A 57,671-nucleotide genomic window follows, 5' to 3' on the forward strand; every position below is an offset into this window, starting at 1 on the left:
GCAAACATTACATATTAATGAGCAATTAGCATATGTAGCGAAACATCATAACCTTGCTATGGCTGTAGGTTCGCAAATGGCAGCCTTAAAAAATGAAAGTGAGGCGGCTTCGTATAAAATCGTCAGAAAGGTAAACCCAAATGGCATTTTCTTTGCTAATTTGGGGAGTGAGGCAACTGTCGAACAGGCGGAGCGTGCCGTTGATATGATTGAAGCGAATGCACTGCAAATTCATTTGAATGTCATACAAGAGTTAACGATGCCAGAAGGAGACCGTGATTTTACGGGTGTACTTCGGCGAATTGAACAAATTGTGTTAAAAAGTAAAGTTCCTGTCATTGTAAAAGAAGTGGGATTTGGAATGAGTAAGGAAACAGTACAGCAGTTAGCGAGTATAGGTATAACAGCAATTGATATTGGTGGACAAGGTGGTACGAATTTTGCTGCCGTTGAAAATGAAAGAAGACAGCGAATGCTTTCTTATTTTAATAACTGGGGCATACAAACAGCTACCTCGATTATTGAAGCAACCTCTACAAATAATAACCTCTCTTTTATTGCATCTGGGGGTATACAAACAGCGCTTGACGTGGCAAAGGCAATCGCATTAGGGGCGAATACAACTGCGTTTGCTGGGTACTTTTTACGTGTTTTAATGCAAGATGGTGTCGAGAAGTTAATGGATGAAATCGATCTTTTACATACAGATTTAAAATTTATTATGACAGCTCTTGGCGCGAAGACGATAGAAGAGTTACAATCTGTACCTCTTGTTGTAAAAGGCGAAACGTATCATTGGTTAATGCAGCGTGGTATTGATACTACGCATTATAGTAGGAGATAAAAAAATCAACCGTGTGGTTGGTTTTTTTTTATAAAATGAAGAAGTGAGATATTGCGCTATATAATTCTACGAATGAAAAAAGAGAGTATCTTGTGATTGAGATATTAATACGAAAACAAAAGAATTATATTATGAATAGAATTTATTAAAAAAATTACGAAAAAAGACGGTTTCATACAATGTTGAAACCGTCTTTTTTATTTTTAGTGCTGATTTTGCTTTCGAGCTTGCTCCGGTGTATCAAGACTAGTTGCACCAGGATATTGAAGTGATTGGTCGCGATCAGATTCAACGCGGCGTGATTCTCTTAGCTTTCGTTCTTGGCGATCTTTACCCATTGTGAGTTCCACCTCCTTATTAAAAGTTTTGCTGTTATGAGAAAAACTATGCACAAAGAAAAGGTAGGATTAACTTTCATAAAAAGTTCCCATAATGGAAAACATAGGAGGTGAAATGATGGATGGGAGTACTTTTTATTTTGTGGCTTGGATAGGGTGGATTGTCGTGACCTTTTTTATGAAAAAAGAACCTATTCGTTGGAAGATAAGTGCTTGTATATTAATTTTTATTATTTGTTCCCCGTTAAATGTGACGATTGCTTCTTTTACTGTATCGGTAAATGCCCTTTTGCTTTGTATTCTTTCTTTTGTAGGTATCACACTATACTCTATTTGGAAAAAATTATACACCTTACTTTCGGCGCTTATTATTGCAATGTTATATACAAGTTTTCATTTGTTAGAAGTATATGATCCGATTTGGATTGTGGTTGATAGGTTGTTGCTGCTAAGTGGTGCGCTTGTGTATGCATCAATTTTATTGTACGGGGATCGCATATTAAGATTGTGCACCTTGTATATAGGGATGTTACAAGGAGAATTGTTGGTGACTCTTATTTTTCATAAATTACATTTTCCTTATGAATATGGCAGTTTAGCCTTTTTTGATGTCGTTGCTGTTTCTACTTTATTTATGGCGATTTTACTATGGATTACAAAAGTATCAGTATATATGGAACAATTTAAGAGGAAAACGCGTAAAAGAAGGGCGAGGGTAATACATGACTGAATATACACCAGCCATTTTATGTGGCGTAATTGCCGGGACGGTAACTAGGGTGTTAATGCTTCGTACCGATACGAGGCAATATCCGACGAGGCTTCACGGGAAAATTATTCATATTGCGATGGGGTTAATTGCGGCTGCCTTAGGGGCAATTGCGATTCCGTCTATTTTGAAAAAAGATTTTTCTGCAATTACATTTCTTACGTTAGCGGCGACGCAATTTCGTGATGTGCGTAATATGGAAAGAAATACGCTTCAACAATTAGATGGATATGAGCTCGTACCACGTGGTAATACATACATTGAAGGGATTGCATTAGTCTTTGAAAGTCGTAACTATTTGGCGATGTTAACGTCGTTTGTAACAACGTTTGCGTATATAGGATTCCATTCATGGATTGCTGGGGTAATTACTGGTATGGTAAGTTTTTTCATTGCGAGAAAATTAATGTCGGGTAAAAGGCTTCATGATCTTGTAGAAATTGAGCACGTTCCACTTCGTTTTGAAGGAGCGGGACTTTATATTGATAATATTTACATTATGAATATTGGATTACCAGTAAGGCAAGAAGAAATTATGAAATATGGAATGGGATTTATTTTAAAACCGAAATCGATAGATGCGATGGTTACAATCTCGAACTTGGGACAACGTCAAGCTATTTTACATGATGTTTCTGTTGCTTTAGGAATATATAGAGATTCTGGAACGCCGGCACTTGTACCGTTAGCGAAGCGTGATTTAGAGGATGGGAGAGTTGGGATTTTTGTTCTGCCGCAAGATCAAGATGTAGAAAAAGCGATAGGGGTAATTGGAAATGTACCAACATTAGAGAGTGCTGTTCATATGTCATCAGAAGCTCCGAAAGGAAGGGGAGATAAGAGATGATGTTAGAAAGTGTTATTCTCGCGGTTATTACAACAAAACCGGAGAAATTTGCAGGTGGTGCTCCTTTGTTTACTTGTGAATCGACAGAAGAACTAGAATTTGTTGCAAATAATTTAGAGGCGATTTTAGATGGTATTGCGCATCGCTTACAAGAGAATGTATATATTATTGTGAAACATTAGCAACGTGTGGTATAATATGAGGTGTTTTGATACGTTGAGAATTATTCTGGAATGCAAATCCCTTCTTGCACAAAGAAGGGTTTTTTACATAATAAACAGAAGCAAGTTGAAAGGATGAAAGTATATGCCGAAACCAGTAATAGCAATAGTAGGCCGCCCGAACGTAGGAAAATCTACTATTTTTAATAGGATTGTTGGAGAAAGAGTTTCAATCGTAGAAGATATACCAGGAATAACGCGAGACCGTATTTATAGTGCGGGAGAATGGTTAAATCATGAGTTTAACATTATAGATACAGGTGGAATTGATATTGGAGACGAGCCGTTCTTGACACAAATTCGTCAACAGGCGGAAGTAGCGATTGATGAAGCAGATGTTATCATTTTTATGACGAATGGTCGCGATGGTGTAACTGCAGCGGATGAAGAAGTTGCTAAAATTTTATATCGTTCTAAAAAACCAATTGTACTTGCGGTAAATAAGGTTGATAATCCAGAAATGCGTAGTGATATTTATGATTTTTATGCATTAGGATTTGGCGAGCCATTCCCGATTTCAGGTACACACGGTTTAGGACTTGGTGATTTGCTAGATGAAGCTGCAAATCATTTTCCAAAGATTGAAGAAGAAGCGTATGACGATGAAACAATCCGTTTCTCTTTAATTGGACGTCCAAACGTTGGGAAATCATCACTTGTAAATGCACTTCTTGGTCAAGAACGTGTAATTGTAAGTAATATAGCAGGAACGACGCGTGATGCTGTCGATACACCATATAGTAAAGATGATCAAGATTATGTAATCATCGATACAGCTGGTATGCGTAAAAAAGGAAAAGTATACGAAAGTACAGAAAAGTATAGTGTACTTCGTGCACTTAGAGCGATTGAACGTTCTGACGTTGTTTTAGTTGTTTTAGACGGAGAAGAAGGAATTATTGAGCAAGATAAAAAAATCGCTGGATATGCCCATGATTCAGGACGAGCTGTTATTATCGTTGTAAACAAATGGGATGCAGTGAAAAAAGATGAAAAAACAATGAAAGCATTTGAAGAAAACATCCGTGCTCATTTCCAATTCTTGGATTATGCACCAATTGTATTCTTATCTGCGAAAACGAAAAAACGTACACAAACGTTATTACCGGTTATCAATGAGGTAAATGAAAGCCATAGCATCCGTGTACAAACGAACGTATTAAACGATGTAATTATGGATGCGGTAGCGATGAATCCAACACCGACTCATAATGGTAGCCGTCTGAAAATCTTCTATGCGACACAGGTTGCGGTAAAACCACCAACATTTGTTATATTTGTAAATGATACAGAATTAATGCACTTTTCATATGAGCGCTTCTTAAAGAATCGTTTACGTGAAGCGTTCGGTTTTGTAGGAACGCCGATTCACATTATCGCTAGAGCAAGAGACTAATGGAGAGGATGTGATTTTATGACAAAAATCACAGTAGTAGGAGCAGGTAGCTGGGGAACAGCGTTAGCGATGGTATTAGCTGACAATGGACATGATGTACGTATTTGGGGAAATCGTCCTGAACTCATGAATGAAATTAATACGAAACATGAGAACAGTAAATATCTTCCAGGGATTACATTGCCAAGCACAATCGCAGCCTACTCTTCTTTAGAAGAAGCGTTAGTAGATGTAAATACAGTCCTGCTAGTAGTACCGACGAAAGCGTATCGTGACGTATTGCAAGAGATGAAGGGGATTATTACGGAACCAATTACTTGGATTCATGCAAGTAAAGGAATCGAACCAGGTACGTCAAAACGTATTTCGGAAGTGATTGAGGAAGAAATTCCAGAGAACTTGATTAAAGATGTTGTTGTACTGTCTGGACCGAGTCATGCTGAAGAAGTAGGTTTGCGCCAAGCGACGACTGTTACGTCTGCAGCCAAACGTATGGAAGCGGCTGAGGAAGTACAGGATCTGTTTATGAATAGCTATTTCCGTGTATATACAAACCCAGATATCGTTGGAGTTGAGCTTGGTGGTGCGTTAAAAAATATTATCGCATTAGCTGCTGGGATAACGGATGGTCTAGGGCTAGGTGATAATGCAAAAGCGGCATTAATGACACGTGGTTTAACGGAAATTGCTCGTTTAGGAAGAAAAATGGGTGGGAATCCGTTAACGTTTGCTGGTCTAACTGGTATGGGAGACTTAATTGTAACTTGTACAAGTGTTCATAGCCGAAATTGGCGCGCTGGAAATATGCTTGGAAAAGGGCACTCTTTAGAAGAAGTGTTAGAAAGCATGGGTATGGTTGTAGAAGGTGTAAGAACAACGAAAGCTGCTCATGAATTGGCAGAGAAAATGGAAGTTGAAATGCCTATTACAGCTGCTTTATATGACGTGCTATTTAATGGGAATAATGTGAAAGATGCAGTAGGCTCATTAATGGGACGTGTTCGAAAACATGAGGTTGAGGCGATACCTGATTTGTTATAAAAAAACGGTAGAAGTACATTTTGTACTTCTACCGTTTTTTATTTTCTGGGTTTTTTCACCAATTTTTCATTTTTGCATAGGATGAAGAGTAACTTGAGGAGAGGGTGAAAAAAATGGATAACAACATTTTTAGTAACATTGAAAAAGAAGCGAAAGTGAATAAAGAAGATATTTTTAAACTAGCATCATCTGTACAAAATGCGAACTTGCGTGATGAGCAAGTGCTTCGTCAATTGATTCATCAAGTTGCTCTAATGGCAGGACGTGAAGTGCCGAAAGAGCAAGAGGATCAAATTGTAAAAGCTATCATTAACAATAATATGCCAGCGGATTTTGGTTCGTTAAGTAAAATGTTTAAAAAATAAATTATGAGAAACAAAGAGTTTAGAGAATGCATATGATAGTCATGAAAGAATGGGAATAGAGCTGGTAAGGGCATATTTGGTCAACCGAAGCGCATCATTTCGTGCTTCGGTTTTATTATTTTAAATAAATTTCGTCAATTCACGGCAAAATGATGAATTTTATTTGTTTAAAGATTTTAATTTGTTAAAATAGTATAAAAATAGATTAAAAGTAAAGGGGTGTATATATGTCGGAAGGGCTTATGAAAATGTGGTTTGCTTTAGGGGCAATTGGATTTATGTTTCTTGCAGTAAGTTTTATTTTATTAAGTAGGCATAAAATGAAGAATAAAATTTTGAAAGGGATTACAGCTTTAGTAGCCTACACCCTCATGATTGTATCTGGAATTATTATTTTCCTTGTTGTATTTAGTGGTCCTATTGAGCAGTAGAGGATGTGTAGTCTGTAAATGTTACAAAAGGAACAGTCCATACTAGCAGGAAAAGGTGATTACCAGTGAAAAAAATCCATATTATTTTAATATTTTGTTGCATAAGCATTTTGACAGGGTGTATGTATCCGAGAGAAAATATGAAACAAAACGCTATTCCTTATGAAGATCAGTTACAAGTTGTTCAAAAAGCTATTACTACATATAAGGAACAAACGAATGGTTTATTGCCAATTAAGACGCGTGATATGAGTACGCCGATTTATCAAAAATATCCAATTGATTTTCAAAAAGTTGCTCCGAGATACATACAAGAGGCACCAGGGAATGCCTATGAAAGTGGGGGAGTGTATCAATATGTATTAATAGATGTTGAAACAAATCCGACAGTAAAGTTAATTGATGTTAGGATGGCGGAACAAATTCAAGAAGTGGCATTAAAGTTAAGGATGTATCGTGATGAACATCAATATCCACCTTTTAAAAAAGTGATTACAGATGGTGTTTATGAATTAGATTTCAAAAAACTAGGGTATAAAGAGGTACCTCAAGTGACAAGTCCGTACTCTGGAAAAAGTCTCCCTCTTGTAATCAATGAAAAAGGAGAATTATTTGTTGATTATAGAATTGATTTATATGAAACGTTGAAAAAAAATGAAGGGCAATTTAAAGAAGGGGAAGATATCCGGAATATACTATTAAAAGATTCCCCGTTTGTCCCTGCATATTCTTTGCCTTACACAGTGGAAAATGGCGAACCAATTTTTTTAAAATCATAAGTCATGAACCTTTCTTTTAGTGAATAAGTTCTAGAAGAAAGGTTTTTTATGTTATACAACTTGCGATGCAAACAAAAGGTATTTTTTAAATAGTCATATGAAATTGGACAAAATTATATGATATATTGTCCGAACTTCTTGAATACCATTATATTATATCAGATATTATAGGCAACGTTAGAGAAGGTATTAGTTGACTATAAACGCGGAATTATTCCCAAAAATATTGAGGGAGGGAATCACTTGGAAAAGGTAGATATTTTTAAAGATATTGCGGAACGCACAGGCGGTGATATTTATTTTGGAGTTGTAGGAGCTGTTCGAACAGGGAAATCAACATTTATAAAAAAATTTATGGAACTTGTTGTTATTCCCAATATTGAAAATGAGTCAGACCGTCAAAGAGCGCAGGATGAACTGCCTCAAAGTGCTGCTGGTCGTACAATCATGACGACGGAACCGAAGTTTGTTCCAAACCAAGCGGTTTCTATCGAAGTAGATGAAGGTCTTGAAGTGAATATTCGATTAGTAGATTGTGTTGGATATACGGTTCCAGGAGCAAAAGGCTATGAAGATGAGAATGGTCCGCGTATGATTAATACTCCTTGGTATGAAGAGCCTATTCCATTCCATGAAGCTGCAGAAATCGGAACACGTAAAGTAATTCAAGAACATTCAACAATTGGTGTCGTTATTACAACAGATGGAACGATTGGTGAAATTCCAAGAAGAGATTATATAGAGGCAGAAGAACGCGTTGTAAATGAGTTAAAAGAAGTAGGAAAGCCTTTCATTATGATTATCAACACTGTACAGCCATATCATCCAGATACGGAGCAGTTACGTCAAAGTTTATCAGAAGAATATGATATCCCAGTAATTGCGATGAGTGTAGAGAGTTTAAGAGAAACAGATGTGTATAACGTACTTCGAGAAGCGTTATTCGAGTTCCCGGTTTTAGAAGTGAATGTAAACCTTCCGAGCTGGGTGATGGTGCTAAATGAAGGGCATTGGTTACGCCAAAGTTATCAGGAAGCGGTTCAAGAGACTGTAAAGGATATAAAACGTCTTCGTGATGTGGACCGTGTCGTTTGGCAGTTTAGTCAATATGAATTTATTGATCGAGCAAGTCTAGCTGGCATCGATATGGGGCAAGGTGTGGCAGAGATTGATTTATATGCGCCAGATGAATTGTATGATCAAATTTTAAAAGAAGTAGTAGGAGTAGAGATTCGAGGGAAAGATCATTTATTAAAGCTTATGCTCGATTTATCTCATGCGAAAACAGAGTATGACCAAGTGGCGGATGCCCTGCGTATGGTAAAACAAACCGGATATGGAGTAGCAGCGCCTGCATTAGCTGATATGAGCTTAGATGAACCGGAAATTATTCGTCACGGTTCAAGGTTCGGTGTTAAATTAAAAGCGGTTGCGCCGTCTATTCATATGATTAAAGTGGATGTAGAATCAACATTTGAACCAATTATCGGTACTGAAAAACAAAGTGAAGAACTAGTTCGTTACTTGATGCAAGATTTTGAAGATGACCCGCTATCAATTTGGAATTCTGATATATTTGGGCGTTCTCTTAGTTCTATTGTTAGAGAAGGAATTCAAGCGAAGTTATCTCTAATGCCAGAAAACGCTCGTTATAAATTAAAAGAAACGCTAGAAAGAATTATTAATGAAGGATCTGGCGGATTGATTGCGATTATATTATAAGAAAAAATCCCTCTAATTGTAGAGGGATTTTTTTATTTTGGAGTATGTAATAGTAAAATAAACAGTCATTATCTAATATTTTGTTGTAAATTGTCAAGTTTCATCAGATTTTCACATTTTAAGAGTAACAATTTCCTTAAAAATATTGAATTATAAAGGAGAATCGTATAATATAGGCGTTGATAATGATTTATCTACATCTTTGTAGTATAGAATTTGTAAAAATTGCCTACAAATGAAAGTAAGACTCATTTTATGATCATTATACAGTCTTATCTTTGGGAGGAGGTGAATGGCATGAACAAGACAGATTTAATCAATGCTGTTGCAGAAGCGAGTTCCCTTTCTAAAAAGGACGCAACAAAAGCAGTGGACGCTGTTTTTGATTCTATCTTAGAAGCTTTAAAACAAGGTGATAAAGTACAACTAATCGGATTCGGTAACTTCGAAGTTCGTGAGCGTGCGGCTCGTAAAGGTCGTAACCCACAAACAGGTGAGGAGATTGAAATCGCTGCAAGTAAAGTACCTGCATTCAAACCTGGTAAAGCGTTAAAAGATGCGGTTAAATAATCCTTACATATTAACAGGGAAGAAGAGTTTCCTTTTTGGAAACTCTTCTTTTTGCTTTTAAAAACATAAATATGCTAGAATGTGTTCGTATCACTTTTAGGTTTTTCGGGAGGGCTAGCGGATGGCAAAAGTTAATTTAGAACAAATTGAACACGCAGTACGTCTTATTTTAGAGGCAATCGGAGACGACCCAAATCGCGAGGGAGTACTTGATACACCGAAACGTGTTGCGAAAATGTACGCAGAAGTATTCTCAGGGATGCATGAGGATCCAAAAGAGCATTTACACAAAGTATTCGGAGAAGATCACGAAGAGCTTGTACTAGTAAAAGATATACCATTCTATTCGATGTGTGAGCATCATCTTGTTCCTTTTTATGGAGTTGCTCACGTTGCATATATTCCGCAAGGTGGAAAAGTAACGGGACTAAGTAAATTAGCTCGTACTGTAGACACAATTGCGCGTCGTCCACAACTACAAGAACGTATTACATCAACAGTAGCTAACTCTATTATGGAAGTACTAGAGCCGCATGGTGTAATGGTAGTAGTAGAAGCAGAGCATATGTGTATGACGATGCGTGGTGTGAAAAAGCCTGGTGCAAAAACAGTAACGACTGCAGTGCGCGGCGTGTTAGAAAATGATGCAGCAGCACGTAGTGAAATTTTATCGTTTATTAAGACGAAGTAAAGAAAAGCGGGAAACTGCTTTTCTTTTTTTTATATGCAAAAAAATGATATATTTTTAGTATGAAAGAGCAAGAATATAAAGGTTGAAAACTATTTCTGCCTTTTGTGGAAATGAATGTTTGTAGTTGTTAGTGATGAAGATGATTCGTATGAATGAAGGTGGAGGCTGCATTCGGTGACAGTTTGGCAGAAGTAGCCAAGTTTTGGTTATAGAAAATAGAATGTATGTGTTATAATAAATTTTATGAATTAGAAAACAAGGGTGATTTTTTGTGTGTGACATCTACGGAGGGTATGCGGGTATTAAAGAGAAATTGATGGAGAAATTACGCCATCCTTATTTTATAAACTATATTGAAGAACCATTTATTGATGAAGAAAAAATAGCGCTGTTATACGGTGCATTAAAGGATGCAAATATACATAAAGAACAAATTGATCATTATGTAGTAACGATTATGCTTGTACAAATTGCTCTTGATACACATGAAAAAGTATCAAATAAAGCAAACGAAGAGACGAGTGGATTCCATAAGCGTCGTCAATTGACAGTGCTTGCAGGCGATTATTATAGTGGTCTATACTATTACTTATTGTCAATGAATTGTGATATTATCTTAATTCGCGCACTTGCTGAAGGAATTAAGGAGATTAATGAGCATAAAATTATGCTATATCAAAAAGCCCATGTGACGATTCAAGACATAATGGAAAGTGTAGTAATAATTGAATCTGCGCTGTTGCAAAAAACATGTGATCATTTTCATTTATCCAATTGGAAACCATATATAACTTATGTATTAGGAAAAAATCGTCTTCAAAAAGAGTGTCAATTGTATGCTGATAAACAAAATTCACCTGTTTTTCAAGCGGTTCAAAAAATCTCATTGGATGATGATAAAAATCTGGAAACAGTTATTAATGAATGGCTTATGGAAATGAAAAAGCAGGAAGAAAAAATTTTAGAGAATCATACAGAAGTTAATGAAATAATTTCTATGTTAAGAGATAAATCAAGGACATAAGCAACTTTACATTGGAAGAAGGTACGAGCATGCAACAATCAAAAGAAGAAAGAGTACATGACGTATTTGAGAAAATTTCTGATAAATACGATGTGATGAATTCTGTAATTAGTTTTCAAAGGCATAAGGTATGGCGCAAAGAAACGATGAAAATTATGGATGTGAAACCTGGGAGTAAGGCACTCGATGTTTGCTGCGGAACAGCTGATTGGACAATTGCGTTAGCAGGAGCTGTAGGGGAAAATGGAAAGGTTTACGGTTTAGACTTTAGCGAAAATATGCTAGCTGTCGGTAAACAAAAGGTAGAAGCTTTAGAATTAAAGCAAGTAGAACTTATGCATGGAAATGCAATGGAACTTCCTTTTGAAGATAATACGTTTGATTATGTAACGATTGGTTTTGGGCTACGTAACGTTCCGGATTACATGCAAGTATTAAAAGAAATGACGCGTGTAGTAAAGCCTGGTGGAAAAGTGATTTGCTTAGAAACATCTCAACCAACAATGATTGGTTTTCGTCAAGGGTATGTCTTATACTTTAAATATATCATGCCGTTATTTGGAAAGATGTTTGCAAAAAGTTATAAAGAATATTCATGGCTTCAGGAATCCGCTAGTACATTCCCAGGGATGAAAGAGTTAGCGAGTATGTTTGAAGAAGCTGGGCTTAAGAATGTGCAAGTGAAACCATTTACTTATGGTGTAGCAGCTATGCATTTAGGTTTTAAACCAGAATCAAAATAGAAAAAAGACGTTTTAGGTTAAGGTGAACAATATGAAGTTACAACTTATGTACTCTTTTTTACGATCGGATATTAATGTTATAGAAAAAGAATTGAAGAAGACAGTTGCTTCTGAGCAGCCGTTAGTAGAAGAAGCGGCATTACAGCTTATTGAAGCAGGTGGGAAGCGGATTCGCCCTGTTTTTGTTTTACTTGCAGGGAAATTTGGTGATTATAAGTTAGATGCAATTAAGCATGTTGCGGTTGCATTAGAACTTATTCATATGGCTTCTCTTGTTCACGATGATGTCATTGATGCTGCGTTTTTACGACGCGGTAGCGCAACAGTGAATGCGAAATGGGGAGATCGTATTGCAATGTATACAGGAGACTACTTGTTTGCGAAGTCTCTTGAATGTATAACAAATATAGAAATTCCAGATGCACATCAGGCACTATCTCATACAATTTTAGAAGTTTGTAAAGGTGAAATCGAACAAATTAAAGATAAGTATAACTATGATCAAAATTTAAGAACGTATTTAAGAAGGATAAAACGAAAAACAGCATTATTAATCGCTGCGAGTTGTCAGTTAGGAGCGATTGCTGCTGGTGCTAATCGTGATACTGTAAATCGTCTATTTTGGTATGGATATTTTGTTGGTATGTCTTATCAAATTATTGATGATATTTTAGATTTCGTATCGACAGAAGAGAAGCTCGGAAAGCCTGCTGGTGGTGATTTACTACAAGGTAACATTACATTACCTGCTTTGTATGCCATGGAAGATCCAGTTCTTCGTGAGAAAATTATTTCTGTGAATGAAAATACAGCAGCAAGTGAAATGAAAGAAATTATTGATGATATTAAAGCGAGCGAAGCTATTGATAAAGCATTTTCGTTTAGTGAACGTTATTTACATAAAGCATTAGAAATAATAAAACCACTCCCGCGTGGACAGGCGAAGTATGCTTTGCAAAATGTCGCAAAGTATATTGGAAAACGAAAATTTTAGTGTTTTTTCTAAAAAATAAAATAATCTCTCTATTTCAAAACTATTGCACAATTGTGATAAGGGTGTTAATATGTGTGTGGGGATATACAATTACATACATAATTCAGAAGTGGAGAGATTTTTTATGGAAAAAACATTTCTAATGGTAAAACCAGACGGTGTACAACGTGCCTTCATTGGGGAAATTGTAGCTCGTTTTGAGAAAAAGGGCTTTCAATTAGTTGGTGCAAAATTAATGCAAGTGACTCCTGAAATTGCTGAACAACACTACGGTGAGCATAAAGAAAGACCTTTCTTTGGTGAATTAGTAGACTTTATTACATCTGGCCCTGTATTCGCAATGGTATGGCAAGGTGAAGGTGTAGTAGATACAGCACGTAATATGATGGGTAAAACACGACCACATGAAGCTGCTCCTGGAACAATTCGTGGAGATTTCGGTGTAACTGTTGCGAAAAACATTATCCACGGTTCGGATTCTTTAGAAAGTGCAGAGCGCGAGATTGCTATTTTCTTTAAGGAAGAAGAATTAGTAGACTACTCAAAATTAATGAATCAATGGATTTACTAATTATTTTAAAATAATTTGTAAACGCTTTAATAACTGTGATAATAGTAAAAAGTGCAAGAAGAATAGGGGTATTCTTCTTGCACTTTTTTTATTTTGATTTGTTACGAAGTTAGGACTGTTATGATATATTGGTATGTAAAGTAAAAGGTATAACGTTATGAAAATGATAGAATGATTACAAGTAGGATAAAGCAAGTAGTCGATTTACTATATAATTTCAATGTTTTCTTATAGAATGATGAAAGATACCATTGCTACTTTATGTAGCGGGATAAATACATATGCGAAAAGAGGAATAACGTATGCGATATATTACAGCTGGTGAATCCCACGGTCCGCAACTTACGACAATTTTAGAAGGTGTTCCGGCAGGATTATCTTTAGTAGCGAATGATATAAATGAAGAATTAGCTAGAAGACAAAAAGGATATGGACGCGGTAGACGCATGCAAATTGAGAAAGACCAAGTGCAAATTGTAAGTGGTGTTAGGCATGGGAAGACGATGGGATCCCCAATTGCACTTGTTGTTGAAAATCGTGATTTCACCCATTGGACAAAGGTTATGGGCGCAGAGCCGTTAACTGAGCAGGAAGAGAAAGAAATGAAAAGGCAAGTTACGAAACCTAGACCTGGACACGCAGATTTAAATGGTGCGATTAAATATGGTCATAGAGATATGAGAAATGTATTAGAGCGTTCTTCAGCACGTGAAACGACAGTTCGTGTTGCAGCTGGTGCAGTTGCAAAAAGGATATTAGCAGAATTAGGTATACAAGTAGCGGGACATGTTATCGAAATTGGTGGTGTACAGGCAGAAAATATTACGTATAACTCTATTGCGGAATTACAAAGTACTACAGAAGCATCTCCTGTACGTTGTTTAGATGAAGAAGCAGGTAAAAAGATGATGCAAGCAATTGATGATGCGAAGGCAAATGGTGATTCTATCGGCGGTATTGTTGAAGTAGTTGTAGAAGGCATGCCAATTGGAGTAGGTAGCTATGTACATTATGATAGAAAATTAGATGCAAAATTAGCAGCGGCAATTATGAGTATTAACGCTTTTAAAGGTGTTGAAATTGGAATTGGTTTTGAAGCCGCGCATAGACCTGGAAGTGAAGTGCATGATGAAATCCTTTGGGATGAAGTGCAAGGGTACAGAAGAAAGACGAACAATGCAGGTGGAGTAGAAGGTGGTATGACAACTGGTATGCCGGTTATTGTGCGTGGTGTGATGAAACCGATACCGACATTATATAAACCGCTTCAAAGTATTGATATTGATACGAAAGAACCTTTTACAGCGAGTATTGAACGTTCAGATAGTTGTGCAGTACCAGCAGCTAGCGTTGTGGCTGAAGCTGTTGTCGCTTGGGAGCTCGCGACGGCTTTAATTGAACAATTTGGATTAGATCGTATCGATCTTATACGTGAAAATATTGAGAAACATAATGAATATGCGAGGGGATTTTAATGGAGAACATACATATTCAAACGAAATCAAAAGAATATGATGTACATGTTGGAAAAGAAGCGTTGTCACATTTAACAACGCTTATTCAAAAGATGAATCCTGCTGTATCTAACATAATGATCATTTCTGATGAAGCTGTTTCATCACTACATTTACAGACAGTTGTTGATGCATTACAAGTAGAGCAGGACGTGTTTTCGTTTGTTGTACCGAGTGGTGAAAAAGAGAAGTCTTTTGAAAATTTTTATGCGGCTCACACTTCGGCTCTTGAAAATAAATTAGATAGAAATTCTTTGATTATCGCACTTGGAGGCGGAATGATTGGGGATTTGGCTGGCTTTGTTGCTGCGTCGTTTATGCGTGGTATTCGCTTTGTCCAAGTTCCAACGACTTTATTAGCTCACGATAGCGCGGTAGGCGGGAAAGTAGCAATTAATCATCCACTAGGAAAAAATATGATTGGTGCATTTCATCAGCCAGAAGCTGTTGTATATCATACGCCATTTTTACATTCACTTCCTGAAAAAGAGTGGAGATCAGGTTATGCAGAAGTGATAAAGCATGCTCTTATTGGTGATGTAAAGCTATATCATTGGTTAAAAGAAGAAGTGCAAACATTAACGGATATTCGTGATGAAAAATTAATTCACATATTAACGAAGGCGATTCCTGTAAAAGCGAACATTGTGTCGCAAGACGAAACAGAAAAAGGTGTACGGGCCCATTTGAATTTTGGGCATACGTTAGGACATGCTCTTGAAAAAGAGTTAGGATATGGAAATATTACTCACGGTGACGGAGTAGCGGTTGGGATGTTATTTGCCTTATTTTTAAGTGAGCAAGTGTACAAGGTTGATCTTGCTTATGAAGAGATGAAGCAGTGGTTCTTGAAATACGGCTATCCGAAAATGCCAAGTGATTTGAATGTAGAACGCCTCGTTCAACTGATGAAACAAGATAAGAAAGCGAATGCAGGAACAATTCATATGGTACTTATGCAGGAATATGGGGTAGTGAATGTCGTATCTATTTCAGATGAGACTGTTCATATTGCGTTAGAAGCATTTCAAAAGGATATGGTCTAGAAAAGTTGTAGAACAGGTATGAAATGCATATGTAGAGGTATTCTCGTAATGGTGACGGTTATGATTAAAGGTGACAGTAAGGAATTATAAATCATATCAATGACTGGGGGAAGAAAAGTGAGAGTAAAAGAGCAATTGTTAACTTTGAGAGCATATGTACCTGGGAAAAATATTGAAGAAGTAAAAAGAGAATATGGGTTGTCAAAAATTGTGAAGTTAGCGTCGAATGAAAATCCATTTGGCTGCTCTGCGCGTGTGACAGAAGCATTAACTTCGTTAGCCAATCAATATGCACTTTACCCGGACGGAGGGGCTTTTGAGCTTCGGGAGAAAGTAGCAGAGCATTTAGGTGTAAAAGCGGAACAACTGCTATTTGGTAGTGGATTAGATGAGGTCATTCAAATGATTAGCCGTGCATTACTACATGAAGGAACAAATGTTGTAATGGCAAATCCTACGTTCTCGCAATACCATCACCATGCTGTTATTGAAGGAGCGGAAGTTCGGGAAGTACCACTTGAAAATGGTATTCACAATTTAGATGCAATGTTACAGCAAGTAGATGAGAAAACGAAGATTGTATGGATTTGTAATCCGAATAACCCGACAGGTACATATGTAGAAAAGCAAAAATTACTTTCATTTTTAGAATCAGTTCCAAAGTCAGCGCTCGTTATTATGGACGAAGCATATTATGAATACGCTGGGGCAGAAGATTATCCGCAAACATTGCCTCTTCTTGAAAAATACGAAAATCTTATGGTGCTACGCACATTCTCAAAAGCGTATGGTTTAGCTGCTTTTCGTATTGGATATGCGATTGGGGATGCAAAGCTTATAGGGCAGCTAGAGGTAGCGAGACTGCCATTTAACACATCAACTATCGCTCAAGCGGTAGCATTAGCGGCAATAGAGGATCAACAGTTTTTACAAGATTGTGTGAAGAAAAATACCGAAGGATTAAATCAATATTATGCATTTTGTAAGGAATATAATGTGTTCTATTATCCATCCCAAACGAATTTCATTTTCTTGAAACTCGGTATACCTGGTAATGAAGCTTTCGAACGATTAATGAAAAAAGGATATATCGTTCGCTCTGGTGCAGCGTTTGGTATGCATGATGGTATTCGTATTACTGTTGGATTAAAAGAAGAAAATGATGAGATTATTGAATTGCTTACGGAACTTGTAAAAGAACAAGTGAAGAAAGAAGAAACGTATTCTTAAGAAATAGTGAAGGCTCCTATTACAGGAGTCTTTTTCATTTGAGCTGCAATAAGGGGAGTTGTTTGCACGTTCAAGAAAGAAAACGTTACAATAGAAGTAGACGTATAAGAAGAACTATTGTACATATAACTTATTTAAAATGTGAGGAGGATACAGTTTGAAACTAGTAGGACGAAAAAATAGTTTGAATGGGAAAATTGTTGTTCCAGGAGATAAATCTATTTCGCATCGCTCTGTTATGTTTGGGGCGATAGCAGAAGGGACGACGAAGGTATCAAATTTTTTATTAGGAGAAGATTGTTTAAGTACAATTGCATGTTTTCAAAAACTAGGTGTCAAGATTGAACAGAGTGGTAACGATGTCAAGATTTACGGTAAAGGATTACATAATTTACAAGAACCGAAAGAAGTATTAGATGTGGGGAATTCAGGGACGACTATTCGTCTTATGCTTGGGATTTTAGCTAATACGCCGTTCCATAGTACGATAATCGGTGATACATCAATTGGAAATCGTCCTATGAAACGTGTTACAGAACCGCTTAGTATGATGAACGCTCAAATCGACGGTAGAGAAAATGGACAATATACACCTTTATCTATTCGTGGTGGAAAGGTGAAAGGTATGCATTATCATTCACCAGTAGCAAGTGCACAAGTGAAATCAGCAGTTTTACTTGCAGGTTTGCAAGGAGAAGGTGTAACTACAGTAACAGAGCCTATGCAGTCTCGTGATCATACAGAAAGGATGTTACGTGCATTTGGGTGTACAGTAGATGTTAATGAACGTACCGTGTCATTACAAGGTGGTCAACAACTGAAAGGAGCAGACATAGAAGTTCCAGGGGATGTTTCTTCAGCTGCATTTTTCTTAGTAGCTGGTGCAATTGTTCAAAATAGTAAGCTTGTATTGGAAAATGTCGGTTTAAATCCAACGCGAACAGGGATTTTAGATGTTTTAACAAAGATGGGTGCACTTATTTCTATCGATAATATGAGAAATGAAGAGTTTGAACCGTGCGGGGATATTACGATTGAAACATCGAAACTAAAAGGAATAGAGATTGGCGGATCGCTTATTCCGAGATTAATTGATGAAATTCCTGTAATTGCTTTATTGGCAACACAGGCAGAGGGAATTACCGTTATCAAAGACGCTGAGGAGTTAAAAGTAAAAGAAACAAATCGTATCGATACTGTTGTGGATGAGTTAGGAAAATTAGGTGCGAAAATTGAAGCTACACCAGATGGTATGATTATATACGGTAAACAAAATTTAAAAGGAAATACCGTTAATAGTCACGGCGATCATCGTATTGGGATGATGCTAGCAATCGCATCTTGTATTATAGATGGAGAAGTGAAAATAGAGAATAGTGATGCGGTCGCTGTATCGTATCCGAACTTTTTTGAACAATTAGCTGCGCTATAAGAGAAAGCATAGGAAGAGACAGTTCATCCAAAAGGTTGCGTTCTTACATTTAGTTGCTTATGATAAATGAACAGAAGAGAAATATTTTTTTGAATTAAAGGAGACGTTTATGCAAAATTTCGAACAAGCTGTTTCTTATATTGAAAACGGTGAAGCAGAAAAAGGATTACAATTATTAAAAGAACAACTACGAGTTGCTAATGATGAAGAGAAGTATGATATTGCTCGTTACTATCATACACTTGGGTTTATGGATGAGGCGTTAGCAATTATAGATGATTTACGCTTGCTATATCCGGAAGAAAGTGAGTTTACGCTATTTTTAGCAGAATTATATATTGATTTAGATAAAGAAGATGAAGCGATCGAAGTACTTCATGATATTCCAGAAAATGATGATTTATATGTTCAATCGCTATTACTTGTTGCGGATTTATTCCAAATGCAAGGTTTTGATGATGTAGCTGAACAAAAACTATTAAAGGCAAAAGAAATGATGCCAGACGAACCTGTTATTACGTTTGGGTTAGCAGAATTATATAGTAGTAAAGGTGAAGAGCAGAAGGCGATTACTTATTATGAATCGTTACTAGCAGAACATAAAGTTATGGGTGGTGTTGTCATTGCTCTTCGTCTAGCAGAAACTTTAAGTGCGATTGGAAACTGGGAAGAGGCGATCTCTTACTATGAAGCTGGGCTAGAGGAGCAAAAAGATATTCACTCGTTATTTGGATATGCTTTCACTTTATATCAAGGGGAAGAATATCAAAGAGCAATTGGTGCTTGGCAAGAATTAAAAGAATTAGATCCTGAGTACGCTTCTTTATACATGTATTTAGCGAAAAGCTATGAAAAAGAAGGTATGCTTCAAGAAAGCTATGAAACACTTCACGAAGGAATTAAGGTTGATGAGCTTTCGGTTCCTTTTTATGTAGAATTAGCGAACATTTCAGCGAAATTAGGTAAAATAACGGAGGCTGAAGAAGTGCTTCAAAAGGCGCTTGAGCTAGATCCGGGACATTTAGGTGCGACATTAAAATATGCGTATATCTTAAAAGAACAAGAGAAATATGAAGAGCTAATTGCAGTTGTGGAGCGTACAATTGACAGTGGAGAACCAGATACACAACTACTTTGGGATCTTGCATTTGCAAAAAAACAATTAGAAATGTATTCTGATGCATTAAAACACTATGAAAGTGCATATACTTCTTTTAAGAATCATCCAGATTTCTTGGAAGAGTACGGTTATTTCTTATTGGAAGAAGGAATGCGAAAAGAGGCGAAAGAAGTATTTACTCAGTTAATACAACTAGACCCGACACAAATTCATATTGAAGAATTGTTATATAATTTAGAGGATTTTTCGTAAGTTGGAAGGAAACTGAATGCCGCTTCTTGAATCTAAAAAGAAAAGAGAAAGACAGAGGAGGGACTTAATCGCTATGAATACCCCTGTTTCTGTAAACGAGAAGAAGGACTTTGTAAAATGGTTTTTGAATAATTACCAACTGAAACAGCGTGAATGTGTATGGATTTTGAATTATTTAATGAGTCACGATCAATTAATGCATAAAGTCCACTTCGTAGAACATGCAAAATATTGTCCACGTGGCTTAGTGATGTCAGCGAATTGTGTGAAAGACACACCGTTTCACTTTTTCAAACAAAATGTAATGACAACAGATGCAGAAAAGTCGTTTCATGATATTCGTTTGAATCGAGATGAGGATATTTATATTCAACTTAATTTTAAGTCATCGTTCCAAAATGCAAATTATGTAGCTGTATTAGAAGAAAACCCATATTTGCCAAAGCACATTGAAGTGAATGAAAAAGATCGATTGCTTGCAGAACGATTTTTAGAAGAAAGTGTATTCTCATTTAGAAGAGATCGTCTTTTGAAACAAATTGATGAAGCCTTGGATAAGCAAGATAAGGAAGCGTTTCATAAGTTAACAGCAGAGTTAAAAACGTTATAGAATTCATTTTAATTATTAAATCTTTACAAATTTCGGTCTTTTTAAGAAAAACTACCTAATAAATAGGTAGTTTTTCTTTTTTTACCTCTTTTAGTATGGTTTAATATATATAAAGTGAAAGTTCTGTTATTTTGAATGAGGGAGGGGAGAAATTTGAAATGGATTGTAAAAGATGTGGAACAGTTTGAGCAAGCAAGAGAGTATGTAGATACAGGGATTATACCCCTTTTGTCTATTTCGACAGCAAAAGAAATGAAAATGGTTGTAGAACAAGGTGAATTTATTGAGGCTTTGAGTATGGAGCTGGAAAGGGAGTATAAAGGAAGAGTACTTTTACTGCCCGCATTTACGTATTTAGTAGAGAGCCAAAAGAACGAAAAAGATCGTTTGCAAGAATGGACAAATCATTTGCAAAGACAAGGTTTTAAGCATATTGCCTATGTGACAAGTGATTTTTCATGGAAAGAAGATATGCAAGAGTTGCAGGGGGATTTATTTTGGTTTCCATCGTTATCATTAGAGCAATTTAGTGACCAGGCGAAAAGAGAGGTTATTCGTGTCCACATAAAAAATATTATGGTAATGTTGGAAGAAAGATGGGTAAAATAATAATAAACAGAAAGTTCTTATTATTATGAGTAGTATGATATTGACCTATACAAGAGGGTATTATATCATGATAGTGTCCTAGTTTTTATTTTTTATATAATATTTTCACGAGGGGACAATTTCTGATAGAGGGGGGAAATTTTCGTGAGCGAGAAAGAACATCGTGTGTCAAGAAGACAATTTTTAAATTACACACTTACAGGGGTAGGAGGCTTTATGGCAGCGGGTATTTTAATGCCGATGACGCGGTTTGCGCTTGATCCGGTGTTAAGAAAAGAAGCGGGAACAGATATGGTTGCTGTTGCACAAGTAAAGGATGTTACAACAGAACCGAAGCGCTTCGATTTTAAGGTGAAGCAGGTTGACGGATGGTACAAGTCTGAAGAGCCAAAATCTGCCTGGGTGCATAAAGATGAAAGCGGAGACATCGTTGCATTTTCTCCAGTGTGTAAACATTTAGGTTGTACAGTGAACTGGAATTCGGACAAAGCCCATCCTAATCAATTCTTTTGCCCATGTCACGGGGGACGTTACACAAAAGATGGGGTGAACATTAAAGGCACACCGCCTCTTGCTCCGCTTGATGTATACGAATCCAAAGTAAAAGATGGAACACTTTATTTAGGAAAAGCAAAGCCAAGAGGGGGTGCAAAGTAGATGTTAAATAAAATTTATGATTGGGTGGATGAACGTTTAGATATTACACCGATATGGCGTGATATCGCTGATCATGAAGTACCTGAGCATGTTAACCCGGCGCATCACTTTTCTGCATTCGTCTATTGCTTTGGGGGACTTACCTTTTTCGTTACCGTAATTCAAATTTTGTCTGGAATGTTTTTAACGATGTATTATGTGCCTGATATTAAAAATGCTTGGGAATCGGTTTACTATTTACAAAATGAAGTTGCATATGGACAAATTGTTCGTGGTATGCACCACTGGGGCGCTAGTCTCGTAATTGTAATGATGTTTTTACATACACTCAGAGTTTTCTTCCAAGGTGCGTATAAAAAGCCTCGTGAGTTAAACTGGATTGTTGGTGTTCTTATTTTCTTTGTTATGTTAGGTCTTGGTTTTACCGGATATTTATTACCATGGGATATGAAAGCGTTATTTGCTACGAAAGTAGGGATTCAAATCGCAGAGCAAACGCCGCTCATTGGTCCTTATATTAAAACATTACTCGCTGGTCATTCCGAAATTGTTGGCGCTCAAACATTAACTCGCTTCTTTGCTATTCACGTCTTCTTCTTACCAGCAGCACTTCTAGGTTTAATGGCCTTCCACTTCATCATGATTCGCAAACAAGGTATTTCCGGTCCGCTATAAGAGATTGCTAAATTAAAGGGGAAAGAACAAAAGGAGGGAGATTATGCATCGCGGCAAAGGGATGAAGTTTGTAGGAGATTCTCGAGTACCAGTAGCTCGGAAACCAAATATTCCAAAAGATTATTCGGAATATCCAGGGAAAACAGAAGCGTTTTGGCCGAATTTCTTGTTAAAAGAATGGATGGTTGGTGCAGTTTTTTTAATCGGTTATTTATGTTTAACAGTGGCGCATCCGTCACCGCTTGAGAGAATGGCGGATCCAACAGATGCAGGATATATACCACTTCCAGATTGGTATTTCTTATTCTTGTATCAGTTATTAAAGTATTCGTATGCTTCAGGCTCATTTACTGTAATTGGAGCATTTATCATGCCTGGGATTGCGTTTGGAGCATTACTGTTAGCTCCATTTCTTGACCGAGGCCCAGAAAGACGCCCGTTGAAACGGCCTGTGGCAACTGGATTTATGCTTTTAGCAATTGCATCAATTATCTTTTTAACTTGGGAATCTGTAGCACACCACGACTGGGAAGCTGCAAAAAAACAAGGAGCAATTGTAAAAACAGCACCAGTTGATAAAAATGACGACGGCTACAAGTTAATGCAAAAAAATACTTGTTTAACATGTCATGGTGACAATTTACAGGGCGGGGCGGCAGCACCGGCACTGCAAAACTTAACTTTAAAACCAGAAGAAATCGCTAAAATTGCGAAAGAGGGAAAAGGTTCAATGCCTAAAGGGGTATTTAAAGGTACAGATGAGGAACTGAAAAAGCTTTCGGAATTCGTTGCAAAGTATAATAAAAAATAATCGAAAAGCTGACTACAAAATCTGTAGTCAGCTTTTTATTTTGATGACGGAAAGTTTGCTATATAATAGAGTAGAGTTCGATGAAAGAATTACTTTGTTTGAAAGGTGTTGGACATGAAGCTTGGTTTACTTGTATGCAATGTTAAGGCAACGTTCGGTACTATTATTTTTATTGGTTGTTAACATATTAGGTACAATTTACGGATTCATATGGTATGGAAATCAATTAAAAGAAACCTCACCTATATTTTGGCCGTTTGTACCAGATAGTCCTATGGCGAGTCTCTTTTTTGTCTTTGTTCTAATTGCTTTTTTGATAAAGAAGAACTGGGGATTAATAGAGGCGTTAGCGATAGTTACTTTAATAAAATATGGTATTTGGGCTGTTGTTGTAAATGGGGTTATGATTTATGTAAAAGGCCCTATTGGTCTTATGGGATATATGTTAATGTTATCTCATTTTGCAATGGCGGTGCAGGGAGTGTTATATGCTCCGTTTTATCGGATAAAAAAATGGCATTTCATTGTAGCTGGCATATGGACGTTACATAATGATGCAATTGATTATTTATTTTGGCAAATGCCGAGATACGGAATTATGCATTTGTTTGTAGAGAAAATTGGTTATTTCACGTTTTGGCTAAGTATTGCTGTACTGTGTATCACATATTATTATTGCTTACGTGAGAACCGAAAACAGTTTTCTTTATGATGGTGAGGACATTTAGGGGGAGAAAATGAAGAAAAATAAGAGTGGTATAAACATATTGGATCGATTGATTACTTTAGTTGTTTCATATAGCATAGCATTTTCTATTTTCGCTCTCGCGACAATGGTAGTTGTATATGGAAAATGGCTGTATTATTTTGAAATTGATTTCTTAAATATTCCAGACTTAGCGGATATGACGAAAGATGAAATTAAAAGAAACTATGATGTGCTTATTACATATTTATCTCCGTTTTATGAAGGTGCATTACAATTGCCGACATTAGACATGTCTACAAATGGTCGCATTCATTTTGTGGATGTTAAAAATATTTTAGTAAAGATTCAATATATAATGTATGGAACGATTGTAATTGCTTTATTAGGAGGAACGTATTTACTAAAAAAGAAAAAAGAAAAGTTTTTACTCCACGGAGCGATTCTTACAATTCTTTTTCCGATAGCTCTTACGTTACCGATTGCCATTGATTTTGAAAAGAGTTTCGTATTATTTCATAAGCTTTTATTTAGCAATGATTATTGGATGTTTGATATTGAAACAGATCCGATTATTTTAATGTTACCGGAAGAATTCTTTATGCATGCTGCATGTATTATTTTATTATTGATTTTAAGTGGAAGTATACTTTGTTACGGTGTGTATAAATATTTAGTGAAAAAGAAAAGGGTTTCAAAGAAAAAATTCTCTGTTTAAAGAGAATTTTTTTGTTTTCATAGAGATAATATATTTTTTGATTTTGTTCTGTTCTATTCTTGTCCAACTCCACATATTTTGTACTAGTAGTTATAGGGGGGACCGGGATGAAGAGAACATTAATTGGACTGATAGCATTTCTAATTATAATGTTTCCAGTACGTATATATGCTGAAGAGTGGAGTGAACTAACTGGATTGCTAGACGACTCTTTACAGTTAGTAAAGAAAAATGAAGATGAGAAGGCAATACAAGTACTGTACCATTTCTCAGAGCAGTTTCTATCAAAGGAAAATGAAAATAATTTAAAAGTAACTCCGGGACAAATTAGAGTCATTTCTTTAGCATACGATACGGCGAAACAATCTCTCGCGAAAGATTTAGATAAGCAAGTTAAAGTTGATAATATGTTAGCGTTACAACTTGCTGTTGATGCACAAGTATCCAAATATCAGCCACTTTGGATGGAAAGAGAAAGAAAGATAATGGATGCTTTTTCTCAAGTAGAAAAAGCGATGAAAAAAGAAGATGATGGACAGTTCCAACAGACGCTAAATACATTTTTAAATGAATTTAATATTATTTATCCGAGTTTAATGATTGCCCTGCCAGAAAACGAAGCGCAGCGTGTAAATGCACATTTATCTTATTTGGATGAATTTCGTAACGTTATGTTAAAAACGAAAGGTGGACAAATGCAACTAGGGATTATTAAAGGTGATTTGCAAAAAATATTTCATACAGTAAAAAAAGATGAGATTGCTCCCTCTCTCATTTGGTTTATGACCATTACTGGAGGACTTATTTTTTTCACTTTAACGTATGTTGGATGGAGAAAGTATAAAGGCGACAGAGAGAAACGGAGAAGTAACTTGCAGTCTAAAGATAGATAATGTGTATAAATAAAGATACGGATTGTAAGGTTTATTTATTGACAATGGTGTAAGAAAAAAATAGAATGAGAAGTACTATAATTAAAACTTCAATGGAGGTTTATGATGTTTTATTTAATTTACTTCGCGATCATTTTGATCATACCGTTGTATGCACAGTCAAAAGTACGTAGTGCCTATAGCAAGTATTCACAAGTTTATTCAACTTCAGGTATGACGGGAGCGGAAGTTGCTCGGAAAATTTTGGATGAAAATGGATTGTACAATGTAGCTGTAGAAGAAACGCCGGGTCATTTATCGGACCATTACGATCCAACTGCAAAAACAGTTCGATTATCAACAGATAACTATTATGGACATTCAGTTGCTGGTACAGCTGTAGCAGCACACGAAGTAGGACATGCAATTCAAGATGCGAAAGATTATAACTTCATGCGTGTACGCCATTCGTTAGTGCCAGTTGCTAATTTTGGTTCAAACATGTCATGGGTTTTTGTACTAATTGGTGTATTTGCACAAATGTCTGGTTTGTTGTTACTAGGAATTATTTTAATGGCAGCAGGTGTTATTTTCCAACTTGTTACATTACCAGTTGAATTTGATGCATCAAAACGTGCAATGCAACAAATTGAAGCACTTGGTATCGTATCGACAGATGAGTACGGTCAAGCTCGTAAAGTATTAAATGCGGCAGCATTAACATATGTAGCAGCAGCTGCTGTAGCAGTATTTGAATTATTACGCCTTGTATTAATTTATACTGGTATGCAGCGTAGCGACGATTAAAGACTATCAATTATGATAGTCTTTTTTTTGTTTCGTGGAATGAATCTTATAACATGTTACAAATGGAAATAATAGAAATAATATGGGGTATAGAACTAGTTAAAAAAGATAAGTATGGAATGTTGAAAGAAGGTGACAGACATAGAATATCCAGAACATTTAGTTAAACAAGTGAGGGAGCGAAGTGCTACATACCAATTAGAAGGTTTTTTAAGTGGACAGGGTCCTAGAAATCCGAAATTAATGCTTGTTGGAGAAGCGCCTGGTGAAACGGAAATTCATAACGGTATCCCGTTTAGCGGGAGAGCCGGAAAACATTTAATGGAGTTTTTAGAACGTATTCACGTTACAAGGGAAGAGGTATATATTACGAGTGCGGTTCGGAGTAGACCTTATAAATGGAGAGAGAAAAGGGAACGAAATGGCGAAATAATACAGAAGAAGTACAATAGAACACCAAATCAAGGAGAAATACTTGCCCATGCACCTTTGTTAGACTATGAGTTGGAACTTATACATCCGCCTGTTATTGTGACACTTGGTAATATTGCACTGCAGCGTTTAGTTGGCAAAAATAATAAAATTACGAGTGTTCATGGTGAATTGTTAAAGCAATCCGTGCAGCAATTGAAAGATAGTAGCGGTACAGAATTTATATGGACAGAAAAAGAATATTATATTTTTCCGACCTTTCATCCAGCTTCAATTTTTTATAATCGGAGTTTATTGGAGCTTATTTATGAGGATTTGGAGAAACTTAAAAGATGTATAATAAAAAACTAGAAAAGCCAAAGAGCTTTTCTAGTTGAATTTAATTATGTAACGGATTTTTATTTTCATCTAGTGTAAATCCTTCGCCAACGACATCATGTACATCACTTACAGCAACAAAGGCGTGAGGGTCTACAGAAGTAATGATATTTTTTAATTTCACGATTTCGTTTTTTGCAACGACACAATATAGTACATTTCGTTCAACTTTTGTATAGGATCCAACTGCTTTTAAAAAGGTAGCTCCGCGCTCCATTTCTGATAAAATTTTTGCAGCAATTTCATCGTTTTTATCAGAAATAATAGTTGCTCCTTTTGCTGCATAAGCTCCTTCTTGCATAAAATCAATAACTTTAGCCCCGATAAAAACAGCAACTAACGTATACATGCCCTCGCGGTATGATAAATATGTAAGAATAGAGACAATAATAACGACCGCATCAAACATAAACATCGTTTTTCCCATACTCCAGCCAACATATTTGTGGGCTAATCTTGCGATAATATCAACGCCACCAGTAGTCCCGCCATATTTAAATATAATTCCAAGTCCTATACCGATAAATGCCCCTGCGAATAAAGCAGCCAGTGTCATATCATTTTGCAAGTTTAAATGTAAGTTGAGTACTTCGTAGCGCTGGAAAATCCATAGGAATAAAGATACGCTAAATGTACCGATTAATGTATATAAAAATGTTGTTCGGCCGAGTAACTTCCAACCAATAAAAAATATAGGGATATTTAAAATTAAGTTTGTATAGGAAGGGTCAAGCGAAAATAGAAAATATAATAATAGCGTAATACCGGTAAACCCACCTTCTGCAAGATGGTTTTCAATATTGATATTCACAATACCGAAGGAAAAAATAGCGGAACCGATTAAAATAAAAATGATATTTCGAATCTTCAAGTTTGCTTTCATATAGAAATCCCCCTAGTTATGCAATGATTGGAATTGCTCCGCTTAAAACGGCAAAACATAATAAGTTATTTCTAGCTGCTAATAAAAATAGTGAATATCATAGGAACCCGATTGGTTCAGGTTAATCTTTTGCAAAAAACCGCAAAAGAAGTTTCACTTTACCCCGTCCCAACGGCTGGTAGAGGGGAAAGCGAAGAAGAAAAGGTCGAACCAGCCGTAGGAACCCGATTGGTTCAACTAATCTTTTGCAAAAATCACGCAAAAGAAGTCTCACTTTACCCCGCTCTAACGGCTGGTAGAGGGTAAAACAGTGAAGAAAGGTCGAACCAGCCGTAAGAGCCCGATTGGTTCAACTAATCTTTTGCAAAAATCACGCAAAAGAAGTTTCACTTTATTATAGTCTATCCAAAAAAGAGTCGTAAATAGGGATATGAGAGAATAATATTTGTCAAATCGCGATGAATTGGCTAACATGAAAGAGGAAGGAATAAGAGGTGACTAGTATGGAAGCAAAAACGATGAAAGATATGCAGAAGGAAGTAGATGCATATATCGGTCAATTTAAAGAAGGTTATTTTAGTCCGCTTGCAATGATGGCTCGTTTAACGGAAGAAATGGGAGAGCTTGCAAGAGAGGTTAATCATTATTATGGTGAGAAACCGAAGAAAACGACTGAGATAGAACGCAGTATTGAAGAAGAGCTTGGAGATGTATTATTTGTTATGATTTGTATGGCAAATAGTTTAAATATTGATTTAGAAACAGCGCATAACATTGTAATGGAAAAATTTAATACACGTGATAAAGATCGCTGGACACGTATTGATGAGGGAGAGAAAGAATAATGAAAGAAATTAAAGTAATTATCGCTGGACCAAGAGGGCGTATGGGACATGAAGCAGTCCTTCTAATGGAAAGAACAGCGCATTTCAATTTAGTAGCAGCAATTGATTATAAGCATGGCGGAGAAAAAATTTCTGATTTACCTGGAATGCCAGCGCTAGATGCACCTATTTACGCGGATTTACATACTTGTTTAGATGAAGTAGAAGCAGATGTATTGTTAGATTTAACAACACCAGAAATTGGAAAGAAACACGTGACACTTGCAGTTGAACGTGGACTTCGATCTGTTATTGGTACAACTGGATTTACTGAAGAAGAACTAAAGCAATTAACAGAAAATGCAAAAGAAAAAGAAGTAGGAACAATTATCGCTCCAAACTTTGCAATTGGTGCAGTTCTTATGATGAAATTTTCACAAATGGCAGCGAAGTACTTCCAAGATGTTGAAGTAATTGAATTACACCATGACCAAAAATTAGACGCACCATCAGGTACGGCTGTAAAAACAGTAGAATTAATCCGTCAAAATCGTGTACCAAAAGAGCAAGGACACCCTAATGAAACAGAACAATTAGAAGGAGCACGTGGTGCAAATGTAGACGGTATTCACATTCATAGCGTACGTCTACCAGGGCTTATTGCACACCAAGAAGTCATGTTCGGTGGAGATGGACAAATGTTAACAGTTCGTCATGATTCATTCAATCGTGCATCATTTATGTCAGGTGTAAAACTATCAATTGAAACAGTAATGAACCTTGATCATCTTGTGTACGGTTTAGAAAATATTATCGACTAAAGGGGAGACAACGGATGAAAATTGCCTTAATCGCACATGACAAAAAGAAAGATGATATGGTTTCGTTTGCGTACGCATATAAACCAATCTTTGAAAAACATGAACTTTTTGCAACAGGAACGACTGGCCTTCGTATTATGGAGGCAACTGGTTTAGTTGTAACAAGATATCAATCTGGTCCTCTTGGTGGCGACCAAGAAATTGGTGCTATGATTGCAAAAAATGAGATGGATATGGTGATTTTTTTCCGGGATCCACTAACAGCGCAGCCGCATGAACCTGATGTCAATGCGTTACTTCGTTTATGTGATGTATATGCCATCCCGCTAGCAACGAATATGGCAAGTGCTGAAATGCTAATGCATGCATTAGAGCGGGGAGATTTAGATTACCGAAAGTTAAGAAAATGAGGGGAACAATTATGAGTGGATTACATATATTAGCGTTTGGTGCTCATGCCGATGATGTTGAAATCGGCATGGCAGGTACCATTGCAAAGTATACGAAGCAAGGATATGAAGTAGGCATTTGCGATTTAACAGAAGCTGATCTTTCTTCAAATGGAACGGTAGAACTAAGAAAAGAAGAAGCAAAGGCTGCAGCTCGTATTATGGGAGTAAAAACGAGGATTAATTTAGCAATGCCAGACCGTGGTTTGTATATGAAAGAAGAATATATACGTGAAATTGTAAAGGTTATTCGTACATATAAACCAACGCTAATTTTCGCACCATATTACGAAGATCGTCATCCAGACCATGCTAATTGCGCGAAACTTGTGGAAGAAGCTATCTTTTCAGCGGGAATTCGTAAATATATGCCTGAGATTTCACCGCACCGTGTAGAGTCTTTTTATAATTATATGATTAATGGTTTTCATAAACCGAATTTTTGTATAGATATTAGTGAATACCTTTCTAAAAAGGTGGAGGCGTTAGAAGCGTATGAAAGTCAGTTTTCAACAGGAAGTGATGGTATTAAGACGCCATTAACTGAAGGTTACGTTGAAACAGTAATTGCTCGTGAGAAGATGTTTGGGAAAGAAGTTGGAGTGATGTATGCCGAAGGATTTATGAGTAAGAAACCGGTTTTATTACATGCTGATTTAATAGGGGGATGTAAATGAGATTGAAAATAGGTATTACATGTTATCCTTCTGTAGGTGGTTCTGGTGTTGTTGGAACGGAATTAGGAAAGCAATTGGCGGAACGTGGGCATGAAATTCATTTTATTACATCGGGTGTACCATTCCGGTTAAATAAAGTATATCCAAACATTTACTTTCACGAAGTAGCAGTAAATCAATATTCAGTATTTCAATATCCACCTTACGATTTAGCGTTAGCAAGTAAAATGGCTGAGGTTGCTCAAAGAGAAAATCTTGATATTTTACATGTGCATTATGCAATCCCTCATGCTATTTGTGCATATTTAGCAAAACAAATGATTGGAGAGCGTATTAAAATTGTTACAACCTTACATGGAACAGATATTACTGTGTTAGGTTCCGACCCTTCGTTAAATAATTTAATTCGCTTTGGTATTGAACAATCTGATGTAGTTACTGCTGTGTCACATTCGTTAATTGAAGAAACGAATGAACTTGTAAAACCAGATAAAGAAATTGAGACGGTATACAATTTTGTAGACGAACGTGTGTATTTCAAACGTGATATGTCTCAATTAAAAAAAGAATATGGTATACGAGAAAATGAAAAAGTGTTGATTCATATTTCAAATTTCCGAAAGGTTAAGCGTGTACAGGATGTTGTGCAGTCATTTGCCAAAATTGTAAAGGGAGTAGATGCGAAATTGCTTCTTGTTGGGGATGGACCAGAGTTCTGTACTATTTTACAATTGGTGAAAAGTTTACATATTGAGGAACGTGTCTTATTCCTAGGAAAGCAAGATAATGTTGCAGAGCTTCTTGCGATGAGTGATTTAATGCTGCTTTTATCAGAAAAGGAAAGTTTTGGTCTCGTTATATTAGAAGCGATGGCGTGTGGTGTGCCTAGTATCGGAACGAGGGTTGGGGGCATTCCAGAGGTCATTCAACATGGTGAAACAGGATACATATGTGAAGTTGGAGATACAGATGGAATAGCTAAGCAAGCAATTCAACTACTAGAAAATGAAGAACTTCACCGTAATATGGGGGAGCGGGCGATGAAATCTGTATATGAGCAGTTTCGTTCGGAAAAAATCGTTTCACAGTATGAGGCGATTTATTATGACATACTAAGGGATGACAAGAATGAAAAGATTTAAAAAAGCTAGTTCAATTATTGAGATATTAAAACAGCACGGATATGAGGCTTACTTCGTTGGTGGAAGTGTACGCGATCTTATTATCGATAGAACGATTGGAGATATTGATATCGCAACATCTGCTTTACCAGAAGAAGTAATGGCTATTTTCCCAAGAAATGTTCCGGTTGGTCTTGAGCATGGAACTGTAATTGTTGTAGAAAATGGTGAACCGTATGAGGTAACTACTTTTCGAACAGAAAGCGAATATGAAGATTTTCGGAGACCTAGTAGTGTTCAATTTGTCCGTTCATTAGAAGAGGATTTAAAACGACGTGATTTCACGATGAATGCAATTGCAATGACAGAGGAAGGCGAAATGATTGATTTATTTGCTGGGCAAGAAGCGATTCGTCTGAAGGAAATTACAACGGTTGGAGATGCTGCAGACCGTTTTCAAGAAGATGCACTGCGAATGATGCGTGGTATTCGGTTCGTAAGTACGTTAGGTTTCTCTTTAGAAACAAAGACGAAACAAGCAATTGAAACGTATGGGCATTTGCTCGAACATATAGCGATTGAAAGAATTACAGTTGAGTTCGAAAAGTTATTGACGGGTACGTATTGTGTGAAAGGGCTTCAAGAATTGGTAGAAACGAAGCTATTTTCTCATCTGCCATATTTACAAATGTCAGAAGAAAGACTCTTGAAAGCTACGCAGTATAAATGGGATTCTTTTGAAACAGACATTGAGGCGTGGGCATTTTTCTTATATTGTATCGGAGAAGAGCATCCATCTGTTTTTTTACGTCAATGGAAGTTCTCGAATAAAAAGATTAAGGATATTGTAGCGGTTTTATTAGCAATTCGTTCTAGAAAGGAGAAGGAATGGGATACAGTCCTTCTTTATAAAACTGGAATTCACATCGCTGAAATGGCGGAAAGAGTATATGAAGCGATAATAGAAAGTTATAATAGCGCGTCTGTTAAGCAAGTACAATCATTATTTCATGCATTGCCGATAAAAAATCGTCAAGAAATGAATGTGACTGGTAATGATTTATTAAGCTGGGCAGATAAAAAGCCAGGTCCGTGGGTTGCCGAAATACTTCAAAACATTGAAGAAGCAATCGTACAAGGAGATTTAGTCAATAAGAAAGAGAATATAAGGGAGTGGCTAGAAAAATGCAATCTACTATAAGAAAGCATTTATTGCAAGTTTTTTCTGAAGCAGATGGTGAATTTGTATCTGGTCAAACACTTAGTGATAAACTTGGTTGTTCTAGAACTGCTGTATGGAAGCATATGGAGGATCTTCGTAATGAAGGATATGAACTCGAAGCTGTACGCCGCTTAGGTTATCGAATTGCTAGTAAACCAGATAAGGTAACTGCTAATGAAATTCAATTAGGATTACAAACAGAGCGTATAGGTAGAACGGTTTATTTTGAAGAATCAGTTGAATCTACTCAGCATATTGCAGCAAGGCTTGCTTATGAAGGGGCAGAAGAAGGAACAATCGTCGTTGCAGAAGAACAAACAGCAGGTAGAGGGCGTTTAAGTAGAAAATGGCATTCACCAAAAGGGACTGGAATTTGGATGAGTATTATATTGCGTCCATCTATTCCAGTTCATCATGCACCACAGCTTACTTTATTAGCAGCTGTTAGCGTGGCGCAAGCAATTGAAAAATGTACGGGTGTGGATGTAGGGATTAAATGGCCAAACGACATTTTAATTCAAGGTAAAAAAGCTGTCGGTATATTAACGGAGATGCAAGCTGATCCTGATAAAATTAATGCTGTAATTATGGGGATAGGTATTAATGCAAATCAAAAACAAGAGCATTTTGATGAGGAAATTCAGCACATTGCAACTTCGTTAGCCATTGAGTCAGGGAAGCCAATTGTTCGTGCGGAACTTATGCAACAAATCTTTTTACAATTAGAAAAATTGTATGAAGAGTATTTAAAAAATGGTTTCTCTGTTATAAAAATTCTTTGGGAAAGTTACGCAATAAGTATCGGAAAAGAAATTACGGCTCGAACGATGAAGCAAACGATTAATGGATTAGCAAAAGGGATTACAGAAGATGGTGTATTGATGCTTGAGGATCATCAAGGACACGTACATCACATTCATTCTGCGGATATAGAAATTAAGTAAAAGAAGTTCCTATTTTGGAGCTTCTTTTTGTCATTTAGACATTTGTAAATTTCACATACCGTAATTAGAATAGAAAATTATTTTTTCAAAAAAATGTAGCAATTCCTTTTCAGAGTTTGCTATAATTAGTTCGAATATGGGCAGTATCAAAGCGAACTGCACCATTATTTTACGCAGTATGAAAAAATAATACTTTGGATTCTGCCTTGATCCAATAACGGACTGGGACAGAGGGATGAATAATGCCGACTAACACACAACCCTTCTGCCCTTTTATGGCCAGAGGGGTTTTTTATATGATTTCGGCCATCTCCTCTCTCCTGCATAAAGGAGGAGTAGTTTTTGAAAACAAAAACAGATTTTTTGAAAATGAAAGAGCAAGGTGAGCCGATTACAATGCTAACGGCGTATGATTATCCGTCTGCTAAATTAGCAGAAGAAGCTAAAGTCGATATGATTTTAGTTGGTGATTCTCTAGGAATGGTTGTACTTGGATATGATTCAACAGTTCCAGTAACAGTAGAGGATATGATTCATCATACGAAAGCTGTACGCCGCGGCGCGAAAGAGACGTTTATTGTAACTGACATGCCATTCATGTCGTATCATATCTCATTGCAAGATACGATGGTTAATGCACGTCGCATTGTTCAAGAGAGTGGTGCACATGCATTAAAGGTAGAAGGTGCTGGAGAAGTGATATCAACTATTCACTACTTGACGAATGCGGGCATCCCCGTTGTGGCGCATTTAGGCTTAACTCCTCAATCTGTAGGAGTGCTAGGTGGATATAAAGTACAGGGGAAAGATGCTGAAAGTGCAAAAAAATTAATAGAAGACGCAAAAAAATGTGAAGAAGCTGGTGCGATAGCACTTGTGTTAGAGTGTGTGCCAATGCAATTAGCAGAACTTATTTCAGCGCAAATAACAATTCCTACAATTGGAATTGGAGCAGGACAAAAAGTAGATGGGCAAGTTCTTGTATACCATGATCTTATTTCGTACGGCGTAAATCGTGTTCCGAAATTTGTGAAGCAATATACGTCTGTTCAAGAGGAAATTGTGCGAGGGATTTCGCAATACGTTACTGAAGTAAAGACAGGGCAATTTCCTGAAGAAAAACATTCATTCACAATGAAAGAGGAAGAATGCTTAGCGTTATACGGAGGAAAACAATAATGAAAATCATAACTACAGTGCAAGAGATGCAACAAATTACAAACGAACTTCGTACAAGTGGAAAAAGCATCGGTTTTGTCCCGACGATGGGATATTTACACGAAGGGCATGCTACTTTATTACGTAAGGCAAGGGAAGAAAATGAAATTGTAGTTTTAAGTGTATTTGTAAACCCACTACAGTTTGGACCGAACGAAGATTTAGATCGATATCCACGTGATATTGATAGAGACGAAAATGTAGCAAAAGAAAATGGTGTTGATTATTTATTTTATCCGAGTGTAGAAGAGATGTATCCAGCAGAACAAACGACAACAGTAGAAGTTGTGAAGCGTACCGACGTATTATGTGGCAAACAAAGACCTGGTCATTTCGCTGGTGTTGCGACTGTACTAATGAAACTATTTAATATCACATTGCCAACACGTGCTTATTTCGGTATGAAAGATGCACAGCAAGTCGCTGTCATTGAAGGGTTTGTCGCTGATTTTAATATTCCAGTTACGATCGTACCAGTGGATATTGTAAGGGAAGAGGACGGATTAGCGAAGAGTTCTCGTAATGTGTATTTATCACAAGAAGAGCGTGAAGAGGCTCCTCATTTATACCGCAGTCTATGTATAGCGAAAGAAAAAATTGAGGCAGGCGAACGTAATTCAGAAATCATTACAACTCTTGTACAAGAGTATATTGAGACATATACGAAAGGCACTGTAGATTATGCTGATTTATATGCATATCCTTCACTACAAGTAATGGATAAAATTGAAGGACGAATCATTTTAGCAATTGCAGTTAAATTTGAGAATGTACGATTAATTGACAATATAACATTAACGGCTAAATAAGGGGGAGCATCTATGTTTCGCACAATGATGAGAGCGAAGTTACATCGCGCAACAGTAACAGAAGCAAATTTAAATTATGTAGGTAGTATTACAATTGATGAAGATTTAATGGATGCAGTAAATATTGTAGAAAATGAAAAAGTACAAATTGTAAATAACAATAATGGTGCTCGCTTAGAGACATATGTTATTAAAGGAGAACGCGGTAGTGGTGTTGTTTGTTTAAATGGTGCAGCTGCAAGGCTTGTACAGCCAGGGGATAAAGTTATTATTATTTGCTATGGTTTAGTGGCAGAAGAAAATGTTCATAAACAAGAGCCAAAAATTGCAGTGTTAGACGATGATAATCAAATTATTGAAATGTTAGGTGCTGAAAAAGCGGGCACGATATTATAAGTAGGAAGGCTATCTCTATTCTGGAGATAGCTTTTTTGTGCATCTTTTCATTAAGATGAGATAAAACGTGGTATAGTAACATTATATAATTTTGTGTTTGATAGGTAAGAAATTGAGGTGTTACATATATGAGTAAGCGTTATGTCGTTGTTGATTTAGAGACGACAGGGAACTCCTGGAAGGATGGGAAGGATAAAATCACCCAAATTGCGGCTGTTGTAGTGGAAGATGGAGAGATATTAGAGATTTTTTCATCTTTTATTAATCCGAAGAGAGAGATTCCACCATTTATTACAGAATTAACAGGGATTGATGAGAGTTTGGTTAAGCAAGCCCCGTTATTTCAAGATGTAGCCCCGATGATTGTTGAGCTATTACAAGGTGCAGCTTTCGTTGCACATAACGTTCACTTTGATTGGAATTTTTTAACGGAAGAATTAAGGCAGGCTGGATATACAGAAGTACATTGCCCAAAAGTTGATACAGTTGAGTTGGCGCAAATTCTTTTGCCGACAGCTGATAGTTATAAATTACGTGATTTAGCTAAGAAACATGAACTAGAGCACGATCAACCACATCGTGCGGATAGTGATGCTCTTGCAACAGCGGAATTGTTTATACAATTTTTAAATGAAATCGAAAAGTTACCGCTTGTCACGTTGCAATCGCTTTATGAATTAAGTGATGTTTTCCAAAGTGATATAGCTGATGTGCTTTCTGAAAATATTTTAAAGAAAATGATGCATGGTAAAGAAAGGGCAGAGGGGTTTGAAGTGTATCGAAATATTGCGCTTCGAAAGCGGAATTATTCTTTAAGTCTCAGTGAAACATACCCATCTAAATTTGATGCTTTCTTACATAAGACAATGGATAAACTTGAGTTAAGTATGCCAAAGTTTCAAAAAAGAGAAAGCCAACAGATTATGATGAAGGAAATATATACAGCGCTAAGAGATTCTAGGTTTTCACTTATTGAAGCAGGAACAGGTACCGGAAAGACTCTTGCATATTTACTTCCAAGTATTTATTTTGCAAAGAAAAAAGAAGAACCTGTCATTATAAGTACACAAACTGTACAACTGCAACAACAAATACTAGAAAAAGAAATACCGTTATTGCAGAAAATAATGTCATTTTCATTTGAAGTAGCTCTTTTGAAAGGAAGAAAGCATTATCTTTGTCTACACAAATTTGAATATGCTTTGCAAGAGGAAGAGAAAAATTATGATATGGCGCTCACAAAGGCAAAAATTTTAGTATGGTTATTGCAAACGGAAACTGGCGATCGTGATGAATTAAATATTCCTGAGGGCGGCAAGTTACTTTGGAACCGTATTTGTAGTGATGTACATAGTCCAGGCGGGATGCAAAGCAACTGGTATAGTCGTTGTTTTTATCAAAGAGCAAAGAATAAAGCGTTATTTGCAGATATCGTTATTACAAATCATGCTTTATTATTTCAAGATTTTTCAAGTGAAGAACCACTGTTTGCTTCATGTGAACATATTATTTTTGATGAGGCTCATCATATCGAGGAAGCGGCGAGTAGAACATTAGGTGAACAGTTCTCATGCATGTATTTTCAATTAGCTTTATCTCGTCTTGGTACGCTAGAAACAGATGATGTACTTTCTAAAGTATATAAAATGATGAAAAAATCAGAGCAAGCATCTCGTTCGACTTTCCGTATGGTGAGTCATAGTTTGAAGGAATTGAAATTTGATGCGGATGAACTATTTCAAATGTTACGGACTTTCGTATTTAAACAAACAAAGCAGGAACAAGGGATGAGCAATATGCCGCTCATTTATCGATATAACACGGAAGTAGAGACAGGTAAGTTATGGGATAGCATTACCGAGTTAACAAATCGATTTGTGTATGATGTAAGAAAATTATTGACTACACTTGAGAAGCAAGTTGATATATTGCAAAGTAAATTAGAATGGGAGATGCATGTCGTTACAGGTGAATTTATGCATTTAATTGAGTTGTTGAGAAAGATGGCACAATCTTTACAATTACTCATTTTAGAAAAGAATTCATACGTGACATGGATGGAGACTGAAACGAAGGGAACGATTCATTCAACAGTTTTATATGCGCAGCCTGTTCATATTGGTGAAAGATTTGCTGATGAATTTTTAACACAGAAAAAGAGTGTTATTTTCACATCAGCAACGTTAACAGTTAATGATTCATTCGACTATATAAAAGAGGAGCTAGGTTTACATGATTTTGCTCCCAATACATTAAAGGTTCCATCACCATTCCGTTTTGAAGAGCAAATGAAATTAATGGTTTCAACGGATGTACCTTTTATTAAGAAAGCAAGTAATGAAGAATATATTGAGTCTATATCGGCACATATTGCGAAAATAGCGAAAGCTACAAAAGGTAGAATGCTCGTTTTATTCACTTCGTATGAAATGTTGAAAGAAGCGTATACGAATTTGAAAAATGATGAGACATTAGAAGGATATTTATTATTAACGCAAAGTGTGAATAATAAGAGCCGAAGTCGTCTAATCCGCAAATTCCAGGAGTTCGACAAATCGATTTTGTTAGGAACAAGTAGTTTTTGGGAAGGGATAGATATACCTGGAGATGCCCTGAGTTGTCTTGTCATTGTCCGTCTTCCTTTTACCCCTCCTCATCAGCCGATGATGGAAGCAAAAGGAGAGTGGTTAAAAAATCAAGGAGAAGACGTATTCGCTAAGTTGGCGCTCCCGCAAGCAATCTTGCGTTTCAAACAAGGATTTGGTCGTCTTATTAGAACAAATACAGATACGGGAACTGTATTTGTATTAGATCGTCGTTTGACAAGCTCTTCTTATGGAAAACGTTTTTTACAATCAATCCCAACTGTCCCGCTCTATGAAGGTCCTCTAGAAGAATTGTTAGAACAATTAAAGGAACGGCCAAATGAATAAAATTGGAATAAAAATACGCCTGAAGTACATTTAAACTTCAGGCGTAAAAAATGTGGGTAGGAGGAATTTTATTTTTCTTACTTCTTGTATACAAAATGTATCGGTTTTCGACTTGAAACCTTTTTTTGCTGTACATGTCCTGCTATAATAGATGGGTGATGAAGCAGGGGTTGTAAAGAATGTACTCTTATTGTAACCGCATTGCGTTCTTCTATAATTAGAAATTTTTGTGTAACGGAGGAGTTTTTTCATGGATAAGAAAATCGAAGTCCTATCAACGACGCGTATTAAATATTCGTCTGACTTGTATAAAATCGTTGATAGTTTGAATCGTACGTTAAAAGAGCAGGACCTCATGTTCGGATTAGCATTAGACGAAAAAGATAAAGAAACAGCTGTATTTACGATTTACAGAACGTAGTGATACAATGAAAAAGTGGATCTTTGCAATCGTTATCGTAATCGTTGCTAGCGGAATATATGGGGCGTATGTTTATAATAAAGCAATGGAAAAGAAAATCCCTAAAGAGGCAAAATCTGTAGAAATTGCAAAAGAAAAGGCAAAGCTTACAAAGGTAAAATCTGTGGATTATTATAACGGAGAATCTTCATATACAGTCGTACAAGGTACAGATGAAAAAGGAGAACAACTTATCGTTTGGGTGCCTGAGAAAAAAGGGGAAACTATAGTAAGGAAAAAGAGCGAAGGTATTTCTGAAAAAGATGCTTTACAAAGAACGATTGAACAAGTCGGAGATGAAAGTAAAGAACCCAAAAGTAAGCCGAAAGAAATTTTAAAAGCAAAATTAGGCTTTGAAAACAATATACCATTATGGGAAGTTACATATATTGATGATGACAATCGTTATAGTTACTACTATCTTGAATTTAAAGATGGGAACTTTTTAAGACGATATAGCATTGAAAAATAGATGTAGGGGGAACTACAAATGAAATTAGCAAAGCGAGTAGCTGCTTTAACACCATCTGCAACTTTAGAAATTACAGCAAAGGCACAAGCATTAAAAGCAGAAGGTCATGATGTAATTGCATTAGGAGCAGGAGAACCTGACTTTAATACGCCAGAACATATTATGGATGCTGCGCATAAAGCGATGTTAGAAGGACATACGAAGTATACACCAACAGGTGGATTACAAGCGTTAAAACAAGAAATTGTGAAGAAGTTTACTCGTGATCAAGGAATTGCGTATGATCCATCTGAAATTATTGTATGTAATGGTGCTAAGCATGCATTATATACATTATTCCAAGTGTTACTTGATGAAGGAGATGAAGTTATCATCCCAACTCCTTATTGGGTAAGTTATCCTGAGCAAGTAAAGCTTGCTGGTGGTAAGCCAGTTTATGTAGAAGGTCTAGAAGGCAATGAGTACAAAATTACAGCAAAGCAGCTGCGTGGGGCAATTACAGAGAAAACGAAAGCAGTTATTATTAATTCACCGAGCAATCCAACAGGGATGATTTACAGTAAAGAAGAATTGCAACAGCTTGGAGAAGTATGTTTAGAGCATGATATCTTAATCGTTTCAGATGAGATCTATGAAAAATTAATTTATGGTGATGCGGAATATACTTCAATTGCCCAGCTTTCTAATGCATTAAAAGAACAAACACTTATTATTAATGGTGTATCTAAATCACATTCTATGACAGGTTGGCGTATTGGATATGCAGCAGGAAATAAGCAGCTTATTAAAGCGATGACGAACTTAGCGAGTCATAGTACGTCAAACCCTACTTCAATTGCTCAATACGGTGCAATTGCTGCGTATGCAGGCTCACAAGAACCTGTAGAAACAATGCGTCAAGCGTTTGAAGAAAGATTGAACATTATTTATGATAAATTAATTCAAATTCCTGGTTTCACTTGCATTAAGCCACAAGGTGCTTTTTACTTATTCCCAAATGTAAAAGAAGCCGTAGCATTAGCTGGGTATGATACAGTTGATGAGTGGGCAAAAGCATTATTAGAAGAAGAAAAGGTGGCTCTTGTTCCAGGTACAGGATTTGGTGCACCAAATAACGTTCGATTATCGTATGCGACATCTCTTGAGCAAGTTGAGAAAGCATTAGAACGAATTCATACGTTCATGAAAAGTAAAGTACAGGCTTAATCGTCTGTTTCTTGTAGTAAATGGCAAAAAACCTCCCTATATATAGGGAGGTTTTTTTGACGAATTGTGGCAAAAAGAAATGGCTAAAGGTGTGTTATACTAGAAAGCGAGGTGTTTGGTGATGAAAAAGAAAATGATGTTACAATGGTTTGAACAGGGAAGCATAGCGATTCCTAAATTGCTTATGATGCATTATAAAAAGCTAGGTTTAAATGAGACGGAATTTATGGTAGTACTTCATGTACACACATTTTTAGAATCAGGTAATTCGTTCCCGACTCCTTCAGAGATTTCAGAACGGATGACGATAACAGAAATGAAATGCATGGAAGTGATTCAGACTTTAATCCAAAAAGGTTTTTTAGCACTAGAAGGTGGACGAAGATCTGAAGCGATGATGTGTGAAAGTTATTCTTTACAACCACTGTGGGAAAAAATATTGCACTTTTTAATGAATGAATCTATAGAGGAAGAGCAAAAAGAACAAAAACAAATTCAAGTAAATTTATATACAGTATTTGAAAAAGAATTCGGAAGACCACTTTCGCCATTTGAATGTGAAACATTAGGGATGTGGGAAGATCAGGATCAACACCATCCGAATTTAATTCAAGCGGCTCTTCGTGAAGCTGTTATGAGTGGTAAACTTAATTTCCGGTATATTGATCGTATTTTGTTTGAGTGGAAAAAGAACGGAATTAAAACGGTAGATCAAGCGCAAAATCAAGGCCAGAAATTTAGAGCGAATCAACAACGCACACAACAAACGACAAAACAAGAGACGAAATTTACTGGGAAAGTGCCTTTTTATAATTGGTTGGAGCAGTAGTGTAGGAGGAAAGATATGTTGAACAAAACGCAAATTCGTTATTGTTTAGATACAATGGCGGATATGTATCCAGAAGCGCATTGTGAATTAATTCATGATAATCCATTTGAACTTGTAATCGCAGTGGCATTATCTGCACAATGCACAGATGCACTTGTGAATAAAGTGACGAAAAACTTATTTCAAAAATATAAAACACCAGAAGATTATTTAAGTGTGTCTTTAGAAGAATTACAACAAGATATACGTTCCATTGGATTGTTTAGAAATAAGGCGAAAAATATTCAAAAATTGTGCCGGATGTTACTAGATGATTATAACGGGAAAGTTCCAGAAGACCGTGACGAGCTGACGAAATTACCAGGAGTAGGGAGAAAGACAGCGAATGTAGTTGTTTCGGTAGCATTTGGAATTCCAGCGATTGCTGTTGATACGCATGTAGAGAGAGTGAGTAAGCGGTTAGCAATTTGTAGATGGAAAGATTCTGTGTTAGAAGTGGAAAAGACATTGATGAAGAAAATTCCAATGGATGAGTGGGGAGTTACACACCACCGTATGATTTTCTTTGGACGTTATTACTGTAAGGCGCAGCGACCACAATGTGAAGAGTGTCGATTACTAGAAATATGTCGTGAAGGAAAGAAACGAATGAAGGGGAAATAAAGGATGGAGCGAGTTATAGAGATACCGAAAGAGTTTCGGTACGTACCATTTTTTAAAAAGAATGCAAATTCGATTACGTATAATACAGACCAGTCTTTTGAAGAAATAATACAAAATACTTACTTTATATTTGATATTGAAAGACAATATGAGCCGTGGAATGAAATTGAAACAAGTATTCCGGCAGTGTTAAATGTATGGAAAAGCAGGCATAAAGAAATTGCGACACTATTTCGAAACCGAAAAAAACAAGAAGCTGAGTACCCGATGATTCTTTTTGCAGCACACTTGCTATCGGTTGTATATTGGCTAAATGAGAAGCCTGTTCATAGTTTGAATGAGATGCAAGTAAATACGAATGAATTGGAAGCACAACCTGTTAATTTTGTAGAAAGATACTCATTTATTATAAAGAAACCGAGTAATTATCATTCATATATTCAATTAGCACAGCTGTATATTGAAATAGAAAAGCTACATGTTAAGAAAATGATAACAAAAAAGAAGTCCTTTTCTCGTTAAGAGTAAGGACTTCTTTTTTGTTATTAAGACTCTGATGTAACAACATCTCCGTCTGCGTGAGGTGTATCTCCTCCGGTATTCTGTTGGTGCTGTTCTTCTTCAGCTTTTTTTCTAGCTTCTTCTTCAGCTTTTCTCTTAGCTTCTTCTTCAGCTTTTTTCTTAGCTTCTTCTTCAGCTTTTTTCTTAGCTTCTTCGTCAGCTTTTTTCTTAGCTTCTTCGTCAGCTTTTTTCTTAGCTTCTTCGTCAGCCTTCTTCTTAGCCTCTTCTTCAGCAGCTTTCTTTTGAGCTTCTTCTTGCTGTTTACGTTGTTGTTCTTGCTGCTGTTGTTGTTGCTGTTGCTGCTGCTCTTGTTGTTTACGCTGATCTTCATCAGCTTTTTTCTTAGCTTCTTCTTGTTTTAGTTTATCTTCATTGGCTTTTTTCTGGGCCTCTTCATCAGCCTTCTTAGCCTCTTCTTCAACTTTTTTTGCATCTGGAGTTCCGCCAGGCGCAGTGAATGATGCGCCAATTGCAGGACTTGTTCCAGTCCCCTTTTTCGCTACTACAGAGAAGCTGTAAGTAACACCTGGTTTAATACCACCAAGAGTAGCAGTCGTACCGCTTACTGACAAGCTACCACTAGAACCGTCAGTAGCTTTATAGCTTGCTGCGTATGCATCAACATTTGATGATGGTCCAGACCAGTTCAGTGTCACTGTGCTAGCTCCATCGAAAGCTACATTAAGACCACTAGGTGGATCTACTTTAATTTGTTTAATTGCATCTTTCTTCGCACCTTTTACATATAACTCTCCGTTTATTTCTTGAACAGAAGAAGGACGTTCAAAACGAGAGTTATCTGTAGCGAATTTGCTCATCATTACTTGGAACATTTGCTGTGCAATTCTAGTATAACGATCACTAATGTAGTTTTCTGGGCCATTTTTTTCGTAACCAGTCCATACTGCCATTGTATATTGCGGTGTATATCCAGCGAACCAGCTATCTCTGTTTGCATCAGCTGGAATACCGTATTCTTTTATAACGTCTTCGTCAAAGTTTTGTGTACCTGTTTTACCTGCTACGTCAATACCTGAAACGTATGCTGTTGGACCTGTACCACCAGAACCAGGTTTTACTACGTCACGAAGAACGTCAGTCACCATGTAAGCTGTATAGTCGTGCATTGCACGTTGTTCTTTCGGTTTAAAGTTTTTCTTTTTCCCGTCTGGGAAGATGACTTCTTTTACGAAGTGAGGCTTATTATACACACCGTCATTGCCAAATGCGGCATACGCCCCAGCTACTTGTAATGGAGAACTATCGTTACTACCAATTGCTGTTGATTCAAATGTTTTGCCGTCTTTAAATGTCATGCCCAAGCCTTCAGAAAACGCTTGTGACTTAGGAAGACCAACCGCTTGAGCTGTTTTTAAAGCCGGAATGTTTAATGATTTTTTCAGTGCTTCACGTAGTGAAACGTCACCTTTATAACTATTTGTTGCATTTCGTATTTTTTTACCATTGGAATACGTATACTCTGAGTCATTTAATTGATGGTATGTAGACCATTGTAAATTCTCAATTGCCGGACCATAGTCGAAAATTGGTTTCATTGTGGAACCGACTTGGCGTTTTAAATCAGTGGCCATATTATGACCTTTGAAAGTAGACTTACTTTCTTTACGCCCAGCTCCAATTGCTCGAACTTCTCCAGATTGTGTATCCATAAATACGAATGATCCTTGGAATTGATCGTTTGGATACTTAATAAGATTGCCATCCATAATTTTTTCAGCATAATCTTGAGCATCTTGATCAAGTGTTGTATGAATCGTTAAACCATCTGAACCGATATTTACATCCGGATATTCTTTTTCCACTTCTTTTACAACCGCATCTAAAAATGCTTGGTACTTCATTTCAGTCACTTCTGAAGATGGAAGAAGTCCTTGTGTTACAGGGATTTGCATTGCGTCATTCATTTCTTGTTTCGTTATATACCCGTGTCGATTCATTAAAGATAATACGATATTACGACGTTTCGTTGCTCGCTCAACGTTTTCTTCTTTTGTTGGATCATAAATGTTAGGACCTTGGGGTAAACCAGCGAGCATCGCAGCTTCATGTAATTGTATGTCTTTTAAATCTTTACCATAATATTTTTTTGCAGCTGTTGAAATACCATAAGAGCGATTACCTAAGTTAATCTTATTTAAGTACATTTCTAAAATTTCATGTTTTGAGTACTGTTGCTCTAACTTATAAGATAAGTACCATTCCTGCACTTTTCTCTTTGCAGTTTTGTCCATCGTTAGAAAATAGTTTTTAACTACTTGCTGTGTAATCGTACTACCACCTTGTGAGCCAAAGCCACCAGTGACATTTTCCATAATTGCCATTCCAGTACGTTTAAAATCAATTCCATCATGCTTATAGAAGCGAGCATCCTCAGTCGCAAGGAATGCACTTTCAATTACTTTGGGAATTTGATCGTAAGTAACATGGGTTCGTTTTTCAGCACCGTATTCATAGAAGAAATTCCCGTTTTTATCAAGGAATTTTGTTGATAAAGGATTGACAAGTTTTGATTTGTCTAATTTCGGAGCGTCCTTTACCATAACAAAGAAAGCCGAAACGCCAGCTACGAGGCCGACGATACCAAGAAGTAGACAACCTATAAGGAATTTCTTAAAAAAGGAACCTTTTTTCTTTGGCTTTTCTTCTTTATGAGTTTCTTTCGTTTGATTTTTTACATGATTTCGTTCTGTACGAGAACGATAATTATCTGACATTATACTTTCTCCTACCTTTCATTCTCTCCCCCAAAAGTCGAAAAAAGAGCCTTAGTGATGACTCTATCACGAAAAATAAACCGTGTCTAGTACGCGGATATAATCAATTCGAGGGTGATAACCGCATGATAATAAAGACCCATGCTCTTCTATTTCTTGTTTTGTAATCGATTTACGTCCACCAGTATTTTGACGATTCCAAAATGCAATAATATGTTTTGCATCTAATAAATAAAATTCATCAAAAAGTGTAAATTTAATAATAACAAATGCAATTCCATTATGAGCGACTACTTGCTTCATATGTTCAATTTGATGAAGGTGGAAGTTTTGAAGTGGAAAACTGGTTTTATTTTTAGTTTCTTTCGCTTCAAAATCGATGTATTTCCCTTTGTATACACCGTTGTAATCTGTTGTAGAAGGTTGTTTGAAATACGCTTCTTTTACCACTGCAGCACTTCGAGCGGGGTAATCTACTTTTACAATTTGAAGAGGTGTAGGTTTTTTATGTACGCATGCAATATTATGGGTTAAGTAATATTGATTGGTTTCATTCAATTCCTCTTCAAGGGACATACCTCTATTACTGTAAGTATGTTTTTTTATTGGTGTCTTATGAGGTTGTGAAGCTTGATCGTACCTTTTTCCATTTGGGTAACGAATGGTCATATTGTGTCCACTCCCAACTTGTTAAGAATTACTTACAAAGGTGATTATATCAAAAAATGAAAAAAGATGTGACCTTTTTCAAGAAAGGTATGGTACTTATTCATGTTTAGCTGGAACGATTACGAAAAAATTATACAAAACCGTAATGATATTTTGTGTACAGAAGAGGAGAAAGCTATGGTTCTTAATATTAAGGAGAGAACGGATGTAGCTAACGTGGATAACATTTCACGTACACAATCTTACCAAGAATATTATTTGAGAAATAAAGAAATCCGATGGTCTTTTTTAGCAAGTATGGTCTCAAGGAATGGGGGATGGAATATGACAGATTTAGAAGGAGAATATTATTCTAATCTTCTGTCCCAAACAGTTAAGAGGCGATTATTTCTATGTTATGAGAAAGCCAATTGGCTCATTTTCTTAGATGCATTTCCTCAACTATTACTGTATGAAGAAAGTAAAAGGCGATGTGAGCCGCTCTTTCATTTGTTACAATTTTTCAACATATCAATTTTTATGGAAAAAGAATGGTCATATTTCTGGGAGAAAAAAGATATCAATAGGCTTATGACGGCACTTATTATTAATGAACAAAATAAAATTCAAAAACCAGTAATCGAGAATACATACTTTCAAAAACATGTATTTGATACGGCAGTGTTCAAATTTCAAGAAATACTTCACATTAGTGCAGTTGTTTTTCCAATGATGGAAGGGAGAATGTATGGGTTTTCAGTTTGTCAATTTGAAACGTTACAAAAACGTATAGAACTTGGGAAGAAGTTAGCTTGGTTATTATTTCATTCAAAGTATAAAGATTCTTTTTATAAGTTTGCATTGCAAACTAGGCATACGGGATCAAGGATGGATTATGAATGCAATATAAGAGAGATTAGAAAATCAAGTACACCGGCCCTTAGAGATGTGTACGCTATTGTCGCTCACGAAAAATTAATTGAAAAAGATTGGTTTAGTGAAGGGATGGAAGTGGAGTCGTTATTTGTACTTGAAAAACCAAAGGGAGGAATTAATATAACAGAATGGTATAGGATGAAGAGGGAGCAAATTCATACTCTTTCTATATTAAGTAGTTTTGTTAAAAGAATAGATGAGTTCATGATATAATCAAGAAGTCCCGCCTTCCTATATGAAGGCGGGGCTTCTTGATTGAAAGTAATATGTTTTTCAACAAATTACTTTTTACTTCGCTATTTGCTGGCAGTACGACTTTAATCTCAGCACTTATCGAAAGCAAATAGGGAAGGTTAGAATGGAAATTAGCTATTTGTGGGCGGTAAAACTCCCACCTCAAAATTCGGCTGGAGCAAAGAAGTTAGGTGGAAGCCCTGCTGTCCGTAAACGCTCGATTGGTGAAGGCTAATAATCAGTGGGGATGAACAAAACACTCACTGATTAAAGTTTCACTTTATGTAGCGGGGAAATTTGGACCATCAAGCTTTGGATTACCAGTCTCAGGTTTGTTTTGTTGTTTGTTTTGTTTTTTCTTTTTTTCATTTTTATTTTTTGCCATCGTAATACACCTCCTTTTTGTATTGTTACCATTTCTAAAAATGGCATACAAAATGATTTCTTTGACGAATATCAACTAGTTTTGTCATGTGAGCAGGAGTAACTAATCAATCGGCGAAATTACATGACAAAGGAAAGGCAAAGAAGGGGGCGTTTTAAATATGGCGATGGTTCAGAAGGAAGATGTTATGAAAAAAATGGATCAAATGTTAAGTTCTCTCGATTTGCTGGAAATGAATATTGGGATTAGAATGAATCACGCATTGAAGGATAAAGTTGAAAAAATATGCAATAAGATAGAAATAACAGAAATGCATATCGAGCATATGGAAAATAAATTAGTGCATCACGAAGAAAAAGGGAGCTGGGTAAAGACATTTCAAAACGTCGTAGTCAGTGCATAATAAGGTGGGAATAAAATGAAATATGAAGGATTAATCCAGTCTTCGGAGAAGTTAATGCAGTATAATGATGAAGCCAATGTAAAAAAAAGAGAAATGGATGAATATGATTTTTATAAGGATATGAAGCCATTTGTTGATATGGTAGATACGGAGTTAGAGGTGTGGAAAGAATTAGCTTATATATGGATAAAGGAAGAGCGGCCTAAGTATATACATGTGCAACAAATCGATCAAGTGTATGAGAATTTACAAACTAATGTGCTACAATGTTTTGTTAATAAGGGAAAAGGTAAACGTTTCTTTGAAACTCATCAAGCTATTTCGTATACTTTGCAAAATATCGTAGATCAATGTAAGTAACAAGAGGGGGAAAACCCTCTTGTTTTTTTAGGCTTCTGTCGCTGTTGTAGGTTTTGTTGCGCCGTTTATTTCTAATTCGCGTATTAATGTTCGGTAATCTGAGATGCATATTTTTCCTTCGAGATAACAATGTCTCGCAAAGTCTAGTAGTTCATTTGAACTTTCTGTACAGTACCCCTTTTTTTGAGAAAACGCTTGTTTTAAATCCCCTAATACCATGTTGATTCCTCCCCCATGAGAATCTTCTTCCTTATTATCATAGCATGGAAGGGTTTACTTTCTAATTTTTTTAAAAATTTAAACTTCCGACAAAAACAGACAGATACTCCGTCACACATTTTATTTTATAGGTACATATTCTATATGTAGAAACTTATGTGAAGGAGGAGAGTATGCATGTTTCAACAACCTAATGTATATCAGCAAACAAATCCATATGCACAGCAAAATATGTACCAATATAATGAGGATACATATTTACGATATAATATGTATCCTTTCGAGCCTCATTATGGGAACCAAAATTATTATCAACCATTTGAAGTGTCGTTTGGGAATCAACAACAGCAGCCACAATCACAACAACCCTACATGAATCAACAACAGCAGCCACAATCACAACAACCCTACATGGATCAACAGCAGCAGCCACAATCACAACAACCCTACATGAATCAACAACAGCAGCAACCACAACCACAACAACCCTACATGAATCAACAACAACCTTATATCAATTCGCAATATTATATGCCGCCACCATCTCCCTATGGAAATCAACAAGCGATGTTTTATCCACCAAAACAACCGTATCCAACTATGAATAAACAAAAGCAACAACAGCAACCGAGTCAATTTTCGAGCTTTGTTTCCCAATTTAAAACATCAGATGGCAACTATGATGTAAATAAAATGATGAACACAGCTGGACAAATGATGAATGCGATGAATCAAGTGACGGGTATTGTGAAACAAGTTGGAGGTTTTTTTGGTAAATAATAGTGGGGGGTATCTATAACAGTATTATGTATGAAGTAGGGCAATAGTCAAATTTCTATGAAATAAATGGGTGTATATAACAAACGGCTTTACCTCTTTTCTCATATTGTAAAGAGTAATCAGATTTTCTTTATGAGAGAGGAGAGAAAAACTATGCATCATTGTCATCCTTGTTTTGGAGGGCATAAGCCTGTAGGACCTATTTGTACAACTGCTCCTGTCATTCATCCGACTAAGCAATGCGTAACACATTCTTTTTCAACAACGGTGGTGCCACACATTTTCCCAACACATACAACACACGTACATCATCAACAAATTAAAAATCAAAACTTCTTCCCACAAACAAACTCGAACGTAAATGTTGTAGACCCTGGTGATCCAGGATTTGGTGGCGGATGTGGACCATGTGGTCATGGACACCATGGACACCATGGACATCAAATATCTCCATTTGGACCAGGACCAAATGTATCACCGTTTGGACCAGGACCGAATGTGTCACCATTTGGACCAGGACCGAATGTATCACCATTTGGACCGAATGTAGGACCAAACGTTGGTGGAATGTTTAAAAAGTAAATGATATGTTAGAACTAGCGAAATGCTAGTTCTTTTTTTGTAATTGGAGTGTTGATATGAAAGTCGTTGCTGTAACAGGATATAAGCCATTTGAACTTGGAATATTTAAAAATGATCATCCAGGAGTAGAATGTATAAAAAAGGCGCTTCATCGTAAGTTAACTGCTTTTGTAGAAGATGGTTTGGAGTGGGTTATTATTAGCGGCCAGTTAGGAGTTGAATTATGGGCTGCTGAAGTTGTTTTTGAGATTCAAGTAGAATATCCAGATTTAAAATTAGCGGTATTTACTCCTTTTTTAGAACAAGAAGAAAATTGGAAGGAAGATAACCGTGAATATTACGAATTTATTCTTTCGCAAGCAGATCACATTGATAGTATTACGAAACGGAAGTACGAAAGCCCAGAGCAATTTAAATTAAAGAATCAATTTTTTATTGCAAAAAGCGATGCACTTTTAGCTGTATATGATGAAGAAAAGCCTGGGAGCCCTAAATATATAGTAGAAGCGGCTAAGAAAAAAGGAGAAATAGAAAATTATCACAGTTATTTCATTCTTTTTTCTGATTTACAAGATATAATGGAAGAGGAACAGTGGAATAATGCAGATTAATATGTAATATTGTACTTGCATATTTGATTGACAAAAGGCATTGTTTCTGAAAAAATTTAGTTAATGAAAGCTTTGGCAAAAATTTGAGGTGAAGAAAATGATTTCGGATAAAATTAAATTAACAGCGAAAGATATTTTAGAAAAAGAATTTAAAACAGGTATGAGAGGTTATCAACAAGAAGAAGTAGATAAGTTTCTTGATATGATTATTAAAGATTATGAAGCCTTTCATAAGGAATTTGATCAATTAAAACAACAAAATGTTCGTTTAAAACGTGAATTAGAAGAGCAGAAAGTAGCGGCAACACAAGTTCCGCAACAACCAGTACAAACACCAGTTGCACAACCAGTATATAACAATACGAATACGGATATTTTAAAACGTCTATCTAATTTAGAAAAAGCTGTATTTGGAAGTAAGTTATACGAATAAATTAGGGTAACAAAAAGGTTAAAGTAGTTTACATAGAAAAAAACATTGCAAAATCTTTTTGTTTCCACTATACTAATGTTTGTCATAACGTTTGGGTAATCGCTGCAACGCCAACGTTGTAGAGGAAAGTCCATGCTCGCACGACCTGAGATGGTCGTAGTGTTCGTGCCTAGCCAAGTCATAAGCTAGGGTATTCTGGCTGTGAAGCTGGTTTAACGGCAGGGAAAAAACCTAAGTCCTTTCGGATATGGTTTGACTACCTTTAAAGTGCCACAGTGACGAAGTCCTTGAAGAAATGATAGGAGTGGAACGAGGTAAACCCCACGAGCGAGAAACCCAAATAATGGTAGGGGAATCTTTTCCAAGGAAATGAACGACGGAAAAGGACAGGTTTTCATAACCTGTAGATAGATGATTGCCACCGGAGTACGAGGCGTGGGCCGTTTGCAGTACAAAGGAACAGAACATGGCTTACAGAACGTTATGAACCAACTATGAAATAACTCAGCTCTCCTTTGTTAGAGGAGGGCTTTTTATTTGTATGAAGTTATAAATTATGAGTTAAAATGGTTAATGAGATAATTCTTCGTAAAATGTAATGATTAATAGGACAAATTGCTATTAATTATTGTTTAACTATACATAAGAGGTGAATGCAAATGGGAAAAGTTACCTTAATTGCAACAGCGGCAATGGGTATTGAATCGTTAGTTGCCCGAGAAGTTCGTGATCTTGGTTATGAATGCCAAGTGGAAAACAGCAAAGTAACATTTGAAGCAGATGAAAAGGCGATTTGTCGCACGAACTTATGGTTACGTACTGCGGACCGTGTGAAAATTAAAGTTGGCGAATTCAAAGCGACAACATTTGATGAGCTGTTTGAAAAAACGAAAGCATTAAACTGGGGAGATTATATTCCAGAGAACGGAGAGTTCCCTGTAATTGGTAAATCGTTAAAATCTGAGTTGTTCAGTGTTTCAGATTGCCAACGTATCGTTAAAAAAGCTGTCGTTGAAAAATTAAAAACAACATATAAACGTACAACTTGGTTTGAAGAAGATGGTCCGTTATTCCGTATTGAGATCGCAATGCTCAAGGATATTGCAACATTAACAATTGATGCAAGTGGTGTTGGACTTCATAAACGTGGATACCGTATGGATCAAGGGGAAGCTCCTTTAAAAGAAACATTAGCTGCGTCTTTAATTAAGTTAACAAACTGGAAGCCAGATCGTCCTTTCGTTGATCCTTTCTGTGGATCTGGAACAATTCCAATTGAAGCTGCGTTAATTGGACAAAATATCGCACCAGGATTTAACCGAGGCTTTGCATCGGATGAATGGGGCTGGGTTGGTAAACAAAATTGGCGTGAAGCTCGTCAAGAAGCTGAAGATTTAGCAAATTATAATCAACCATTGCAAATCATTGGATCTGATATTGACCATCGTATGATTCGAGTTGCTCAAGATAACGCAGAAGAAGTTGGATTAGGGGATCTTATATCATTTAAACAAATGCAAGTAAAAGATTTCACGACAAAAGAGGATTATGGCTATGTTGTAACGAATCCTCCATACGGAGAACGTTTAAGTGAAAGAGCGCTTGTTGAAAAATTATATAAAGAAATGGGAGAGGTATTCCGCCCATTAGATACGTGGTCAATGTATTTATTAACAAGTTATGAGGCATTTGAGAAGTGTTACGGAAAAGATGCATCGAAAAAGCGTAAACTGTTTAACGGATTTATCCGTACAGATTACTACCAATACTTCGGAAAACGTCCACCGCGTAATTCATAGTATAAAACTCCTCCAGCGCGCATATACTGGCTATTATGTAATGCGTAAAGGAGGAAGTGATATGGATAGTTTCCAATTATCGATGATTCAAAAAGCTATTCACCGTACGTATGATGAGCTCGGAAAAGAAGTGGATAGTCATGGCGTAATTGTAGATGAAATACAAAAAGCGCAGGAAGAATATTTATCAGCTCTTTCACATGAAACAGCGATTGATAAACGGTATTTAAAGTCATTAATATAGAAGAAAATTTTCCTTTTTCGAAAGGGAAATTTTTTTTCGTGTATTTCTATGTATTGCAACAGGGGAAAGTAGCTGTATACATATGTGTAGCAGCTGTTATATCTTTTTATAGAAAAACTGTTTGGTTGGAGGCTAAGGATGTTTACTGAGAAGAGATTACCATTTGAAGTAGGAAAACAAGACAATTTTTATGATAAGTTGAATGAGTGGATTGGCGATGTGTTTTACGACATCCTTCCGGAAAAAGGCTTTGAAGAGCGTGATGAACAAATTTTTATGGCGTTTCAGTTAGAGCGTGCTTTCCAAGAGAAAAAAGTTATGTTCGCAGAAGCGGGAGTAGGAACAGGGAAAACAATTGTATATCTTCTATATGCAATTTGTTATGCACGTTATACTGGGAAGCCAGCTATTATCGCTTGTGCAGACGAAACGTTAATTGAGCAGCTTGTGAAAGAAGAAGGGGACATTGCTAAGTTATCTGAAGCATTAGGACTATCTGTTGATGTAAGACTTGCGAAATCAATGGATAATTATTTATGTTTACGAAAACTAGAAGATGTTATGAGTGGGCGTGCTCCAGAAGTAATTGAAGACGTATATTATGAATTACCACAGTTTGTATTTGATCATGGTACGATGCAAAACTTTACTCACTATGGTGACAGAAAAGAGTTTCCACTTTTAAATGATGAGGAATGGTCAAAAGTAAATTGGGATTACTTCCAAGATTGCTTCACTTGTGATTCTCGTCATCGTTGTGGACAAACTCTTTCTCGTGAACATTATCGTAAAGCGGCAGATTTAATCATTTGCTCTCAAGACTTCTATATGGATCATATTTGGACGTACGATGCTCGTAAACGTGAAGGACAAATTCCATTACTACCTGAAAGTAGCTGTGTTGTATTCGATGAAGGACATCTTGTAGAATATGCAGCTCAAAAAGCTTTAACGTATCGTTTAAAGCAAACGATGATGGAGCAACTTTTAACGAGATTGTTACAAAACGATATTCGCGAAGAGTTTGCACATTTAGTGGAAGAAACAATTTGGCAAACAGAGCGATTCTTTGATGTGTTACAAGAGAATAAAAAGGAAATTGCCGGTTCTGATCGTTTAGAAATTACTGTGACAGAAAAGGTAACTGCAGAGGCGAATAGACTTTACGCAAAAATCGGTGAAGTCGGTGACGCATTAGTATTTGAAAGTGAAATGCATACAGTAAACACATACGACTTAAATATCGTAGATGAACATTTAGATGTGTTAGAACATTCACTTCGTCTGTTCATGCACGAGAAAAATGTAATTACATGGGGTGAAGAAGGTGATGGAGCCTTCACGTTAGTTATTATGCCGCGTGCAGTTGAAGAAGTGTTACAAGAAAAAGTATTCTCAAAGAAGATTCCGTATATTTTCTCTTCTGCTACATTATCTAACAACGATTCATTCGCATTTACAGCAAATAGCCTAGGGGTAAAAGATTACTTATCATTCTCAGTTGCCTCACCGTTTGATTATGAGGAGCAAATGGCAGTAAACTTATTATCGCATACGAAAGAAAATGAATGGGAAAGAAAGTGTCAATATACACTTGAAAATATACAGAAAACAAATGGACGTACACTTGTATTATTCCGTACAACACAAGAGCTTGCAGCGTTTAAAGAATATGTAAGTAAAGAGCAAATGTCGGTTCCATTCCTATATGAAGGGGATCAAGAAATTAGTCAGCTCGTTTCTCGTTTCCAAAATGAAGAAGAGACTGTACTTTGTGCCGTTCATTTATGGGAAGGTTTAGATATTCCTGGCTCATCATTATCGCACGTTATTATTTGGTCATTACCATTCCCTCCAAACGATCCTGTGTTTGAAGCGAAGCGTAAACATGTAAATGATCCATTCTGGGATGTAGATGTACCATATATGATTTTACGTCTTCGTCAAGGGATTGGCCGTTTAATTCGTACGAGCGACGATAAAGGTGCTATATCAATCTTCTTATCTGATACAGAAGATGAGAAAGTGGTAGAAGCGGTGAAAAACGTACTACCAGTAGAAGGTAAAGAATTATAAGGAGAAAGCTTGGCGCTTGCCAAGCTTTTTTTCTATTATAAAAGGAATTTAGATTTCCATGTCGAATTAAGTTTGAGGTAGAAAAGGGAGGTTTTTATACGATGACGGTAGCTACATATGAAGTAGAAAAACAATTTTTAACATATGTGAAGAAGATACAGAATTACGGAGAAGCATTAAGCTTAATGTTTTGGGACTTGAGAACAGGTGCGCCTAAAAAAGGTGTAGACCAGCGTTCAGAAGTAATTGGTATGCTTTCATCAGAAGTGTTTGCCATGTCGACTTCAGATGAGATGGGGAACTATTTAACAGAGCTTGAAGCTTTAATACGTGAAGACAAACTTTCTGAAACGACAACGAAAATGGTTGAAGAGTGTCGTAAAGAATATGATAGAAATAAGAAAATTCCACAAGCGGAATATGAAGCGTATGTGAAATTAGAAGCGAAAGCGGAGAGTGTGTGGGAAGAAGCTCGCGAAAAATCTGATTTCGAAATGTTCCGTCCGTATTTAGAACAAATAGTTGAATTTAAAAAGAAATTTATTACATATTGGGGTTACGAAACATATAAATACAATACATTATTAGATATGTATGAGCCGGGTATTACAGTAGAAGTGTTAGATCACGTATTTGGTCAACTACGTGAGCGTATCGTTCCGCTCGTAAAAGAAATATCGGAGTCGCAAAAGAGATTAAAGACAAGTGCTTTATCAGAACATTTTTCAAAAGAACAACAAAAAAACTTTACATTAGAGCTATTAAAGCAATTGAATTATGACTTTGAAGCAGGTCGTCTTGATGAAACGGTACATCCATTTGAGATTACATTAAATAGAGGGGATGTTCGTATTACGACACGCTATGACGAAAAAGATTTCCGTATGGCAGTGTTTGGAACAATTCATGAATGTGGTCATGCTGTATATGAGCAAAATATTGCAGAGAAATTTGAAGGTACACCGCTATGTAGTGGAACATCTATGGGTATTCATGAGTCACAATCATTATTCTTTGAGAACTTTATCGGTCGTAATAAATCATTCTGGAAGAAAAATTATGATTTATTAAAAGAGTATAGCGATGGTCAATTCAATGGTATATCAGTAGATGAGTTTTATGATGCGATTAACGAATCGAAGCCATCGTTCATTCGTATAGAAGCAGATGAGCTTACATATCCGCTTCACGTCATGGTTCGTTATGAACTTGAGAAAGAATTGTTTGACGGTACATTACAAGTGAAGGATTTGCCAGCGGCTTGGAATGATAAGATGGAAGCATATTTAGGAATTCGTCCAGAAAACGATGCACAAGGTGTATTGCAAGATGTTCACTGGGCTGGTGGTTCATTTGGATACTTCCCATCTTATGCGCTTGGTTATATGTATGCAGCGCAATTTAAGGAAAGGATGATAAAAGACATTCCGAACTTTGATGCATTATTAGAAGAAGGAAACGTAACACCAATTCGTGAATGGTTAACAGAAAATATTCACCAATATGGTAAAACGAAAAAGCCG

General features: G+C 36.5%; 65 protein-coding genes and 1 other RNA gene (1 of these 66 running past the window's edge). 60 read left to right on the top strand and 6 right to left on the bottom strand.

Annotated features, from left to right (window positions below; translation table 11 throughout):
* The coding region (gene fni, locus BAU23_RS04875) for a type 2 isopentenyl-diphosphate Delta-isomerase (RefSeq protein WP_071733677.1) at window positions 1-844 on the top strand (844 nt) is incomplete at its 5' end.
* Window positions 845-1,047: 203 nt separating this feature from the next.
* On the opposite strand, the gene BAU23_RS04880 is transcribed toward fni, so the two are convergent.
* Window positions 1,048-1,182, bottom strand: coding sequence for a YpzI family protein (locus BAU23_RS04880; protein WP_000513901.1), 135 nt, complete (start codon window positions 1,180-1,182; stop codon window positions 1,048-1,050).
* Window positions 1,183-1,300: 118 nt separating this feature from the next.
* Between BAU23_RS04880 and BAU23_RS04885 the strand changes: the two genes are divergently transcribed.
* From BAU23_RS04885 to BAU23_RS05030, 30 genes are all read left to right on the top strand, one after another.
* Window positions 1,301-1,912: a YphA family membrane protein gene (locus BAU23_RS04885; protein WP_000349106.1), complete on the top strand. Its 612-nt coding sequence runs from the start codon at window positions 1,301-1,303 to the stop codon at window positions 1,910-1,912.
* Window positions 1,905-2,798: a YIEGIA family protein gene (locus BAU23_RS04890; RefSeq protein WP_000141600.1), complete on the top strand. Its 894-nt coding sequence runs from the start codon at window positions 1,905-1,907 to the stop codon at window positions 2,796-2,798. The genes BAU23_RS04885 and BAU23_RS04890 overlap by 8 nt, the downstream gene beginning before the upstream one ends.
* The gene (locus tag BAU23_RS04895) at window positions 2,795-2,980 is read left to right on the top strand and encodes a capping complex subunit for YIEGIA (protein WP_000979049.1); all 186 of its coding nucleotides are present in this window, start codon (window positions 2,795-2,797) and stop codon (window positions 2,978-2,980) included. Before BAU23_RS04890 ends, BAU23_RS04895 begins: the two co-directional genes overlap by 4 nt.
* A 124-nt stretch (window positions 2,981-3,104) precedes the next feature.
* Entirely contained in the window at window positions 3,105-4,415 is a 1,311-nt protein-coding gene (gene der / locus BAU23_RS04900) for a ribosome biogenesis GTPase Der (protein WP_001125886.1), read from the top strand.
* Between the two features lie 18 nt (window positions 4,416-4,433).
* Window positions 4,434-5,456, top strand: a complete 1,023-nt coding sequence (locus BAU23_RS04905; protein WP_000161767.1) for an NAD(P)H-dependent glycerol-3-phosphate dehydrogenase — start codon at window positions 4,434-4,436, stop codon at window positions 5,454-5,456.
* Between the two features lie 113 nt (window positions 5,457-5,569).
* Window positions 5,570-5,821, top strand: a complete 252-nt coding sequence (locus BAU23_RS04910) for a stage VI sporulation protein F (protein ID WP_000369757.1) — start codon at window positions 5,570-5,572, stop codon at window positions 5,819-5,821.
* Between the two features lie 227 nt (window positions 5,822-6,048).
* Complete coding sequence (locus BAU23_RS04915) at window positions 6,049-6,252, top strand: DUF2768 domain-containing protein (RefSeq protein WP_001289003.1); 204 nt, start codon at window positions 6,049-6,051, stop codon at window positions 6,250-6,252.
* A 65-nt stretch (window positions 6,253-6,317) separates the two neighbouring features.
* On the top strand, window positions 6,318-7,031 hold the full coding sequence (locus tag BAU23_RS04920) for a hypothetical protein (RefSeq protein ID WP_071733679.1): 714 nt from the start codon (window positions 6,318-6,320) through the stop codon (window positions 7,029-7,031).
* 243 nt (window positions 7,032-7,274) lie between these two features.
* Window positions 7,275-8,753 carry a stage IV sporulation protein A gene (gene spoIVA / locus BAU23_RS04925; RefSeq protein ID WP_000416521.1) on the top strand — a complete coding sequence of 493 codons (1,479 nt, stop codon included), beginning with the start codon at window positions 7,275-7,277 and terminating at the stop codon, window positions 8,751-8,753.
* 297 nt (window positions 8,754-9,050) lie between these two features.
* Window positions 9,051-9,323, top strand: a complete 273-nt coding sequence (locus BAU23_RS04930) for an HU family DNA-binding protein (protein ID WP_001043860.1) — start codon at window positions 9,051-9,053, stop codon at window positions 9,321-9,323.
* Window positions 9,324-9,444: 121 nt separating this feature from the next.
* A complete protein-coding gene (gene folE, locus BAU23_RS04935; RefSeq protein ID WP_001151482.1) occupies window positions 9,445-10,014 on the top strand; it encodes a GTP cyclohydrolase I FolE in 570 nt (189 codons plus the stop codon).
* A 271-nt stretch (window positions 10,015-10,285) separates the two neighbouring features.
* Window positions 10,286-11,038 carry a heptaprenyl diphosphate synthase component 1 gene (locus tag BAU23_RS04940; RefSeq protein ID WP_016129024.1) on the top strand — a complete coding sequence of 251 codons (753 nt, stop codon included), beginning with the start codon at window positions 10,286-10,288 and terminating at the stop codon, window positions 11,036-11,038.
* 29 nt (window positions 11,039-11,067) lie between these two features.
* Window positions 11,068-11,781, top strand: a complete 714-nt coding sequence (locus BAU23_RS04945) for a demethylmenaquinone methyltransferase (RefSeq protein WP_071733682.1) — start codon at window positions 11,068-11,070, stop codon at window positions 11,779-11,781.
* A 31-nt stretch (window positions 11,782-11,812) separates the two neighbouring features.
* Window positions 11,813-12,775: a heptaprenyl diphosphate synthase component II gene (gene hepT / locus BAU23_RS04950; RefSeq protein WP_000776069.1), complete on the top strand. Its 963-nt coding sequence runs from the start codon at window positions 11,813-11,815 to the stop codon at window positions 12,773-12,775.
* A 124-nt stretch (window positions 12,776-12,899) separates the two neighbouring features.
* Window positions 12,900-13,346, top strand: coding sequence for a nucleoside-diphosphate kinase (gene ndk, locus BAU23_RS04955; protein WP_000415879.1), 447 nt, complete (start codon window positions 12,900-12,902; stop codon window positions 13,344-13,346).
* Window positions 13,347-13,648: 302 nt separating this feature from the next.
* Window positions 13,649-14,821: a chorismate synthase gene (gene aroC / locus BAU23_RS04960; protein ID WP_001269394.1), complete on the top strand. Its 1,173-nt coding sequence runs from the start codon at window positions 13,649-13,651 to the stop codon at window positions 14,819-14,821.
* Entirely contained in the window at window positions 14,821-15,906 is a 1,086-nt protein-coding gene (gene aroB, locus BAU23_RS04965; RefSeq protein WP_000427691.1) for a 3-dehydroquinate synthase, read from the top strand. The genes aroC and aroB overlap by 1 nt, the downstream gene beginning before the upstream one ends.
* A gap of 117 nt (window positions 15,907-16,023) precedes the next feature.
* The gene (hisC, locus tag BAU23_RS04970; protein ID WP_001264004.1) at window positions 16,024-17,136 is read left to right on the top strand and encodes a histidinol-phosphate transaminase; all 1,113 of its coding nucleotides are present in this window, start codon (window positions 16,024-16,026) and stop codon (window positions 17,134-17,136) included.
* Window positions 17,137-17,293: 157 nt separating this feature from the next.
* Window positions 17,294-18,568: a 3-phosphoshikimate 1-carboxyvinyltransferase gene (gene aroA / locus BAU23_RS04975; RefSeq protein WP_016129025.1), complete on the top strand. Its 1,275-nt coding sequence runs from the start codon at window positions 17,294-17,296 to the stop codon at window positions 18,566-18,568.
* A gap of 109 nt (window positions 18,569-18,677) precedes the next feature.
* Window positions 18,678-19,940 carry a tetratricopeptide repeat protein gene (locus tag BAU23_RS04980; protein WP_001178813.1) on the top strand — a complete coding sequence of 421 codons (1,263 nt, stop codon included), beginning with the start codon at window positions 18,678-18,680 and terminating at the stop codon, window positions 19,938-19,940.
* 73 nt (window positions 19,941-20,013) lie between these two features.
* Window positions 20,014-20,550 (top strand): ReoY family proteolytic degradation factor, encoded by a 537-nt coding sequence (locus BAU23_RS04985; protein ID WP_001095921.1) that lies wholly within the window; start codon window positions 20,014-20,016, stop codon window positions 20,548-20,550.
* 135 nt (window positions 20,551-20,685) lie between these two features.
* Window positions 20,686-21,159 carry a YpiF family protein gene (locus BAU23_RS04990; RefSeq protein WP_116733274.1) on the top strand — a complete coding sequence of 158 codons (474 nt, stop codon included), beginning with the start codon at window positions 20,686-20,688 and terminating at the stop codon, window positions 21,157-21,159.
* 144 nt (window positions 21,160-21,303) lie between these two features.
* Window positions 21,304-21,816 carry a menaquinol-cytochrome c reductase iron-sulfur subunit gene (gene qcrA / locus BAU23_RS04995; protein WP_001290424.1) on the top strand — a complete coding sequence of 171 codons (513 nt, stop codon included), beginning with the start codon at window positions 21,304-21,306 and terminating at the stop codon, window positions 21,814-21,816.
* Entirely contained in the window at window positions 21,817-22,491 is a 675-nt protein-coding gene (gene qcrB, locus BAU23_RS05000; protein WP_000932700.1) for a menaquinol-cytochrome c reductase cytochrome b subunit, read from the top strand.
* Window positions 22,492-22,534: 43 nt separating this feature from the next.
* Window positions 22,535-23,302, top strand: a complete 768-nt coding sequence (qcrC, locus tag BAU23_RS05005; protein ID WP_000554603.1) for a menaquinol-cytochrome c reductase cytochrome b/c subunit — start codon at window positions 22,535-22,537, stop codon at window positions 23,300-23,302.
* Window positions 23,303-23,423: 121 nt separating this feature from the next.
* On the top strand, window positions 23,424-24,014 hold the full coding sequence (gene lhaT, locus BAU23_RS05010; RefSeq protein ID WP_002100153.1) for a lipoprotein heptaprenylglyceryl N-acetyltransferase LhaT: 591 nt from the start codon (window positions 23,424-23,426) through the stop codon (window positions 24,012-24,014).
* Between the two features lie 25 nt (window positions 24,015-24,039).
* Window positions 24,040-24,726 carry a lipoprotein intramolecular transacylase Lit gene (gene lit, locus BAU23_RS05015; RefSeq protein WP_000739732.1) on the top strand — a complete coding sequence of 229 codons (687 nt, stop codon included), beginning with the start codon at window positions 24,040-24,042 and terminating at the stop codon, window positions 24,724-24,726.
* Window positions 24,727-24,833: 107 nt separating this feature from the next.
* Entirely contained in the window at window positions 24,834-25,619 is a 786-nt protein-coding gene (ypjB, locus tag BAU23_RS05020) for a sporulation protein YpjB (RefSeq protein WP_000831607.1), read from the top strand.
* Between the two features lie 105 nt (window positions 25,620-25,724).
* A complete protein-coding gene (locus BAU23_RS05025; protein WP_000499538.1) occupies window positions 25,725-26,405 on the top strand; it encodes a zinc metallopeptidase in 681 nt (226 codons plus the stop codon).
* A gap of 141 nt (window positions 26,406-26,546) precedes the next feature.
* Window positions 26,547-27,188: a uracil-DNA glycosylase gene (locus tag BAU23_RS05030; protein ID WP_083583299.1), complete on the top strand. Its 642-nt coding sequence runs from the start codon at window positions 26,547-26,549 to the stop codon at window positions 27,186-27,188.
* Between the two features lie 28 nt (window positions 27,189-27,216).
* On the opposite strand, the gene BAU23_RS05035 is transcribed toward BAU23_RS05030, so the two are convergent.
* Window positions 27,217-28,098: a YitT family protein gene (locus BAU23_RS05035; RefSeq protein ID WP_000646622.1), complete on the bottom strand. Its 882-nt coding sequence runs from the start codon at window positions 28,096-28,098 to the stop codon at window positions 27,217-27,219.
* Window positions 28,099-28,601: 503 nt separating this feature from the next.
* Between BAU23_RS05035 and BAU23_RS05045 the strand changes: the two genes are divergently transcribed.
* The 17 genes from BAU23_RS05045 (at window position 28,602) to BAU23_RS05125 (ending at window position 43,664) form a co-directional block, all read left to right on the top strand.
* On the top strand, window positions 28,602-28,943 hold the full coding sequence (locus BAU23_RS05045; RefSeq protein ID WP_000387646.1) for a nucleotide pyrophosphohydrolase: 342 nt from the start codon (window positions 28,602-28,604) through the stop codon (window positions 28,941-28,943).
* Entirely contained in the window at window positions 28,943-29,743 is an 801-nt protein-coding gene (gene dapB, locus BAU23_RS05050) for a dihydrodipicolinate reductase (protein WP_000658792.1), read from the top strand. Before BAU23_RS05045 ends, dapB begins: the two co-directional genes overlap by 1 nt.
* Window positions 29,744-29,757: 14 nt before the next feature.
* Window positions 29,758-30,153 (top strand): methylglyoxal synthase, encoded by a 396-nt coding sequence (gene mgsA / locus BAU23_RS05055; RefSeq protein WP_000684753.1) that lies wholly within the window; start codon window positions 29,758-29,760, stop codon window positions 30,151-30,153.
* Between the two features lie 11 nt (window positions 30,154-30,164).
* Window positions 30,165-30,869 (top strand): bacillithiol biosynthesis deacetylase BshB1, encoded by a 705-nt coding sequence (bshB1, locus tag BAU23_RS05060; RefSeq protein WP_000015676.1) that lies wholly within the window; start codon window positions 30,165-30,167, stop codon window positions 30,867-30,869.
* Window positions 30,866-32,011 carry an N-acetyl-alpha-D-glucosaminyl L-malate synthase BshA gene (gene bshA / locus BAU23_RS05065; RefSeq protein ID WP_001237358.1) on the top strand — a complete coding sequence of 382 codons (1,146 nt, stop codon included), beginning with the start codon at window positions 30,866-30,868 and terminating at the stop codon, window positions 32,009-32,011. Before bshB1 ends, bshA begins: the two co-directional genes overlap by 4 nt.
* On the top strand, window positions 31,998-33,191 hold the full coding sequence (locus BAU23_RS05070; RefSeq protein WP_071733689.1) for a CCA tRNA nucleotidyltransferase: 1,194 nt from the start codon (window positions 31,998-32,000) through the stop codon (window positions 33,189-33,191). Before bshA ends, BAU23_RS05070 begins: the two co-directional genes overlap by 14 nt.
* Window positions 33,176-34,156 carry a biotin--[acetyl-CoA-carboxylase] ligase gene (locus tag BAU23_RS05075; protein ID WP_071733691.1) on the top strand — a complete coding sequence of 327 codons (981 nt, stop codon included), beginning with the start codon at window positions 33,176-33,178 and terminating at the stop codon, window positions 34,154-34,156. Before BAU23_RS05070 ends, BAU23_RS05075 begins: the two co-directional genes overlap by 16 nt.
* A gap of 342 nt (window positions 34,157-34,498) precedes the next feature.
* Window positions 34,499-35,335, top strand: a complete 837-nt coding sequence (panB, locus tag BAU23_RS05080; protein WP_000853120.1) for a 3-methyl-2-oxobutanoate hydroxymethyltransferase — start codon at window positions 34,499-34,501, stop codon at window positions 35,333-35,335.
* On the top strand, window positions 35,335-36,183 hold the full coding sequence (panC, locus tag BAU23_RS05085) for a pantoate--beta-alanine ligase (protein ID WP_000692370.1): 849 nt from the start codon (window positions 35,335-35,337) through the stop codon (window positions 36,181-36,183). Before panB ends, panC begins: the two co-directional genes overlap by 1 nt.
* Window positions 36,184-36,195: 12 nt before the next feature.
* Entirely contained in the window at window positions 36,196-36,579 is a 384-nt protein-coding gene (panD, locus tag BAU23_RS05090; protein ID WP_000490180.1) for an aspartate 1-decarboxylase, read from the top strand.
* 128 nt (window positions 36,580-36,707) lie between these two features.
* On the top strand, window positions 36,708-39,512 hold the full coding sequence (dinG, locus tag BAU23_RS05095) for an ATP-dependent DNA helicase DinG (RefSeq protein WP_000044920.1): 2,805 nt from the start codon (window positions 36,708-36,710) through the stop codon (window positions 39,510-39,512).
* Between the two features lie 250 nt (window positions 39,513-39,762).
* Window positions 39,763-39,933, top strand: a complete 171-nt coding sequence (locus BAU23_RS05100) for a YpmA family protein (protein WP_000358352.1) — start codon at window positions 39,763-39,765, stop codon at window positions 39,931-39,933.
* Between the two features lie 7 nt (window positions 39,934-39,940).
* Window positions 39,941-40,444, top strand: a complete 504-nt coding sequence (locus tag BAU23_RS05105; protein ID WP_000758748.1) for a cell wall elongation regulator TseB-like domain-containing protein — start codon at window positions 39,941-39,943, stop codon at window positions 40,442-40,444.
* Window positions 40,445-40,462: 18 nt separating this feature from the next.
* Window positions 40,463-41,650: an aspartate transaminase AspB gene (aspB, locus tag BAU23_RS05110; RefSeq protein ID WP_000761541.1), complete on the top strand. Its 1,188-nt coding sequence runs from the start codon at window positions 40,463-40,465 to the stop codon at window positions 41,648-41,650.
* Window positions 41,651-41,771: 121 nt separating this feature from the next.
* Window positions 41,772-42,479: a DNA replication protein DnaD gene (gene dnaD, locus BAU23_RS05115; RefSeq protein WP_000728546.1), complete on the top strand. Its 708-nt coding sequence runs from the start codon at window positions 41,772-41,774 to the stop codon at window positions 42,477-42,479.
* Window positions 42,480-42,494: 15 nt separating this feature from the next.
* On the top strand, window positions 42,495-43,142 hold the full coding sequence (gene nth / locus BAU23_RS05120) for an endonuclease III (protein WP_000933020.1): 648 nt from the start codon (window positions 42,495-42,497) through the stop codon (window positions 43,140-43,142).
* A gap of 3 nt (window positions 43,143-43,145) precedes the next feature.
* The gene (locus tag BAU23_RS05125; protein ID WP_071733692.1) at window positions 43,146-43,664 is read left to right on the top strand and encodes a YpoC family protein; all 519 of its coding nucleotides are present in this window, start codon (window positions 43,146-43,148) and stop codon (window positions 43,662-43,664) included.
* 23 nt (window positions 43,665-43,687) lie between these two features.
* On the opposite strand, the gene BAU23_RS05130 is transcribed toward BAU23_RS05125, so the two are convergent.
* On the bottom strand, window positions 43,688-46,438 hold the full coding sequence (locus BAU23_RS05130; RefSeq protein WP_071733694.1) for a penicillin-binding protein 1A: 2,751 nt from the start codon (window positions 46,436-46,438) through the stop codon (window positions 43,688-43,690).
* A gap of 66 nt (window positions 46,439-46,504) precedes the next feature.
* On the bottom strand, window positions 46,505-47,107 hold the full coding sequence (recU, locus tag BAU23_RS05135) for a Holliday junction resolvase RecU (RefSeq protein ID WP_000155584.1): 603 nt from the start codon (window positions 47,105-47,107) through the stop codon (window positions 46,505-46,507).
* 102 nt (window positions 47,108-47,209) lie between these two features.
* Here recU and BAU23_RS05140 point away from each other — a divergent pair, with 102 nt between their 5' ends.
* Window positions 47,210-48,235, top strand: coding sequence for a DUF2515 domain-containing protein (locus tag BAU23_RS05140; RefSeq protein WP_071733696.1), 1,026 nt, complete (start codon window positions 47,210-47,212; stop codon window positions 48,233-48,235).
* 301 nt (window positions 48,236-48,536) lie between these two features.
* Here BAU23_RS05140 and BAU23_RS30890 read toward each other — a convergent pair whose 3' ends face one another.
* Window positions 48,537-48,716, bottom strand: coding sequence for a phage portal protein (locus BAU23_RS30890; protein ID WP_079999100.1), 180 nt, complete (start codon window positions 48,714-48,716; stop codon window positions 48,537-48,539).
* An 85-nt stretch (window positions 48,717-48,801) separates the two neighbouring features.
* Between BAU23_RS30890 and BAU23_RS05145 the strand changes: the two genes are divergently transcribed.
* Together BAU23_RS05145 and BAU23_RS05150 are read left to right on the top strand one after the other, a co-directional pair.
* Window positions 48,802-49,044 carry a hypothetical protein gene (locus BAU23_RS05145; protein WP_001252038.1) on the top strand — a complete coding sequence of 81 codons (243 nt, stop codon included), beginning with the start codon at window positions 48,802-48,804 and terminating at the stop codon, window positions 49,042-49,044.
* Window positions 49,045-49,059: 15 nt separating this feature from the next.
* The gene (locus tag BAU23_RS05150) at window positions 49,060-49,404 is read left to right on the top strand and encodes a YppE family protein (RefSeq protein WP_016129031.1); all 345 of its coding nucleotides are present in this window, start codon (window positions 49,060-49,062) and stop codon (window positions 49,402-49,404) included.
* A gap of 27 nt (window positions 49,405-49,431) precedes the next feature.
* Here the strand turns inward: BAU23_RS05150 and BAU23_RS05155 are convergent, their stop codons facing one another.
* Window positions 49,432-49,623, bottom strand: a complete 192-nt coding sequence (locus BAU23_RS05155) for a YppF family protein (protein WP_000242654.1) — start codon at window positions 49,621-49,623, stop codon at window positions 49,432-49,434.
* 177 nt (window positions 49,624-49,800) lie between these two features.
* On the opposite strand from BAU23_RS05155, the gene BAU23_RS05160 reads away from it, so the two are divergent.
* From BAU23_RS05160 to ypwA, 9 genes are all read left to right on the top strand, one after another.
* Window positions 49,801-50,403 (top strand): YppG family protein, encoded by a 603-nt coding sequence (locus tag BAU23_RS05160; protein WP_071733698.1) that lies wholly within the window; start codon window positions 49,801-49,803, stop codon window positions 50,401-50,403.
* Between the two features lie 153 nt (window positions 50,404-50,556).
* On the top strand, window positions 50,557-50,985 hold the full coding sequence (locus BAU23_RS05165; protein ID WP_016129033.1) for a CotD family spore coat protein: 429 nt from the start codon (window positions 50,557-50,559) through the stop codon (window positions 50,983-50,985).
* A 56-nt stretch (window positions 50,986-51,041) separates the two neighbouring features.
* Window positions 51,042-51,596: an SLOG family protein gene (locus tag BAU23_RS05170; RefSeq protein ID WP_000869386.1), complete on the top strand. Its 555-nt coding sequence runs from the start codon at window positions 51,042-51,044 to the stop codon at window positions 51,594-51,596.
* Window positions 51,597-51,693: 97 nt separating this feature from the next.
* Complete coding sequence (gene gpsB / locus BAU23_RS05175; protein ID WP_000622428.1) at window positions 51,694-52,029, top strand: cell division regulator GpsB; 336 nt, start codon at window positions 51,694-51,696, stop codon at window positions 52,027-52,029.
* Between the two features lie 87 nt (window positions 52,030-52,116).
* An RNA gene (gene rnpB, locus BAU23_RS05180) (RNase P RNA component class B) lies at window positions 52,117-52,508 on the top strand.
* Between the two features lie 180 nt (window positions 52,509-52,688).
* A complete protein-coding gene (locus tag BAU23_RS05185; protein ID WP_000521237.1) occupies window positions 52,689-53,828 on the top strand; it encodes a THUMP domain-containing class I SAM-dependent RNA methyltransferase in 1,140 nt (379 codons plus the stop codon).
* A 61-nt stretch (window positions 53,829-53,889) separates the two neighbouring features.
* Window positions 53,890-54,072: a DUF3921 domain-containing protein gene (locus tag BAU23_RS05190; protein ID WP_000376894.1), complete on the top strand. Its 183-nt coding sequence runs from the start codon at window positions 53,890-53,892 to the stop codon at window positions 54,070-54,072.
* A 138-nt stretch (window positions 54,073-54,210) separates the two neighbouring features.
* Window positions 54,211-56,148 (top strand): ATP-dependent DNA helicase, encoded by a 1,938-nt coding sequence (locus BAU23_RS05195; protein ID WP_000493719.1) that lies wholly within the window; start codon window positions 54,211-54,213, stop codon window positions 56,146-56,148.
* A 101-nt stretch (window positions 56,149-56,249) separates the two neighbouring features.
* Window positions 56,250-57,671 carry the 5' portion of a carboxypeptidase gene (gene ypwA / locus BAU23_RS05200; RefSeq protein WP_016129034.1) on the top strand. Its footprint extends 96 nt past the window's final position, so 1,422 of the gene's 1,518 nt are visible here — the first part of the coding sequence; the start codon lies at window positions 56,250-56,252; the stop codon falls past the right edge of the window.

The organism is Bacillus nitratireducens (assembly GCF_001884135.1).
Lineage (GTDB): Bacteria > Bacillota > Bacilli > Bacillales > Bacillaceae_G > Bacillus_A > Bacillus_A nitratireducens.

Bases quoted from the DNA above. Each gene is read 5' to 3' on its own strand.
- bshB1 (WP_000015676.1), top strand. From the start codon at position 30,165: ATGAGTGGATTACATATATTAGCGTTTGGTGCTCATGCCGATGATGTT.
- hepT (WP_000776069.1), top strand. From the start codon at position 11,813: ATGAAGTTACAACTTATGTACTCTTTTTTACGATCGGATATTAATGTT.
- der (WP_001125886.1), top strand. From the start codon at position 3,105: ATGCCGAAACCAGTAATAGCAATAGTAGGCCGCCCGAACGTAGGAAAA.
- qcrC (WP_000554603.1), top strand. From the start codon at position 22,535: ATGCATCGCGGCAAAGGGATGAAGTTTGTAGGAGATTCTCGAGTACCA.
- BAU23_RS04980 (WP_001178813.1), top strand. From the start codon at position 18,678: ATGCAAAATTTCGAACAAGCTGTTTCTTATATTGAAAACGGTGAAGCA.
- ndk (WP_000415879.1), top strand. From the start codon at position 12,900: ATGGAAAAAACATTTCTAATGGTAAAACCAGACGGTGTACAACGTGCC.
- folE (WP_001151482.1), top strand. From the start codon at position 9,445: ATGGCAAAAGTTAATTTAGAACAAATTGAACACGCAGTACGTCTTATT.
- bshA (WP_001237358.1), top strand. From the start codon at position 30,866: ATGAGATTGAAAATAGGTATTACATGTTATCCTTCTGTAGGTGGTTCT.
- ypjB (WP_000831607.1), top strand. From the start codon at position 24,834: ATGAAGAGAACATTAATTGGACTGATAGCATTTCTAATTATAATGTTT.
- BAU23_RS05125 (WP_071733692.1), top strand. From the start codon at position 43,146: ATGGAGCGAGTTATAGAGATACCGAAAGAGTTTCGGTACGTACCATTT.
- BAU23_RS05100 (WP_000358352.1), top strand. From the start codon at position 39,763: ATGGATAAGAAAATCGAAGTCCTATCAACGACGCGTATTAAATATTCG.
- BAU23_RS04910 (WP_000369757.1), top strand. From the start codon at position 5,570: ATGGATAACAACATTTTTAGTAACATTGAAAAAGAAGCGAAAGTGAAT.
- BAU23_RS04915 (WP_001289003.1), top strand. From the start codon at position 6,049: ATGTCGGAAGGGCTTATGAAAATGTGGTTTGCTTTAGGGGCAATTGGA.
- BAU23_RS05170 (WP_000869386.1), top strand. From the start codon at position 51,042: ATGAAAGTCGTTGCTGTAACAGGATATAAGCCATTTGAACTTGGAATA.
- BAU23_RS05025 (WP_000499538.1), top strand. From the start codon at position 25,725: ATGTTTTATTTAATTTACTTCGCGATCATTTTGATCATACCGTTGTAT.
- BAU23_RS05130 (WP_071733694.1), bottom strand. From the start codon at position 46,438: ATGTCAGATAATTATCGTTCTCGTACAGAACGAAATCATGTAAAAAAT.
- BAU23_RS05070 (WP_071733689.1), top strand. From the start codon at position 31,998: ATGAAAAGATTTAAAAAAGCTAGTTCAATTATTGAGATATTAAAACAG.
- panC (WP_000692370.1), top strand. From the start codon at position 35,335: ATGAAAATCATAACTACAGTGCAAGAGATGCAACAAATTACAAACGAA.
- lit (WP_000739732.1), top strand. From the start codon at position 24,040: ATGAAGAAAAATAAGAGTGGTATAAACATATTGGATCGATTGATTACT.
- gpsB (WP_000622428.1), top strand. From the start codon at position 51,694: ATGATTTCGGATAAAATTAAATTAACAGCGAAAGATATTTTAGAAAAA.
- BAU23_RS05155 (WP_000242654.1), bottom strand. From the start codon at position 49,623: ATGGTATTAGGGGATTTAAAACAAGCGTTTTCTCAAAAAAAGGGGTAC.
- dapB (WP_000658792.1), top strand. From the start codon at position 28,943: ATGAAAGAAATTAAAGTAATTATCGCTGGACCAAGAGGGCGTATGGGA.
- BAU23_RS04930 (WP_001043860.1), top strand. From the start codon at position 9,051: ATGAACAAGACAGATTTAATCAATGCTGTTGCAGAAGCGAGTTCCCTT.
- dinG (WP_000044920.1), top strand. From the start codon at position 36,708: ATGAGTAAGCGTTATGTCGTTGTTGATTTAGAGACGACAGGGAACTCC.
- aroC (WP_001269394.1), top strand. From the start codon at position 13,649: ATGCGATATATTACAGCTGGTGAATCCCACGGTCCGCAACTTACGACA.
- aspB (WP_000761541.1), top strand. From the start codon at position 40,463: ATGAAATTAGCAAAGCGAGTAGCTGCTTTAACACCATCTGCAACTTTA.
- qcrB (WP_000932700.1), top strand. From the start codon at position 21,817: ATGTTAAATAAAATTTATGATTGGGTGGATGAACGTTTAGATATTACA.
- BAU23_RS04885 (WP_000349106.1), top strand. From the start codon at position 1,301: ATGGATGGGAGTACTTTTTATTTTGTGGCTTGGATAGGGTGGATTGTC.
- dnaD (WP_000728546.1), top strand. From the start codon at position 41,772: ATGAAAAAGAAAATGATGTTACAATGGTTTGAACAGGGAAGCATAGCG.
- BAU23_RS04990 (WP_116733274.1), top strand. From the start codon at position 20,686: ATGAGGGAGGGGAGAAATTTGAAATGGATTGTAAAAGATGTGGAACAG.
- BAU23_RS05145 (WP_001252038.1), top strand. From the start codon at position 48,802: ATGGCGATGGTTCAGAAGGAAGATGTTATGAAAAAAATGGATCAAATG.
- BAU23_RS05075 (WP_071733691.1), top strand. From the start codon at position 33,176: ATGCAATCTACTATAAGAAAGCATTTATTGCAAGTTTTTTCTGAAGCA.
- BAU23_RS05190 (WP_000376894.1), top strand. From the start codon at position 53,890: ATGGATAGTTTCCAATTATCGATGATTCAAAAAGCTATTCACCGTACG.
- BAU23_RS05185 (WP_000521237.1), top strand. From the start codon at position 52,689: ATGGGAAAAGTTACCTTAATTGCAACAGCGGCAATGGGTATTGAATCG.
- BAU23_RS05105 (WP_000758748.1), top strand. From the start codon at position 39,941: ATGAAAAAGTGGATCTTTGCAATCGTTATCGTAATCGTTGCTAGCGGA.
- BAU23_RS04895 (WP_000979049.1), top strand. From the start codon at position 2,795: ATGATGTTAGAAAGTGTTATTCTCGCGGTTATTACAACAAAACCGGAG.
- BAU23_RS05035 (WP_000646622.1), bottom strand. From the start codon at position 28,098: ATGAAAGCAAACTTGAAGATTCGAAATATCATTTTTATTTTAATCGGT.
- BAU23_RS05140 (WP_071733696.1), top strand. From the start codon at position 47,210: ATGTTTAGCTGGAACGATTACGAAAAAATTATACAAAACCGTAATGAT.
- nth (WP_000933020.1), top strand. From the start codon at position 42,495: ATGTTGAACAAAACGCAAATTCGTTATTGTTTAGATACAATGGCGGAT.
- BAU23_RS05165 (WP_016129033.1), top strand. From the start codon at position 50,557: ATGCATCATTGTCATCCTTGTTTTGGAGGGCATAAGCCTGTAGGACCT.
- BAU23_RS05150 (WP_016129031.1), top strand. From the start codon at position 49,060: ATGAAATATGAAGGATTAATCCAGTCTTCGGAGAAGTTAATGCAGTAT.
- panD (WP_000490180.1), top strand. From the start codon at position 36,196: ATGTTTCGCACAATGATGAGAGCGAAGTTACATCGCGCAACAGTAACA.
- BAU23_RS04880 (WP_000513901.1), bottom strand. From the start codon at position 1,182: ATGGGTAAAGATCGCCAAGAACGAAAGCTAAGAGAATCACGCCGCGTT.
- aroB (WP_000427691.1), top strand. From the start codon at position 14,821: ATGGAGAACATACATATTCAAACGAAATCAAAAGAATATGATGTACAT.
- BAU23_RS04905 (WP_000161767.1), top strand. From the start codon at position 4,434: ATGACAAAAATCACAGTAGTAGGAGCAGGTAGCTGGGGAACAGCGTTA.
- BAU23_RS05195 (WP_000493719.1), top strand. From the start codon at position 54,211: ATGTTTACTGAGAAGAGATTACCATTTGAAGTAGGAAAACAAGACAAT.
- BAU23_RS04890 (WP_000141600.1), top strand. From the start codon at position 1,905: ATGACTGAATATACACCAGCCATTTTATGTGGCGTAATTGCCGGGACG.
- BAU23_RS05160 (WP_071733698.1), top strand. From the start codon at position 49,801: ATGTTTCAACAACCTAATGTATATCAGCAAACAAATCCATATGCACAG.
- recU (WP_000155584.1), bottom strand. From the start codon at position 47,107: ATGACCATTCGTTACCCAAATGGAAAAAGGTACGATCAAGCTTCACAA.
- BAU23_RS05045 (WP_000387646.1), top strand. From the start codon at position 28,602: ATGGAAGCAAAAACGATGAAAGATATGCAGAAGGAAGTAGATGCATAT.
- BAU23_RS04985 (WP_001095921.1), top strand. From the start codon at position 20,014: ATGAATACCCCTGTTTCTGTAAACGAGAAGAAGGACTTTGTAAAATGG.
- BAU23_RS04945 (WP_071733682.1), top strand. From the start codon at position 11,068: ATGCAACAATCAAAAGAAGAAAGAGTACATGACGTATTTGAGAAAATT.
- mgsA (WP_000684753.1), top strand. From the start codon at position 29,758: ATGAAAATTGCCTTAATCGCACATGACAAAAAGAAAGATGATATGGTT.